The sequence below is a fragment of the Halonotius pteroides genome, from assembly GCF_003605635.1.
GTDB classification, from domain to species: Archaea; Halobacteriota; Halobacteria; order Halobacteriales; family Haloferacaceae; genus Halonotius; species Halonotius pteroides.
The window spans coordinates 1-43,371 of sequence record NZ_QMDW01000021.1; the positions used below are offsets into that span (position 1 = coordinate 1).

Annotated in this window: 51 protein-coding genes and 1 pseudogene; 26 read left to right on the plus strand and 26 right to left on the minus strand. The window is 62.5% G+C overall.

The genetic code is table 11. The features are described from left to right. The 9 genes from DP106_RS12095 to DP106_RS16420 form a co-directional block, all read right to left on the minus strand. The coding region (locus DP106_RS12095) for an RNA-guided endonuclease TnpB family protein (RefSeq protein ID WP_133305138.1) at nucleotides 1-1,081 on the minus strand (1,081 nt) is incomplete at its 3' end. A 2-nt stretch (nucleotides 1,082-1,083) separates the two neighbouring features. After that, on the minus strand, nucleotides 1,084-1,476 hold the full coding sequence (tnpA, locus tag DP106_RS12100; protein ID WP_120085639.1) for an IS200/IS605 family transposase: 393 nt from the start codon (nucleotides 1,474-1,476) through the stop codon (nucleotides 1,084-1,086). A gap of 227 nt (nucleotides 1,477-1,703) precedes the next feature. Next, complete coding sequence (locus DP106_RS12105; protein ID WP_120085641.1) at nucleotides 1,704-2,636, minus strand: DMT family transporter; 933 nt, start codon at nucleotides 2,634-2,636, stop codon at nucleotides 1,704-1,706. Nucleotides 2,637-3,110: 474 nt separating this feature from the next. Further along, on the minus strand, nucleotides 3,111-4,415 hold the full coding sequence (locus DP106_RS12110; protein WP_120085643.1) for an RNA-guided endonuclease InsQ/TnpB family protein: 1,305 nt from the start codon (nucleotides 4,413-4,415) through the stop codon (nucleotides 3,111-3,113). A gap of 223 nt (nucleotides 4,416-4,638) precedes the next feature. Further along, nucleotides 4,639-5,088: a Rieske (2Fe-2S) protein gene (locus tag DP106_RS12115; protein ID WP_120085645.1), complete on the minus strand. Its 450-nt coding sequence runs from the start codon at nucleotides 5,086-5,088 to the stop codon at nucleotides 4,639-4,641. A 51-nt stretch (nucleotides 5,089-5,139) separates the two neighbouring features. After that, nucleotides 5,140-6,084: an aminotransferase class IV gene (locus DP106_RS12120; protein WP_120085647.1), complete on the minus strand. Its 945-nt coding sequence runs from the start codon at nucleotides 6,082-6,084 to the stop codon at nucleotides 5,140-5,142. After that, nucleotides 6,077-6,721 carry an anthranilate synthase component II gene (locus DP106_RS12125; protein WP_120085648.1) on the minus strand — a complete coding sequence of 215 codons (645 nt, stop codon included), beginning with the start codon at nucleotides 6,719-6,721 and terminating at the stop codon, nucleotides 6,077-6,079. Before DP106_RS12125 ends, DP106_RS12120 begins: the two co-directional genes overlap by 8 nt. Before the next feature lie 16 nt (nucleotides 6,722-6,737). Continuing rightward, nucleotides 6,738-8,294, minus strand: coding sequence for an anthranilate synthase component I family protein (locus DP106_RS12130; protein WP_120085650.1), 1,557 nt, complete (start codon nucleotides 8,292-8,294; stop codon nucleotides 6,738-6,740). A gap of 44 nt (nucleotides 8,295-8,338) precedes the next feature. After that, nucleotides 8,339-8,917, minus strand: a complete 579-nt coding sequence (locus DP106_RS16420) for a helix-hairpin-helix domain-containing protein (protein ID WP_120085651.1) — start codon at nucleotides 8,915-8,917, stop codon at nucleotides 8,339-8,341. 182 nt (nucleotides 8,918-9,099) lie between these two features. Between DP106_RS16420 and DP106_RS12140 the strand changes: the two genes are divergently transcribed. Continuing rightward, a complete protein-coding gene (locus tag DP106_RS12140) occupies nucleotides 9,100-9,429 on the plus strand; it encodes a DUF7847 domain-containing protein (protein WP_120085653.1) in 330 nt (109 codons plus the stop codon). On the opposite strand, the gene aroE is transcribed toward DP106_RS12140, so the two are convergent. Continuing rightward, entirely contained in the window at nucleotides 9,409-10,215 is an 807-nt protein-coding gene (gene aroE, locus DP106_RS12145) for a shikimate dehydrogenase (protein WP_120085655.1), read from the minus strand. The genes DP106_RS12140 and aroE overlap by 21 nt on opposite strands. Nucleotides 10,216-10,299: 84 nt before the next feature. On the opposite strand from aroE, the gene DP106_RS12150 reads away from it, so the two are divergent. The 4 genes from DP106_RS12150 (at nucleotide 10,300) to DP106_RS12165 (ending at nucleotide 13,653) form a co-directional block, all read left to right on the plus strand. After that, nucleotides 10,300-11,760 carry a D-aminoacyl-tRNA deacylase gene (locus DP106_RS12150; protein WP_120085657.1) on the plus strand — a complete coding sequence of 487 codons (1,461 nt, stop codon included), beginning with the start codon at nucleotides 10,300-10,302 and terminating at the stop codon, nucleotides 11,758-11,760. 30 nt (nucleotides 11,761-11,790) lie between these two features. Beyond that, nucleotides 11,791-12,957, plus strand: coding sequence for a cell division protein FtsZ (gene ftsZ / locus DP106_RS12155; protein WP_120085659.1), 1,167 nt, complete (start codon nucleotides 11,791-11,793; stop codon nucleotides 12,955-12,957). An 85-nt stretch (nucleotides 12,958-13,042) separates the two neighbouring features. Next, entirely contained in the window at nucleotides 13,043-13,216 is a 174-nt protein-coding gene (locus DP106_RS12160; protein WP_120085661.1) for a protein translocase SEC61 complex subunit gamma, read from the plus strand. After that, nucleotides 13,216-13,653, plus strand: a complete 438-nt coding sequence (locus DP106_RS12165; protein WP_120085663.1) for a transcription elongation factor Spt5 — start codon at nucleotides 13,216-13,218, stop codon at nucleotides 13,651-13,653. The genes DP106_RS12160 and DP106_RS12165 overlap by 1 nt, the downstream gene beginning before the upstream one ends. A gap of 126 nt (nucleotides 13,654-13,779) precedes the next feature. Here the strand turns inward: DP106_RS12165 and DP106_RS12170 are convergent, their stop codons facing one another. Next, nucleotides 13,780-14,076 carry a DUF7565 family protein gene (locus tag DP106_RS12170; protein ID WP_120085665.1) on the minus strand — a complete coding sequence of 99 codons (297 nt, stop codon included), beginning with the start codon at nucleotides 14,074-14,076 and terminating at the stop codon, nucleotides 13,780-13,782. A gap of 128 nt (nucleotides 14,077-14,204) precedes the next feature. Between DP106_RS12170 and DP106_RS12175 the strand changes: the two genes are divergently transcribed. Beyond that, entirely contained in the window at nucleotides 14,205-14,939 is a 735-nt protein-coding gene (locus tag DP106_RS12175) for a PHP domain-containing protein (protein WP_120085719.1), read from the plus strand. On the opposite strand, the gene DP106_RS12180 is transcribed toward DP106_RS12175, so the two are convergent. Beyond that, on the minus strand, nucleotides 14,940-15,434 hold the full coding sequence (locus tag DP106_RS12180; RefSeq protein WP_120085666.1) for a metal-dependent hydrolase: 495 nt from the start codon (nucleotides 15,432-15,434) through the stop codon (nucleotides 14,940-14,942). Nucleotides 15,435-15,557: 123 nt separating this feature from the next. Here DP106_RS12180 and DP106_RS12185 point away from each other — a divergent pair, with 123 nt between their 5' ends. Beyond that, on the plus strand, nucleotides 15,558-16,661 hold the full coding sequence (locus DP106_RS12185) for a pyridoxal phosphate-dependent aminotransferase (RefSeq protein WP_120085668.1): 1,104 nt from the start codon (nucleotides 15,558-15,560) through the stop codon (nucleotides 16,659-16,661). A 70-nt stretch (nucleotides 16,662-16,731) separates the two neighbouring features. Further along, complete coding sequence (locus DP106_RS12190; protein WP_120085670.1) at nucleotides 16,732-17,901, plus strand: ArsA family ATPase; 1,170 nt, start codon at nucleotides 16,732-16,734, stop codon at nucleotides 17,899-17,901. A 1-nt stretch (nucleotide 17,902) separates the two neighbouring features. Here the strand turns inward: DP106_RS12190 and DP106_RS12195 are convergent, their stop codons facing one another. The 4 genes from DP106_RS12195 to DP106_RS16425 form a co-directional block, all read right to left on the minus strand. Continuing rightward, nucleotides 17,903-18,727, minus strand: a complete 825-nt coding sequence (locus DP106_RS12195; protein ID WP_120085672.1) for an SDR family oxidoreductase — start codon at nucleotides 18,725-18,727, stop codon at nucleotides 17,903-17,905. A gap of 59 nt (nucleotides 18,728-18,786) precedes the next feature. Next, complete coding sequence (locus tag DP106_RS12200; RefSeq protein WP_120085674.1) at nucleotides 18,787-19,548, minus strand: endonuclease V; 762 nt, start codon at nucleotides 19,546-19,548, stop codon at nucleotides 18,787-18,789. A gap of 56 nt (nucleotides 19,549-19,604) precedes the next feature. Then, complete coding sequence (locus tag DP106_RS12205) at nucleotides 19,605-20,531, minus strand: rhomboid family intramembrane serine protease (RefSeq protein WP_120085676.1); 927 nt, start codon at nucleotides 20,529-20,531, stop codon at nucleotides 19,605-19,607. A 79-nt stretch (nucleotides 20,532-20,610) separates the two neighbouring features. Next, a complete protein-coding gene (locus DP106_RS16425; protein WP_276310089.1) occupies nucleotides 20,611-20,742 on the minus strand; it encodes a hypothetical protein in 132 nt (43 codons plus the stop codon). Nucleotides 20,743-21,039: 297 nt separating this feature from the next. On the opposite strand from DP106_RS16425, the gene DP106_RS12210 reads away from it, so the two are divergent. Then, the gene (locus tag DP106_RS12210) at nucleotides 21,040-21,393 is read left to right on the plus strand and encodes a PadR family transcriptional regulator (RefSeq protein WP_120085721.1); all 354 of its coding nucleotides are present in this window, start codon (nucleotides 21,040-21,042) and stop codon (nucleotides 21,391-21,393) included. A gap of 14 nt (nucleotides 21,394-21,407) precedes the next feature. Here DP106_RS12210 and DP106_RS12215 read toward each other — a convergent pair whose 3' ends face one another. Both DP106_RS12215 and rnhA read right to left on the minus strand, forming a co-directional pair. Further along, nucleotides 21,408-22,016, minus strand: coding sequence for a DUF7108 domain-containing protein (locus DP106_RS12215; protein WP_120085677.1), 609 nt, complete (start codon nucleotides 22,014-22,016; stop codon nucleotides 21,408-21,410). After that, nucleotides 22,009-22,599, minus strand: coding sequence for a ribonuclease HI (gene rnhA / locus DP106_RS12220; RefSeq protein WP_120085679.1), 591 nt, complete (start codon nucleotides 22,597-22,599; stop codon nucleotides 22,009-22,011). Before rnhA ends, DP106_RS12215 begins: the two co-directional genes overlap by 8 nt. 140 nt (nucleotides 22,600-22,739) lie before the next feature. Here rnhA and DP106_RS12225 point away from each other — a divergent pair, with 140 nt between their 5' ends. Both DP106_RS12225 and nreA read left to right on the plus strand, forming a co-directional pair. After that, complete coding sequence (locus DP106_RS12225) at nucleotides 22,740-23,699, plus strand: transcription initiation factor IIB (protein WP_021040652.1); 960 nt, start codon at nucleotides 22,740-22,742, stop codon at nucleotides 23,697-23,699. Nucleotides 23,700-23,912: 213 nt separating this feature from the next. Then, nucleotides 23,913-25,175 (plus strand): DNA repair protein NreA, encoded by a 1,263-nt coding sequence (gene nreA, locus DP106_RS12230; RefSeq protein WP_120085681.1) that lies wholly within the window; start codon nucleotides 23,913-23,915, stop codon nucleotides 25,173-25,175. 5 nt (nucleotides 25,176-25,180) lie between these two features. Here the strand turns inward: nreA and DP106_RS12235 are convergent, their stop codons facing one another. Together DP106_RS12235 and DP106_RS12240 are read right to left on the minus strand one after the other, a co-directional pair. Then, nucleotides 25,181-25,633: a DUF302 domain-containing protein gene (locus DP106_RS12235; protein ID WP_120085683.1), complete on the minus strand. Its 453-nt coding sequence runs from the start codon at nucleotides 25,631-25,633 to the stop codon at nucleotides 25,181-25,183. 59 nt (nucleotides 25,634-25,692) lie between these two features. Further along, nucleotides 25,693-25,983: a DUF5789 family protein gene (locus DP106_RS12240; protein WP_120085685.1), complete on the minus strand. Its 291-nt coding sequence runs from the start codon at nucleotides 25,981-25,983 to the stop codon at nucleotides 25,693-25,695. 221 nt (nucleotides 25,984-26,204) lie between these two features. Between DP106_RS12240 and DP106_RS16110 the strand changes: the two genes are divergently transcribed. From DP106_RS16110 to DP106_RS12250, 3 genes are all read left to right on the plus strand, one after another. Beyond that, on the plus strand, nucleotides 26,205-26,753 hold the full coding sequence (locus DP106_RS16110) for a hypothetical protein (RefSeq protein ID WP_205738936.1): 549 nt from the start codon (nucleotides 26,205-26,207) through the stop codon (nucleotides 26,751-26,753). After that, a complete protein-coding gene (locus DP106_RS16115; protein ID WP_205738937.1) occupies nucleotides 26,665-27,438 on the plus strand; it encodes an RNA-guided endonuclease InsQ/TnpB family protein in 774 nt (257 codons plus the stop codon). Before DP106_RS16110 ends, DP106_RS16115 begins: the two co-directional genes overlap by 89 nt. Before the next feature lie 94 nt (nucleotides 27,439-27,532). Beyond that, nucleotides 27,533-28,582, plus strand: coding sequence for a DUF7139 domain-containing protein (locus DP106_RS12250; RefSeq protein WP_120085687.1), 1,050 nt, complete (start codon nucleotides 27,533-27,535; stop codon nucleotides 28,580-28,582). Here DP106_RS12250 and polX read toward each other — a convergent pair. Both polX and DP106_RS12260 read right to left on the minus strand, forming a co-directional pair. Next, nucleotides 28,579-30,351, minus strand: a complete 1,773-nt coding sequence (polX, locus tag DP106_RS12255; protein WP_120085689.1) for a DNA polymerase/3'-5' exonuclease PolX — start codon at nucleotides 30,349-30,351, stop codon at nucleotides 28,579-28,581. The two genes, DP106_RS12250 and polX, sit on opposite strands and share 4 nt — an antisense overlap. A gap of 20 nt (nucleotides 30,352-30,371) precedes the next feature. Further along, nucleotides 30,372-30,821, minus strand: a complete 450-nt coding sequence (locus DP106_RS12260; protein WP_120085691.1) for a DUF5788 family protein — start codon at nucleotides 30,819-30,821, stop codon at nucleotides 30,372-30,374. Nucleotides 30,822-30,931: 110 nt separating this feature from the next. On the opposite strand from DP106_RS12260, the gene DP106_RS12265 reads away from it, so the two are divergent. From DP106_RS12265 to DP106_RS12295, 7 genes are all read left to right on the plus strand, one after another. Continuing rightward, a complete protein-coding gene (locus DP106_RS12265) occupies nucleotides 30,932-32,275 on the plus strand; it encodes an alkaline phosphatase family protein (protein WP_120085693.1) in 1,344 nt (447 codons plus the stop codon). A gap of 62 nt (nucleotides 32,276-32,337) precedes the next feature. Beyond that, nucleotides 32,338-32,769 (plus strand): DUF5791 family protein, encoded by a 432-nt coding sequence (locus DP106_RS12270; RefSeq protein ID WP_120085694.1) that lies wholly within the window; start codon nucleotides 32,338-32,340, stop codon nucleotides 32,767-32,769. 1 nt (nucleotide 32,770) lies between these two features. Further along, nucleotides 32,771-33,664, plus strand: coding sequence for an SDR family oxidoreductase (locus tag DP106_RS12275; protein WP_120085696.1), 894 nt, complete (start codon nucleotides 32,771-32,773; stop codon nucleotides 33,662-33,664). Nucleotides 33,665-33,757: 93 nt separating this feature from the next. Next, entirely contained in the window at nucleotides 33,758-34,936 is a 1,179-nt protein-coding gene (locus DP106_RS12280) for a DHH family phosphoesterase (protein WP_120085698.1), read from the plus strand. A gap of 78 nt (nucleotides 34,937-35,014) precedes the next feature. Further along, a complete protein-coding gene (locus tag DP106_RS12285) occupies nucleotides 35,015-36,118 on the plus strand; it encodes an aldo/keto reductase (protein WP_120085700.1) in 1,104 nt (367 codons plus the stop codon). Between the two features lie 42 nt (nucleotides 36,119-36,160). Then, nucleotides 36,161-36,535, plus strand: a complete 375-nt coding sequence (locus DP106_RS12290; RefSeq protein WP_120085702.1) for a methylglyoxal synthase — start codon at nucleotides 36,161-36,163, stop codon at nucleotides 36,533-36,535. Between the two features lie 34 nt (nucleotides 36,536-36,569). Next, nucleotides 36,570-37,103 carry a DUF7332 family protein gene (locus DP106_RS12295; protein WP_133305139.1) on the plus strand — a complete coding sequence of 178 codons (534 nt, stop codon included), beginning with the start codon at nucleotides 36,570-36,572 and terminating at the stop codon, nucleotides 37,101-37,103. Here the strand turns inward: DP106_RS12295 and DP106_RS12300 are convergent. Further along, on the minus strand, nucleotides 37,100-37,600 hold the full coding sequence (locus DP106_RS12300) for a hypothetical protein (RefSeq protein ID WP_120085706.1): 501 nt from the start codon (nucleotides 37,598-37,600) through the stop codon (nucleotides 37,100-37,102). The genes DP106_RS12295 and DP106_RS12300 overlap by 4 nt on opposite strands. A 47-nt stretch (nucleotides 37,601-37,647) precedes the next feature. Continuing rightward, entirely contained in the window at nucleotides 37,648-38,067 is a 420-nt protein-coding gene (locus tag DP106_RS12305) for a DUF371 domain-containing protein (protein WP_120085708.1), read from the minus strand. A 115-nt stretch (nucleotides 38,068-38,182) separates the two neighbouring features. On the opposite strand from DP106_RS12305, the gene truD reads away from it, so the two are divergent. Beyond that, a complete protein-coding gene (truD, locus tag DP106_RS12310) occupies nucleotides 38,183-39,583 on the plus strand; it encodes a tRNA pseudouridine(13) synthase TruD (RefSeq protein WP_120085709.1) in 1,401 nt (466 codons plus the stop codon). 54 nt (nucleotides 39,584-39,637) lie between these two features. On the opposite strand, the gene DP106_RS12315 is transcribed toward truD, so the two are convergent. Further along, the gene (locus DP106_RS12315) at nucleotides 39,638-40,474 is read right to left on the minus strand and encodes a universal stress protein (RefSeq protein WP_120085711.1); all 837 of its coding nucleotides are present in this window, start codon (nucleotides 40,472-40,474) and stop codon (nucleotides 39,638-39,640) included. 365 nt (nucleotides 40,475-40,839) lie between these two features. On the opposite strand from DP106_RS12315, the gene DP106_RS15915 reads away from it, so the two are divergent. From DP106_RS15915 to DP106_RS12330, 4 genes are all read left to right on the plus strand, one after another. Further along, a complete protein-coding gene (locus tag DP106_RS15915; RefSeq protein WP_165857886.1) occupies nucleotides 40,840-40,989 on the plus strand; it encodes a DUF7512 family protein in 150 nt (49 codons plus the stop codon). 1 nt (nucleotide 40,990) lies between these two features. Next, nucleotides 40,991-42,022, plus strand: coding sequence for a sulfite exporter TauE/SafE family protein (locus DP106_RS12320; protein WP_120085713.1), 1,032 nt, complete (start codon nucleotides 40,991-40,993; stop codon nucleotides 42,020-42,022). Nucleotides 42,023-42,146: 124 nt separating this feature from the next. Next, nucleotides 42,147-42,551, plus strand: a complete 405-nt coding sequence (locus tag DP106_RS12325; protein WP_120085715.1) for a helix-turn-helix domain-containing protein — start codon at nucleotides 42,147-42,149, stop codon at nucleotides 42,549-42,551. A 96-nt stretch (nucleotides 42,552-42,647) separates the two neighbouring features. After that, a complete protein-coding gene (locus DP106_RS12330) occupies nucleotides 42,648-43,025 on the plus strand; it encodes a type 1 glutamine amidotransferase family protein (RefSeq protein ID WP_120085717.1) in 378 nt (125 codons plus the stop codon). Here DP106_RS12330 and DP106_RS12335 read toward each other — a convergent pair. Further along, a pseudogene (locus tag DP106_RS12335) lies at nucleotides 43,022-43,371 on the minus strand (DUF47 domain-containing protein); the annotation flags it as partial. The gene DP106_RS12330 and the pseudogene DP106_RS12335 overlap by 4 nt on opposite strands.

Here is a 43,371-nt window from a genome sequence, read left to right on the forward strand (position 1 = left end):
TATTAGCGGCAGCGTTGATGTCGGCCTGAAACGTCGAAACGTGGCAGTCGTCGTGCGGGCATCGGAACTCTACCTGTGAGTCCCGACGCCCGAGACGGTAACATGAGTGGCACGTTTGCGAGGTGTACTCTGGATTCACGTACTCGACGGGGACGCCTGCTTCCGCCGCCTTATCCTCGATGCGGCCTTGCAGCCGGGCGAACGCCCACGAGTGCAGCCGACGGTTCATGTACTCGCCGTAATCCAGTGATTCACGGATGTACGTCAAATCCTCCATCACTACCACTGGATTCTCAAACTGTTGGGCATACTCGACGGCCTGCCGAGACGCTTTCTCGACAATATCAGTGAGCGCGTTCTGGTAGTGGTCGAATCGATTGTCGATCCGCCACTCGGCAGCGTCACGCTCTTGCAGCCGTTTCAGGGTCGTATGCATCTCCTTGCGGAGGTGTTTCGCTTTATTGCCGCTACACACGAACGGGTCAGTCGGAGAACCGTCCTTGAGGGCACAGCCCGTTATCAGGGCGGTTTCTCCGATGTCTAACCCGACGTATGTGGCGTCACCGTCTGTCGCTGGGTCTTCGACCGGGTACTCGACGGTGACGTGTAGTACCCAGTTGTTCTGGTGCTGTTGCAGCCGTATCTCGCCTGCTTTCGCGTCCTCTGATACAAGATCATGCCAGAGGTCTTCTTGTTCAGGATTGATTCGAAGCGGTATCCAGAAGTTCGTCCCCCGGCCCGGTTGTGGAACCCACCATGTAAACTCGTAGTCGCGGTCGGCGGAGTGATCGAACTCCGCTGCTTGATTGGTGAGCCGTATCGGGTGTTCGTCGTCTAACTCCTCGGCGTTGTACGTGTTGCGGAGTTGCGGGACGTAGTTGCAGAGGGCGGCCTTCGCTTGATACGGCAGGTCGTAGGGTGTCACGATGTCGCTGACTGCCGACATGGTACTCGCCCCAGCATCGAAGGCCGCTTGTAGCCCGTCACGATACGTTTTAAGCAGATCCGTCAGCTTCGACTGTTTGTGTGCTGTCGGTGGCGCGAACGTCGCCTGTAACGTCTTCGTGACGGTGTTCGGCATTGTTACTGATCCTCCACGTAGTCCATCAACACGTCGATGCTCACCTGTCCGGTCGTAGCAAGAAAGTATCCCGGCTGCCAGAAGGCATCATCGAGTGCCTGCCGGGTTTCTGGGTATTCGTCCCGAATTTTCCGAGACGAGACACCCTTGAGCGAGTTGATGAACTTGGTAAGCTCAGTGGTTGGTTCTGCGGTAAACAGGATGTGAACGTGGTCAGAACCACCGTTGACGTTCTGGATGTTCACATTGAAATCTGCGGCGATATCACTGGCGATCTCCCCCAGCCGTTCTGCAATCTCGTCGATGAGGATGTCGCTCCGATACTTTGTGACGGTCACAAAGTGATATTGGAGCGCGTACACCGTGTGCGACCCTTTTTCGAGGTTATACTTCATTTGGCCGTAACATTTTCTATACACCCAATTCCAATAAACGTTTGCTAACATGGGGTATTCAGCCTTCGACCAACGGTGGAACGGTCAGTAGTTGTCGGCTTCACGCCCGCCGTAAACGGCGGGATTCTCGCCTTGAGAAAAGATAGCAGCAATATGTGCTGTCTCTGTCAGACCAGCTGACTGCCTGAACAGGATCGAACCACACGAGAGCCGCTAACGCGTTTTGCTCACGATCGATCTGTTGGGTTTGTCTCTCGGCCTGCTGAGAGACGGTCGCGGATCAGCCCCTGTTTCAGCAGCAGAAAACCGACGAAGATGACGACGAAGCCAGCGATCGCCGCCGTATCGAGCGACTCGTCGAGCACGAGCCACCCCGAGAGAGTAGCAAAAACTGGGACGGAGTACGAAACGAGGTTGATCTCGATCGCACCGAGGCGATCGAGCAGTTCGAAGTAGATGACGTAGCCGACCGCGCTGGCGAACACCGCGAGATAGACGACTGAGACGATCGCGACTGGCGTGACAGTAACGTCGGCGACAGACTCCGCGGGACGGCCGGCACTCATCACGTGCAACAACAGGGCTCCGACTGCCGTCGACCACGCGACCATCCCCTCGGTGCCGATGTCGCTGTCGATACGCTGGATGGCGACGCTCCCGAACGCGACACAGCCCGCCGCCGACAGGACGAACGCCGGCGCGATGAGATCGGCAGCAAGCGAACTCGTTGACTCGGGGAAAGCGACCAACCCCACGCCGAGAAAGCCGAATAAAAGCCCCACGGTTTCGATCCCGCCGAACTGTTCTTGCGGGAGCAAGACCCGGGAGAATCCCGTCGCGAGAATCGGGTTCATACCGATAAGGATGGCACCGACGCCGCTGGTGACACCCTGCTGGCCGATAAACAGGAAAGCGTTGTAGAGCGCGATAATGAGCGTCGCGCCGACGAGGACGGTCAGCCAGTCGGCACGGCTTCGTGGTCGCCACTCACCGGTCGTCGCCGCCACGTAGCCGAGCATCAGGATGCCGGCGATATCATACCGCACCGCCGCGAACAACACTGGCGGCATGAATTCGACACCGAGTTTGATCGCCATGAACGAGGTGCCCCAAAGAAACGACAACAGGAGAAACAGTCCGCCGTCGCGTATGGTGCTCACAAGCGGGCTTTGACGGGGGGCAGCATAAATGAGTTGCAGCCGGGACACGGGTCGCTGCCGCTCGGCTCGGGGGTCAGTACTCCCAGAGGCGGCCGATCCGCGCGTCGATCTCTGGCTGAGCTGCTCGGAGCGTTGCGACGTCGGTTTCACCGTCGATATTGATGACGTGGAGTTCGCCGCGTTTGCCGTCGTACTGATCCTGGAAATCGTCGACAACGCCGACCGCGGTGACGCTGTCTGCGATGGCATCGCCGTGCCGCAGATGTTCGATCTGGCGGTCGACGTGGCACTCAACGAGCCGGTTGATCGCTGCCTCCCGCGAGAGGCTCGTGGAAAGCCGTTCAACACCGGGCGCAAGATGCGGTTTCAGGAGCCCGAGGCTGTGTTCAATGCCGGCCGGCTCGTTCCGGTGGTCGCTGATGTGACATCCTCCTCGCCGTCAACGGCGAGGCTTCCCGACCGCAGTTGGGATATTTATGATTTGCAGCTGCTCGCTTGTTCAGCGAACGTCCCCTGTCCACAGCTCGGGTCGTGTTCTCCACGACGGAACAGGTTGACTACTGGACGTGCCACACGCCCGCTACTCCTATCCCCGGACGACCGAGGATTCAGAGTTACCTTTTCTGCTTGATCTAACCGACACCGAATGTTCTCCGCACCATTCGAGTCAGCGTTCATTACGGTTCCACAGTTTCGACAAACGTACAAGCCGCGCTCAACACGGTTGGCGTCTCGCTTCTGTCCACAACACGAACACGTCTTCGACGTGTCTCGCTCGCTCACTACAACTACGGCGATGCCTTCGGTTTTCGCCTTGTAGGTGAGCAAGTTTGTGAATCGGTCGAGTGCCCACCCGTGCAAGCCTTCGTTGCCACGGTCGCCCCAGTTGCGAGGCTCACCTGTCTCATCGTCTTCACGGATGCCTTCGAGATTGCCGACAGCAATCGTCCCGACACCTCGTTCAACACACTCTGTAACGATGTGTTTCGCAACAGCGTGCAGGTAGTGGGATCGACGCTCAGAACGCTTCTGTCGGAGTTTGAGTGCTTTGTTCGACCGAGACGAGTTGCACTTCGCTATCTCCTTGGCGAAGTACCGTTCGTCGGTCTTGAGAGCGTTCCCCGGATACAGCTCGTGATCGCTCGTAGAATACGAGACGGCGGCGAAATTCGATATACCGAGGTCGATTCCAGCAGTTTCGTCGCCGGGAGACTCAGCCTCAATCTCGTGTTTGCAGACGATGTGGAGCTCCCATTCGTCTCCGTTCCAAACTGCTTTCACCTGACGGACGTTCCCAATGGTCACATCTGGTCGGGTTTCGATCTCGCAGAGGATGAAGTCTGACCAGTGTTCTTTGAGGTTGCGGCCTTTTGAGAGGCGTATCCGATTGTTCTTGGGGTCGTGTTTGAATCCGTCTTCTTTGAACGTGACCGTCGACCGTGGGTGGTCGTCGCCGCTCTTGCGATACTTCGGTGGGTTTGCGCGGTCGTCCCCGTTTCGGCGTTTGGCATACCACCCGTGGAACGCTTCAGCGAGTTCTTCAATGACTCGCTGACTCGACTGAGAATTGAGGTCGGCGTAGCGTTCGTGATTCTTCAGGTATGCCTTGAGTGGGCCATCCTCGGGGATTGTCCCTGTTTCGCTCCAGATACGGTCGCACGTCCAGCGTGCGATGTTCCAGAGCTTCGAGGCGGCAAACCCGAGCGAATCCAAGCCACTCTGTACCTGTTGCTGATTCCGTATGGTAGCAACGTAGGTTCGAGTGACCTGAATCGCCATGCATAGGCTATGTAGACAAACCTACTTAATGATGCGGATTAGCGTTGAATATCCGGTCTGCTATCGACGGGGGCTGTGGTGGAGTTGTCGGATTCACGCCTGGTCGCCAGACTGCGTCTGGCGGGCAACCAGAACGCCGGCGTTCTGGTGACGGCGTAAACGCCGGGATTCTCTCCTTGTAGAAAGATAGGGTAATGACCGCCGGCGGACACCGGATTGCCGATCAGAACTCGCGGTTCGATTTCGAACCCAGATCGGCCGGATCGGTCTCGATCCCACCACGCCCGACAAACTCGTAGTCGTCGTCGACGAGTTGGACAACGCCGTCTGCAACCGTGAGATCAACCTCGCTGAGGTACGCGCCCTCGCAGGGCCCGAAGGTACAGAACCCAGTATCGGACTCAAAGTACGCGCCGTGATTGGTACAGATGATCTCGCCGTTGCGCATCTCCGCGCCGGAGCCCTTGTCGAGTTTGATATGTCGGAAATGCTGACAGTAGTTGAGCCAGCCGACGACCCCCTCGTCGTCCCGCAGCATGATCGCCTCCCTGATCTCGCCGGATTCCCTATCGGGGCTCTCCCGAACCTCGGCGTCAGTCGGCCGCACGCGGAACAGGAATGTCGTATCTGTCGGTACGTCGTCAACCGGTGCGATCCGCCTGTCAGCACTCATTGGATCTTGGTAACGACTGCGACCGTTTAACCCTACAGCTCCCGGCAGCGATCAGTCGTAGTGTTCGCGGTCGATACGCGCAGCAAACAGCCGCGAGAGCAGCGTCGTGACCGGCCCCGCGGGTGACTGCGTCGCTGCCGCAGTGTCGTTATCATCGCCCTGGTTCGCCGCATCGCCGCCGACCTGAATCCCATCGACGACCGCCACGGGGCGGATCTCCCACGTCGAGTTGGTCAGAAACACCTCGTCTGCGTTGCGGATCTCGTCGGGCGTATACCGGCCTTCCTCGATGGGGATCCCTTCCTGCTCGGCGATATCGAGAACGACACCCCGGGTGATCCCCGGCAACACCGGGACAGCAAGGCTCGGCGTACGGAGTGCGTTGTCGCGAACGAAAAACAGGTTGCTCGTCGCGCCCTCGGCGGCATGGCCGTCGGTGTCGACCATGATCGCTTCGTCGGCATCCGAGACGCGGAGTTCGAGGCGTGCGAGAACCCCGTTGAGATAGTTGTGGGTTTTTGCCTGTGTTGGTATCGCGCTGTCGGGGACGCGCTTGGTTTTGACCGTCTGGAGTGTTGCCGGCCCGTCGTACACCGGCTGGCCGTCGCTGCCGCCACGGGGCAGCGGTTTGACGATAACGACGACCGTGGGATCGACAGCCTCGTCGGGCGTGAGCTTGCCGGGCTGGACACCGCGGGTGATCGACAGCCGGACGTAAGCCTCGCTCAACTCGTTGGCGGCAAGCAGATCGGTGATTCGCCCGTAGAGATCGTCGTCTGTGAGTCCATGTGGTAACTCCAGTACCGAACAGGTCTCCTGTAAGCGGTTGGCGTGGGCGTCCCACGCGAAGATCTCGCCGCCGTAGGCGCGCATCGTCTCAAAGGCGGCGTCGCCGTAGAGAAAGCCGCGGTCGGCGACGTTGACACTGGCCTCGTCGGCTGGGACTAGCTCGCCGTCGACGTGATAGATGAGGGTATTCGACTCCGGTTCAGTCATCGGTGGCCTCGCAGATATCGACGAAGTTCTCGACCATCCCCTTGCCGTCGTCGGTCAGGATGCTCTCGGGGTGGAACTGGACGCCGAACTGCGGTCGCTCGCGGTGGCGGACGCCCATTACAACCTCGCGCTCGTCGGCCGTGTGGGCGGTTGCAACGAGGTCGTTGGGCAACTCGCCGCGTTCAACACACAGCGAGTGGTAGCGCCCAACACTGAGTTCGCCATCGAGGCCCGCAAACAGCCCCTCGCCGTCGTGGGTGATCGTCGAGGATTTCCCGTGGACGACGCTCGGCGCGTGACCGACGTGGGAGCCGCGGGCCGCACACATCGCCTGATGGCCGAGACAGACGCCAAAGATCGGACACGCGAAGTCGAAGACATCCATTGAGACGCCGGCGGACTGCGGCGTTCCCGGCCCCGGCGAGAGGACGATCCCGTCGGGGTCGATCTCCCGAACCCTGTCGGGGTCGACGGCGTCGTTGCGCCGGACAGCTACCTCGCCGGCGAACTCGCCGACGTACTGGACGAGGTTGTAGACGAAGGAGTCGTAGTTGTCGATCACAAGCACACGCGGCCCGCCGGCGACGTTGCCGTCGGTGAGCCCGGCCGTTGCTGCTGGCAGCGTGTCCGCGCTCATTTTATCACCCGCGCGCTCATTTCGCAGCCTCCTCGACGGTCAGCCGGCCGGCGGCCAGCGCGTCGTCGATGGCGGTCACCAGCGCGCGGCCTTTCGCCAGCGTCTCCTCGTACTCGGCTGCCGGATCGGAGTCATGAACGATGCCGGCTCCGACGCGGAGGTGATACTGCTCGCGGTGCCGTGTCAGCGTCCGGATGATGATGTTGAGCGTCGCCCGGCCATCGAAGCCGAATACTGCCATACTCCCGGTGTAGGGGCCGCGCCGGGTCGCTTCGAGCTCGTCGATGATCTCCATTGTTCGGGGTTTGGGCGCGCCGGTGACGGTGCCGCCGGGGAACATCGCGGCGACAGCGTCGGCCAGTGAGCGATCCTCGCGGAGTCGGCCGTCGACCTGCGAGACGAGATGCATCACCTCGGCGTAGCGGTCGATCCGGCGGTACTCGCTGACATCGACGGAGCCGAACGCACTCACCTTTCCCAGATCATTGCGTTCGAGATCGACCAGCATGGCGTGTTCGGCGCGTTCCTTCTCGTCGCCCAACAGGTCGGTTTCAAAGCTCTCGTCGGTCGTCGCCGTCGAGCCCCGCGGCCGGGTGCCGGCGATGGGTTCTGTGATGAGTTGGTCACCCTCACGTTCAAGCAGGAGTTCCGGGCTCGCACTCACAAGATCGATCCCGTTCCAGCGGTCGTCGCCGCGGCCCGAAAACTCGATCAGTCCCGAGTAGGGCGCGGGGTTGACCTCACGGAGCGCGTCGTAGGCGGCAACCGGGTGGACGGCTGCGGGCGCGGTCAACCGCTGGGAAAGATTTGTCTGAAAGGTATCCCCGTCGCGGATGGACGCTTTCACCTGTCGGACGCGGTCAGCAAATGCGGCCTCGCTGGTGTCGCCGGAAAACTCGGCGTCGGCGGCGTCGACCGGCGGGTCGCCGATGCCGGGATCACCCTCGCGGGCTGCCCTCGCCAGCGATGACACTCGCTCGACAGCCGTCTCGTAGATGGCGTCGACAGCGTCGGCGTCGGCGGCTTCGGGGATGGGCGGACAACACGTGATTCGCAACTCGGTGTCGTCGTCGTGCGGTTCGGGCCACGCCGCCACGCAGTCGTAGACACCGACTTGCAGTCGCGGCAGTCTACGGTCATCGACTGCGTCGCCGTCAAGCGTTTCGAGTTCGCGGGCGATATCGTAGGAGAGCCAACCGAACGCGCCGCAGGGGTAGGGCACCTCACAGTCGCCGCGGACGAGCGTTTCCCCGTCGAGCAGGCCGGCGAGGGCGGCAAGCGACGGCGTTTCGCGCTGGTAGTCGCCGCCGGCTGCTCGTTCAGTGTCAGCGACGACGGCCTCGGGATTAACTGTCAGTTGCTCGACCGGCGCAACCGCAAAATAGCCCCAGCCCGGTTGCCCGCCGGTTGTTTCAATAAAGATGCCGCCGGGGCCGTCGCGGGCCCGTCGATACGCAGCAAACGGATCGGCGACGGCGACCCGAAGTTCGACCGGGACGCGCGCTCCCGGTGGCGCGTCGGCCGCCAGCGAACGGAACGCCGCCCGATCGGTGACGACAGTCGGCGATTGCATACACAGAGCCTGTCGCCGGCGGCGGGTAACAGTTTCGTGCGCGATTACTTTTTGCCGGCGCGGTCGATCCAGTTGCTCACCGTTTTCGGCGAGACGTTGATCGCGTCGCCGACTGTCTCGGCGTCGCTCTCGGCCAACTCAGCGATAGAGGTGATGCCAGCGTCATGGAGTCGTTCGCTGTAAGCCGGGCCGATCCCCTTGATCGAATCCAGCGGCGCATCGCTGTACCCGTCGCCGTCGTCGGTGTCGGCTTCAGGTTCCGCGGCCGCCGCTGACTCCGTGCTGTCGGCCGACTCAGCCTCCGCATCGTCGACAGCGACCGCGGGGCCGGATTCGTCTGTCACCGCGTCGGCTCTGGGCTCGTCGGTGGTTGCCGTAGCCTCATCGTCGCTCTGCTCAGCGGCCGGCTCTTTATTTGCCGTGTCGTCTGCTGTGGCGTCGCCGTCGACCGGCTCCGGTTCGGGCTCACTCGTCGGCTCCGCGGTGTCGGCCGGCTCGTCGACCTCGTCGTCAGTCACCGCATCAGGGTCGTGTTCGACCGTGACCGTCGTCTCCGTGCGGCGGTCATCGTCGGCTCCCCCACCGATGCCAAACAACGATTTGAGCTTGCTGAGTAAGGCCATTAGTGACTGATACGCGTCGCCGCTATTTAAAAACCAGTCACAGCCCCACACGATTGGCCTCCTGCAACGATTCAGTGCGTTAATGTATTTTGGCTGAGATCACCACATATGGCTGCAATTCGGTCGCTAAAACCGGCCATTAGTAGTCTCGTTCGCAACCCGATCATCATCGTCGTCGGGCGGTGATCGGCCTCCTCCAGTTACCACAGTTGCTCGTCCCAACAACGTCGCCGCTGCTTGCAACAGCCGTTTCGGTGAGGGTAAGCGGCCTGCTGCTGTTCGTGCTGCCATTCTATCAGGGCGGGATCATCGGGATGGCCGACGACGCCCGTACCGGCACCACGAGTATCGGGACGCTGATTGCGGCCGGAGAATCGAACTACGTCTCGTTGCTGTTGTCATACGGCGTACTCGGTGACGTTCTACCGCGATATCGCCGACTCGCCGGGGTTCCGGCTGTAAGCCTGCCGCCTCCGACACGGCGTGTGTGGTTAGTCCAAGGCGTCGCGTAACGCCGCATCCATCGCCTCGATCGGAGCGTCCTCGTCGATCCAGATCTCAAAGGCCTCCACACCCTGAAACAGCAGCATCCACAGGCCTTGGATCGTCGTCGCCCCCACGGCATCAGCATCGCGGAGCAATCGCGTGTCTCGGGGCGTGTAGACCGCATCGAGAACGGCAAGTCCATCGTGCAGCAACCCCGCCGGAACTGGTGTCTTGGCTTCCTCCATCCCAACGCTCGTCGCATTGACCAGCAGATCGGCCGCCGGCACCGTCTCGTCTAAGCTGTCGAGACCACCGCTGCTCGCACCGTCGACCTCGCTGGCCAGCGACTCGGCGCGTTCGACGGTTCGATTAGCGATATGCACGTCGGCCCCGGCATCGGCGAGCGCGAACGCCGCCGCCCGACCCGCGCCACCGGCACCGACAACGACCGCATCTTGGCCGTCGATCGCGACATCGTGGTGTTCGAAGGAGCGCGTCACGCCAGCGGCATCGGTGTTGTACCCCTGCGGCTGGCCATCGGCAGGGAAGGCGACCGTGTTGACCGCGCCGATACGAGCGGCCAGGGGGTCGGGCGCAACGATCTCGAAGGCATCCTGTTTGAACGGGATCGTGACGTTCAGCCCGGCGATCCCGAGGGCATCCGCACCGTCGATCGCCTGTTTAATCTCGTCTTCGGCGGGTTCGAAGGTAACGTAGGTCGCGTCGATACCGCGGTCGGCAAAGCCGGCCGTCTGCATCGGTGGCGACACCGAGTGGCCGACCGGGTTGCCGACGATTCCGTACACATCCATACACCGTCGTCGGGCGACCAGCCCCTAAATTCTCTGTGTTCTTCGATCCGGTGGCGTTTTGCTGATCGATCTCCCAGCAGGGATATGATCGGCATCGTCGTCAGCCGGGCCGACGAGGCCTCGACGCATCTCGGCGAGCAGCTTCGCGCCGTCGGCGAGTGGACAGCCCACGAGGATGAGCACCGCGCCGACGGCGACGGCGGCGGTAGCTACTACACGACCGAGGGGTTCGAACTCCGCGAGTTCGACACCATCCACATCGAACTCGACGATCCCACACCGGCGTTTTCGACCCCTGACGACCTCGATTTTATCATCTTTGTTTCCCGACACGCCGGTGATACCGGCCGGCTGCTGACCGCCCACGTCACGGGCAACTTCGGGCCGGCGGAGTACGGCGGCGATGCCGGCTCGTTTGCCCGTGCTGCACCCGGAGCCCACAAGACCGTCGTCGACAACCTCAGCGAGCACGCACCTGACAACTACGAGGTCGGCATCGAATGTACCCACCACGGCCCGACAGCGTGTTCGACGCCGTCGATGTTCGTCGAACTCGGCAGCGGTGAGGAGCAATGGCAGGACGCGGAGGCCGCTCGCGCGATTGCCAAGGCTGTCCTCGATCTGGGCGGCGTCGCCGCCGATCACCGCCCGGATGGCCTCGAAGCACCGCGCCACGTCGTCGGCTTCGGCGGCGGCCACTACACGCCGCGCTGTGAGCGGATCGTCACCGAGACCGACTGGGCGGTCGGCCATATCGGCTCGGATTGGCAACTGGATGCGATGGGCGACCCTGCCGCCAACCGCGAGGTGATCGATGCCGCCTTCGCGGCGAGTGCCGCCGAGCTGGCCGTCGTCGACGGCGAGAAACCCGACTTGGAGCGCGTCATCGACGACCTCGGGTATCGGGTCGTCAGCGAGACATGGCTCCGAACCGTGGGTGAGCGACCGCGTGCGGTCGTCGACGCCGCGGAAGCAACACTATCGCCGGTCGCAGAGGGACTTCGGTTCGGCGAGATCGCGGTCGACAGCGACACCAGCCGCGACGGCGACACCAACCCGGCGGAGACATGGACGGCCGTCTCACTGCCCGACGACCTCATCGCAGCGGCAAACGGAGTCGATCCCGACACAACGCTGGCGGCTGTCACCGAGACAACAATCGGCTACGAGACAACCGAAGGAGCGACGCTGCCGGCCGGTCGCGCCCTCGTCGCCGACACGGCTAATTTCAAGCACCTGATCGATCGGCTGGCTGAATCGCTGGCAACTGACTACGAATCGGTCGAACAGACGGCCGAGGGCGTCGTCTGTCGGGACACCGGGTTTGATCCAGCGAAGGCCGCCACCCTCGGTGTGCCGGAAGGCCCGACGTTCGGTCGGCTGGCAGCCGGCGAAACGGTGACCGTCAACGGCCGAGAGATCACCCCCGAGTCCGTTGAAAGCGAGCGCGTCGAGCAGTTCACCGTCGACTGGCCCGAAGCGGATCCGGCCGGCCAGCGGGCTGAAACCGCGTCAGACGGCCGGCTGACGAATGGGGAAAGATAAATAGGCTTGGTTCGCAAGCCACGGACAGTAATGGACTCTATCGTTGACGACGCTATCGACGAGGCCGAAGACTCCGCGGCCGACGAGCAAACAGAGACTGGCCCACCCAGCAGCCCCCAGTCGGGCTCGATGACCGACGAGGAACTCCAGGACGTTCTCGAAGATCTTCAGACCGATATCACCGTCGTCGGCTGTGGTGGGGGCGGCGGTAACACGGTCAACCGCATGGCTGAGGAGGGCATCGAAGGTGCAAAGCTGGTCGCCGCCAACACCGATGTCCAACACCTTGTCGACATCGAGGCCGACAGCAAGATCCTGATGGGCCAACAGAAAACCGAGGGCCGTGGCGCGGGCTCGCTGCCACAGGTCGGCGAGGAGGCCGCCCTCGAAAGCCAAGAGGAGATCTACGATGCTATCGAGGGCTCCGATATGGTCTTTGTTACCGCCGGCCTCGGCGGCGGTACCGGAACTGGTGCGGCCCCCGTTGTCGCCAAGGCCGCCCGTGATTCCGGCGCGCTCACGATCTCGATCGTCACGACACCGTTCACCGCGGAGGGTGAGGTTCGGCGCACCAACGCCGAAGCCGGCCTCGAACGCCTGCGTGACGTGAGCGATACGGTCATCGTCGTCCCCAACGACCGGCTGCTCGATGCGGTCGGCAAACTCCCCGTCCGGCAAGCCTTCCAGGTCAGCGATGAGGTCTTGATGCGTTCAGTGAAAGGAATCACCGAACTGATCACCAAACCCGGTCTCGTCAACCTCGACTTCGCCGACGTGCGGACGGTCATGGAGAAAGGCGGCGTCGCCATGATCGGCCTCGGCGAATCCGATTCGGAGTCAAAAGCACAGGACTCGGTCAAAAGCGCGCTCCGCTCGCCGCTGCTCGATGTCGATATCTCCGGGGCAAACTCCGCGCTCGTCAACGTCACCGGCGGCAACGACATGGCTATCGAGGAAGCCGAGGGCGTCGTCGAGGAGATCTACGACCGGATCGACCCCGACGCCCGCATCATCTGGGGCACCTCGATCGACGAGGAGTTGGAGGGGACGATGCGGACGATGATCGTCGTCACCGGCGTTGATTCCCCGCAGATCTACGGCAGCAGCGGGGTCGCCGACGAGCAGGCCGAAACCGCCCAGGCATCGAGCGAGTCAGCTCCGGTCGACGATGACGACGATATCGATTTCGTCGAATAACACCGTCTGTTCGGCGTTTGCTGACGATCCAGCCGCCGACGTGCATCAATAGATAAAAAAAGCCTCGCGTCAAACGTCGGGCAACATGGACGTTCCGTACGATCTCAACAGCTATGTGCGCGTGCTCAAACTGGCGAGTACGCCATCGTGGAACGAGTTTTCGCAGGTCTCGAAGATCGCTGGGGCCGGCATTCTGCTGGTCGGGCTGCTCGGCTTCATCATCTTTGCGGTTATGAGCTTCATTCCCGGTGGTGTCTGATGAGCATCTACGCCGTCAAAACGACCGCCAGCCAAGAGCAGACGGTCGCCGACATGATCGCCACCAAGGAGGAAGATGAGATCCACGCCGTGCTCTCACCTGACTCCCTGACGAGCTACGTCATGGTCGAAGCCGACGGCACAGCGGCTCTCGAACGGCTCTTCGATGAGATCCCACACGCACGATCGATCGTCCCCGGTGAGTCCGGGCTGGCGGAGGTCGAACACTTCCTCTCGCCGACCCCTGATGTCGAGGGGATCGCCGAGGGCGACATCGTCGAGCTCATCGCCGGCCCCTTCCAAGGCGAGAAGGCTCGCGTCCAGCGCATCGACGAGGGCAAAGATCAGGTGACCGTCGAGCTCTACGAGGCGACGGTGCCGATCCCGGTGACGGTTCGTGGCGACCAGATCCGTGTGCTGGACAGCGAGGAACGGTAGTTCCTCGGGCCGTGCGAGCGGCGTTGCCGCGAGCAGATAGTGAGGAGCGGTAGCTCCTCAAACCATGCGAACGGGTGCTTCGCACCCGTGCGCAGACAGCGAGGAACGGTAGTAGTCAAAAAAAGCTCAGTTAACTGCGTCGAGATCGGCGATAACGGCTTCAAGATCGGCCTCGGATTCGATCTGTGTTTTGATCGCCTCGCGTCGTCGGACGGCTTCGGAGTCGGCGTCGTAGGCGCGGACGTATTCGGCGCGAGTGTGTTCCTCGAAGGCGTGGCGGATGGCAAAGTAGCCGTCAGGAACGATGGTTCCACAGACCTGACACTCGTGTTTGGTGTGTTGGGTCGTCTGGTGGTGGATGAGTTCCTCGACGGTCTCGGTCTGTATGCCACAGCCGTCGATGCCACACCGCCATGAACTCATAGCTATCGATTGCGGTGGCGACGGTATAACGATTGCTGTGCCGACGGCGTCCGGCGACGAACCGATATCGACTAAGGGATGTGGGGAAACCATCGACCGTGAGCGATGCCGACCAGACCCGTGTCGACATGCACACGAAACTGCTCGATGAGCGTGTTGTGTCACGGGCGAAGCAGCGAGGGATCGACATCCTCGTCTACGCGCCACACTTCACGCGGCTGCCGGAGATCAAAGCGCAGGCAGCCGCCTACAGCGATTCGGAACTGCATGTCGTCGCTGCCCGGGAGGTCTTCACCGGCGACTGGAACAACCGTCGCCACCTACTGGCGATCGGCCTCGATGAACCGGTGCCGGACTTCATCACCTTCGAGGGGGCGATGGCTGAGTTCAACCGACAGGACGCGGCGGTGGTGGTTCCCCACCCGGAATTCATGAACGTTAGCCTCACCCACCCGGAGATCCGTGCCCACGCCGCTCGGATCGATGCCGTCGAAACCTACTGCGCGAAGCTGTTTCCCCACCAGAACCGCCGCGGCCAGCGGATCGCCGCCGACCTCAACCTGCCAGGGTTCGGCTCCTCGTACACCCATCTGCCGGGGACGGTCGGCGAGGCATGGACACGGTTCGACCGCCGGATCGAGTCGACAGCCGACCTTGTCGACACACTCACCACCGGGGCCGACCGACAGGTGATCCACCGCAATGGGTTGGGCCACCGTGGCCGGCGGCTGCTCGAATACGGCCATCTCGGCTACGAAAACAGCTGGAAAAAGATCGATCGACTACTGCTGTCGGGCGACGAGCCGACCCATCCGCGAAACCTGCTCTATGAGGGCCGGTTCGATGACGTACGCGTGTACTGATCAGAGCGGGATACTGAGTCCCATCTCAGCGGTGTAAGTGGTCACCTCGGGGACGACGTAGAACAACACGCCAGCGAAGCTACCAACCTCGGCAACCGTAACCAACACCGTCACAAGATCCGACCTGCTGCTGGAGACCGGAACCCCGAACGGGACGTTGTACTCGGTTTTCGACAACGGGTAAAACAGCGCGATCCCGCGTGTGCTGCCGACGACATCGAGGATGTAGTGCGTCGCAATCCCGATCCAGACGTAGTTGAGATTGCCCATGTAGATCGGCCATACGGCGAAGATACCCAACACGAGGAGGTTGTGCAGTGTTTTTCGATGTGTTCCGAAGGCGGTGTCGACATCCGGAAACAGTGCGCCCAGTGTCACCGGCAACAGGAGTTCGCCCATCATCCGCGCCGTCGCAACGGTGGCCGACGGCTCCAAAACATACCCTAACCCGATACTCAACAGAACGGCGTTGAGCACGTGCCCACGTTTGTTCATTGCGTGGGCCAACACGACCCCCCTACCTGTATCTTTGTGATCAACGCAGTCGCTGGTGACATAATTGCGGGAGCCACGGCAAAGTGACGAAAGACACAGGCCGACGGCGTGTCAGCCGTGGGTATGGACTACCAGACGCCGCAGTTCTTCCACGTCATGCAGTACGCCGACGACGCCGACGGCGACATCATCGACATGGTCAGCGGTAATCCTGACTGGGAGCCGCCGGCCGCGATACGGGAGGGACTCCACGAGTACGCCGACAGCGACGCCGATGAGTTCCAGTACCCGCCGAGCGACGGCCTCCAGTCGCTCCGCGAGGAGATCGCCGCCCGGCGAAACGTCGATCCCGACCGGGTGATCGTCACCAACGGCACCAGCGAGGCCAACTACCTCGGGATGGCTCGCGCACTCGACGGCGACTGCGGCGACGGTGTTGTTCTCATCGACCCCGTCTACCCCTACTACACCGGCAAGGCGTCGATGCTCGGCGGCGACACTCGGCTGGTTGAGGCCAACCGCGACGGGGGTCTCGATACCGAAGCCACCTGCGAGGCCATCGACGACGACACCGCCGTCATCGTGCTCAACACACCCAACAACCCGACCGGCGCGGTCTACGATCTCAACGCCGTTGAGGCGGTCGTCGAGACTGCCGCCGACCACAACGCGATCGTCGTCGTCGACGAAGTGTACGACCACTTTGATTTCTCGGGGGACTTCGAGAGCGCGCTGATGCTCGACGCCGACAACGTCATCATCACCAGCGGCGTCTCGAAGTCGATGGCGATCACCGGGTTTCGCATCGGCTACGCCGTTGTCCCGCCTGCACTCGTTGCGGCCGCAAAAACGCGGCACATGCTCGTCAACGTGACCACCAGCCGGCCGGCCCAGCAGGCCGTCTACGAGGCCTATCGGGAGACCGACCCCGACTACTACGCCGACGCCCGCGACCGCCTCGAATCGCGGATTGAGAGCGTTACCGCCGCACTCGATGCGGCCGGAGCCGACTACACGAAGCCCGACGGCGCGTTCTACGTGCTTGCGCGGTTCGACGACTTCCCGGGCACGATGGCCAACGTCAAGACGCTGATCGACGAGGCCGGCGTCGCAGGGATGCCGGGGGCAACGTTCGGCTCCGCCCGCGAGGAGTGGATTCGGTTCGCGCTGGTCACACCCCGTGTTGAGGCGGCCGCCGAGCGACTGATCGATTACTTTGCCGACTGACGGCGATCAGCGCCGTCGCCACCTGTGCCCGACCGACGGCTACACAAGTCCACGCTGTTTGGAGGCGGGTATGAGCGATATTGATGTCGAGGCGGTCGAGGAAGTCGACGACGAGGGCGACGAAACGGCCGAGTCGGTTGCCGTCGAAACAGATGACACAGCGGTCGAGGTTACGGCGACAACGACCGATCTTCCGGACGGTGTCGACGCCCCCGAGTACGTGCTGTACGGCGGCAAGGGCGGCGTCGGCAAGACGACGATGGCCGCCGCGACCGCGTTAACGAGTGCGGCCGGCGACGCGGCGACGCTTGTCGTCTCGACCGACCCGGCCCACTCGCTGTCTGACACCCTCAACACCGAGGTTCCGGCGCGACCGACCCGCATCCGCGATGAGATCCCGCTGTGGGCCGCCGAGATCGACCCCGACGACGCGATGGACGAGGGCGTTTTCGGTGCCGATGACGACCCGCTCGGCGGGATGGGCGACCTCGGCGACCAGCTCAGCCCGATGGGCGATATGCTCGGCGGGATGGGCGACAGCGAGGATGACGAGGGGGGCCTCAGCGCGATGCTGGGCATGGGTGGCTCGATGCCCGGGGCCGACGAGGCCGCAGCGATGCGACAACTGCTGGAGTATCTTGATGATCCCAGATTCGACCGTGTCATCGTCGACACCGCCCCGACCGGTCACACCCTCCGATTGCTCCAACTCCCTGAGATCATGGACTCGATGGTCGGCCGCGTGATGAGCATCCGCCAGCGCATGAGTGGGATGGTCGACGGTCTCAAGGGCATGTTTGGTGGCGGGAACGACGACCCCGAGCCGTCGGCCGATCTCGACGAACTCCGCGACCGGATCGAACGCCTGCGGGCCGTGTTACGCGACCCCGAGCAGACGGATTTCCGGGTTGTGATGATCCCCGAGGAGATGAGCGTCGTCGAGTCCGGACGACTCGTCGACCGCCTCGGTGAGTTCGGGATTCCGGTACAGACGCTGGTGGTCAACCGCGTCATGGAGAGCGTTGACGACATCACCGACGCCGAGATCGACCCCAAGTGGATCGTGACGCCGAACCTCGAAGACTGTGAGTTCTGCCAGCGACGGTGGCAAGTCCAGCAGGATGCCTTGCAGGCGGCGACCGATCTCTTTCGTAATCGAACGGTCAAGCGTGTGCCGCTGCTCGCCGATGAAGTCCGTGGGGAGGCGGCACTGCGGGTCGTGGCGGCCTGTCTCGACTAACTCAGCTCAGTCGCTGTAACCACGACCACAGCGAGTCGCGCGCGCTGTCGGGGATAAACCGGGCAAGAACGGAAGCGGACGCGAGTGTCCCAACCGGGATCCGGGCCGGCGGCTTGGTCGAACTGGCGGCGTCAACGACATCCTCGGCAACACGCTCCGGCTCGACCGATCCGGGGCCGTCGCCACCAATGGCTTGGGTATCGTCGAACAGTGTGTAAAACGCCTCGTAGGCCCCCGAGCGGTCGATGCCGTCGACCTCGTCGTCGGCACGCTCGGTAAAGCCCGTCTTGACTGGCCCGGGTTCGATGACGACAACATCGATATCGAAGGGTTCGACCTCAGCGCGTAGCGCGTCGGACATCGCTTCAATCGCAAATTTCGAGCCGCAGTAGACGCCGCCACCGGGGAAGGCGACGCGGCCGGCGACCGAGGAGACGTTGATGATCGTCCCGTCTTCCTCCCGGCGCATGTGCGGAAGGACGCTCTTGATGAGGCGGTGAGGTCCGTAGACGTTGACCGCGTACTGCTGTTCGATCTTTTCGGTCGGCACATCCTCGACGGGGCCGAACTGGCCGTAGCCGGCGTTGTTGACGAGACAGGAGATGACGCCCTCCTCGTCGAGAATGCGGTTGACAACGCGATCGATATCATCCTGTTCGGTGACGTCGAGTTCAGCGGTCTCACAGCCGGCGTCGGCCAGCGGCTCGATGTCCGAGCGGTCGCGGGCGGTCGCATAAACAGTCCAGCCCTCCGCGGCGAAGGCCAACGCCGTCGCCCGCCCGATCCCGGATGAACAGCCGGTGATGAGTACCGTCTTCGGGTGCACACGTCCACGTTGCTGTCGGGGGAGTTAATTATGCGGCTTTTTCGGGCCGCTGCCGTCGCTCACAACAGCTTGGATTTGACTTCGTCGGCGTAGCTGTCAGCCAGCCGCGTCGGCTCCGGGAGCTTGTAGCCGTTACACAGCGCGGCGACGAAATCAACGGTCGTCTCGGCGGCGACACGGTGGCCCGGACTGACGTAGAGCGGATTGATATGGCGACCCGACGACTCGTACTGCCGAGACTGATAGGCGTGACCGATGAGGGTGCCATCGGCGCAGTCGACCGCATCGTCGGCCGCGATTGGCGTGCGCCAGCCGGCGGGCCGCCCGTCGACCGACTCGCGGGGCGTCCCACAGAGCAGGTTCTTGGCGATCCCGACGCTCGGTGTGTCGAAGACGACGCCGAGATGGGTCGCTAGGCCGGCCTGTCGGTAGTGGATTCGGCCGCTGCCATCGAAACACAGCAGATCTGGCTCACAGTCCAGCGTTTCGAGTGCCGCCACGATAGGGTCGCCCTCACGGAACGCCAGCAGCCCCGGAATGTAGGGAATCGACAGTTCGGTCACGGCGTGCGTTCGTTCGACGACCTCGCCGGCCTGTAACACAACGACCGCGCTGATCGCCCGCTCGTCAAGGAACGCCTGATCGACGCCGGCGGCGAGCGGCGCGTCGCTGGGGGCCGATCCGTCGCTGTCGGTGTCGCTTGCAGGAGCAGTCAACTGTTGCTGTGATGAGTCAGCGGGACTCTGTACGGCGGTCGGGTCGAAGTCGAACTCGTCGTCGAAGACGGCACTGTCGGCGATCTCGCGCTGCAGCGATTCCATCCCTTCCTGCGACAGTGACGCGTCCGGGAAAAGTGCAGAACGAACGGGCTCCACGGTTAGAAGCGTCCGCGGCCAGGGCCACCCGGGCCGCCCGGCCCACCTGGCCCGCCGGGGCCGCCACCGAACTGGAGTTGGTTTGGTACCTGCACCTCGCCTTTGAGTTGGCGGCCGTACCACAGGCCGATCACGAGGCCGACGAGGTGGGCGAAGTGGGCGACGTTACCCATCCCAGCCGAGCCGGCCGCACCGGGGTTGATAAAGAAGAGCACCGAGATGAGCGCGAACCCGCCGGTGAGGAGGTACAGCGGAAGCGGGATCACAAAGAACAACACCTTGAGATCCGGCTTGAGAACCGTAAGCACGCCCATGATCGCAAAGACCGCGCCACTGGCCCCAAGTACACGGGAGGTCTCACCCATGACCAGCGAGATGCCGGTGTGTCCCACCCCGGCGAGCGCACCCGCAGCGAGGAAGAGGGCGACAAACTTCTTCGAGCCGGTGTAGCGTTCGACCAGCGGGCCGAAGAAAAACAGGACAATGCTGTTGGCCGCAAGGTGATAGAGCCCGCCGTGTGAGAAGATCGAGGTCACCCACGTCCAGAGGTATTCGGGGTTGGCCGTCGACAACGTAAACAACGAAACGTAGGCGCGAGGGCCGACGAAGACGCCGACAAGCTGTTGCAGGAGGAAAGTGATCCACATCAACCCCAACAGGGTGTAGGCTGCGTTGCCACGGAAGTAGCCCAGCGGGCCGCCGGTGCTGCTGATCTTGTCGATGAGCTTCGAGGCTTTCGACGTACCACCCTGATTCTCGACGGAGTCGTCGAACCCACTATCGAAGACGCCGTCAGGATCATTCCAGTCACCCAGCCCTGGACAGTCGTGGTTTTCCGGGAGTCGATGGTCGGCACAGAAGGTGTGGCCACACCGCTTGCACTGATACGGCATGTTTTCGTCGGCACCACACTCGTCGCAGTTGGCCATTACCAGTAGCTAACGGTGGTGGGATAAAATGCGTTTGGCTCCGGGGAGCGGCGTCGGCACGAGCGGGCGGATCGTGGGATCACGACTGCTTGGTGTCGTCGCTGTCCTCGGCATCGCCTTTCGGTTGTGACTGCTCGGCGGTCGCCGAATCGAAGTTTGTCGGAACGACCGTCAGATGCTGGATGCCGAGTGAGTCGGGACTGGCACTCATTGTACGACCCGCTAGTCGCCACACCAACAAATAATTACCCATGCGCATATCGCATGCGACACAACACAGATATACGCGGGAGACATGAGCCACACGAGACCAGTTGGAGCGATATCTGTCGTTGTCAGTCAGAAACAAACATACGCATCGATGGTGCGGCTGCAAGCGATTAGAAACGAAGATTTGGACAATACACGGCGCTATTTTTGAGTTATACCGCCGAGTTGTAACACGAACCGCGGGGGAAGTTGTCGATTTTCCAAACGGTTAAGTAGACACATGACATATCAATGTATGATGTCAGAGGCACAATCAATCAGCGACGGTTCGGGCAAAGTGCGGGATCTCACCGCGTTTCAGCAGAACATTCTCGCAATCCTCGCCGAAGAGGCACGATACGGGCTGGCGATCAAGCGGGAACTTGAGGACTACTACGGAACAGAGGTCAACCACGGGCGACTCTACCCCAACCTTGACGACCTCGTCGAGGACGACCTCGTCGAAAAAAGCGAACTCGACAAGCGAACAAACGAGTACGAGCTCACCGATGCCGGCTACAAGGCGATCCTCGACCAGTTCGAGTGGACGCTTTCGAAGTTCGTTACCGACGACGAGCGCGCCGACGACGTGCGTGCGCTGATCGATCAGTAGATCGTCACCGACAGTCACTCATCACTACTTTTCGTCGACCACTCCGGGCACTCAGTGTCGGCGGCTGCAAACACATACTTCAGAGAGGCATCCAACGCCGCCTGCTGATCAGCCGAGGCCCAGACGTTTCGCCGATAGTATTCCGCATAAAACTCAGCAAGCTCGTCGGCTGTTGCGGTTTCGACACGACGACAGTAGTGATTTCCCATAAAATCCGCAAACGCTCGAGCGTTGGCCGCATGCATCGACCCGTGAGCGTCATCGACGGCGTCGACAAGCGCAGCGTTGTGGGCTTCAACCGTCGCCCACGTGTCGTCGCCCGACCCCGAAAGCGGGATCTCAACGGCGCGGTCGGTGTCGTCGATGCGGTCTAACTGAACCGTTCCGTCCTCGATCCACTCGTCAGGATACAAGACGAGCGTGTCGTCGTCCTCGCGGATGCGAGCCGTGTAGTCGTGAGCGGCAACTGTCTCAGCCCGGTCGGCGCGGTAGGCGTCTGCTTCAGCCGCATCGGGAGCCTGGCGGGCTAACCGTGTCAGCCGCTCGGCGTCGTCGACGACCGCCTCCGGAAGCGGTGCCGCATCGTCGGGTTCGGTATCGGTTGTTGAATCTGTGTCAGTCATCGAAGGCCTCGTTTGCGAGTTCGTCGGCGCGTTCGTTTATTTCGCGCGGGACATGGGCAATCGACCAACGGTCAAAGTCGGTGAGCAGTTCCCGGGCGCGGACACGTTGTTCCCGAAGTTCGGGGTCGTTTGTGTCCCACTCGCCGCGTACCTGCTTGACGGTCAGCTGGCTGTCGCCGCGGATATCAACCTCGCTGGCACCGAAATCGTGGGCGGCCTCAAGCGCTCGGAGCAACGCCGCGTACTCGGCTTGATTGTTTGTCGTTTCGCCGATCCGCTGGCCACCCTCGGCGGCGATCCCGTCGCCGGTGACGATCACCCAGCCGACCGCTGCCGGGCCAGGATTGCCGCGGCAGGCCCCATCAAAGTAGACGTGGGCGCGGCCGCCGCCGTCCTCCAACAGCAGCGTCAGTTCAGCCGGGTTCCCGCCTTGTACCACGACCTTGTCGTCGTAGGCGACGGCGACGGCCGCGCCGCGTTCGGCCCGCCAGCGTTCGTGATCGGTATTACCCGTCTTGACGCTGACGCCGGCCGCGCGGAGTCGGTCGGCTGCCGCATCAGGATCGCAGGTGATCGTCGGCATGGCTGGAGGATCGACTGGGAGGCTAAAAGATAGTTCGCTCTCGGTAGAAAAATTTGGGGTTTCGATAACATATCTACGGGATGTGACTTCATCACATGCACAATCCTTATATACAATCAGTCGACAACCATATAAGTGTAATGACACGGTCCAGCCGCCAGCGATCCAACCGGGAGCCCCAACGTCAGGAGACCGCCGACGAGGAGGAGATCGACCTCGACAACGTCGATCCTGACGAGGTCAAGCGCACGGCCGACGATGAGCTCATCCATGAGCCGACCGGACTCATTCTCGAAGAAGATCAGATCGACCGCGGCCCCGAGTGGCGGGCGTTCAACCACTCCGAACGACAGGAGAAATCCCGTGTCGGCGCACCGACAACGAAGACGATGCACGACAAGGGGTTGACGACGACCATCGACTGGCAGAACAAGGACGCCTACGGCCGATCGTTATCCTCTGAAAAGCGGAGCCAGATGCATCGTCTGCGGAAATGGCAGGAGCGCATCCGCACGAAGGACGCCGGCGAGCGCAACCTGCAGTTCGCGCTCAGCGAGATCGACCGCATGGCGAGTGCGATCGGTGTTCCCCGCTCGGTACGTGAGGTTGCCTCGGTCATCTATCGCCGCGCGCTCAACGAGGATCTGATCCGTGGGCGCTCCATCGAGGGCGTCTCGACGGCCGTCCTGTATGCCGCCTGTCGAAAGGAGGGGATTCCGCGCAGTCTCGAAGAGATCGCCGAGGTCTCCCGTGTCGAACGCAAGGAGATCGGCCGAACATACCGGTATATTTCCCAGGAACTCGGCCTCGAAATGCGACCCGTCGACCCGAAGAAGTACGTTCCCCGTTTTTCCTCACAACTCGAACTCAGCGAAGAAGTCCAAGCCAAAGCCAAGGAGATCATCGACACGACCGCCGAGCAGGGCCTGCTTTCCGGCAAATCGCCGACCGGCTTCGCCGCCGCTGCGATCTACGCCGCCTCGCTGCTCTGCAACGAAAAGAAGACCCAACGCGAGGTCGCCGATGTCGCCCAGGTGACCGAGGTCACGATCCGCAACCGGTATCAGGAGCAGATCGAGGCGATGGGCATTCCCACCTGAACGACTGAGTCTGTTTTCGCAGCAGTATTCGGTCTGACAAGCAGGCAAGTGGATCGGCTGGCCAATCAGCTGCCTCCCTGGCGGACTGAAAGGGCGAGTCCCGGGAGCCGAGAGCGACGAGGGCTTTCAAAACGATACAGCAGATTCGTAGCTGGACACGAGTTCACTGACTGACCGAATATTCAAGCCGACCGATATGCCAACTTCGTATAGATGCGGCTCTCGGAGTTCATCGAGATCGAGAAAAACGAGCGCGCCGAGCGTCGCCGCCTCGCCGGCGAGAAATCCTACGAGATCCTCGACCGACTCGATGGCGTCGACGACCAGTTCGCCGACATCAGCGGCGGCGACGCCGTCGGCAGCGTCTCACCGTCCATTTTCGTCGGCCGCACCGGATACCCCGAGGTTTCGACGGGTCTGCTGTCGCCGGTCGGCAACGAAAGCGACGCCGGGCAGTTCGTCACCGACGGCGCGTGGTACGAAGCGGGCGTCAGCATCGGCGACGTGTTCGAGCGCCGAACCTCCCTGCTCAACGCGAGTCAGACCGCACCCGTCGGAACCAACGTCCACGATACATGGGAGGGGTTTCTGGGCGTCCAACGGGAGGTTGCCCTCGCGGATCGCCCGGTCGGGATCGAAGTCGGTCTCGACGGCTCGCCCGAACTCGATCTCGCCGACAGCGTCGACGACGTGTCGGCGCCGACCGGGCCACGGGCGCGGGCCAACGACGCGACGCTGACCGAGAACCCCCACGTCCCACGACCCGTCAAAAAGACGCTCGAAGACGACGACTGGCGGGCGGGTGGCGCGATGAACTACCTCTACAACCGCGGGTTCGACGTCTACGAGATCAATACGATTCTCTCGGCGGGCGCGCTCGGCCAGCAAGAGAACCGCCGGCTCGTGCCGACACGGTGGTCGATCACCGCCGTCGACGACACGGTCGGCCAGTACGTGCGGGGCAAACAGCGCAACGCAACGAGCGTCGACACGGTGTCGGTCTGGCACAACGAGTATCTGGGCAACAGCTTCTGGATCATTCTCGCACCGGGCCAGTGGGAGTTCGAGCTCGTCGAGCTCAAAGCTCCCGGCAGCGTCTGGAACCCCGATCCGACCGCGGGCGTCTGGCTCGCCAGCGACTACGAGGGCAGCGAGGGCCACACCGGCTACGTCGAGGAGACAGCAGGGGCGTACTACGCCGCGCGGTTGGCCGTCCTCGAATATCTGGATTCGATCGGCCGACAGGCGAAAGCCCTCGTCCTCCGGCACGTCTCTGAGGACTACTGGGGGCCGGTCGGCGTCTGGCAGGTGCGGGAAGCGATCCGGCATGCTTTCGATGGCGACCACGCCGAAAGCGAAACGTTCGACGATGCTGTCGCTGGGATCGCCGAACAGCTCCCGGTGAGTCCTGCTGACCTGCGGCGGAAATCGACGCTTGCGGCCGGGCGGCAAACGGGTCTCGACGCCTTCGGGTAGCCGACTCAGGTGTCGCCGTCAAGCTCCGCAAAGACCGCTTCGACCATCTCGCCGGTGTCGGCGATAATGTCGTCCATGGCTTCATCATCGGTTGGGAGGCCGAGCAGGCGGGCGATCTTCATGATACTGAGATGGTAGACGCGCTGGACACCCGGCTCCTCCTCCCAAATGATCATGTTACAGGGGAACAGCGCGCCGATTCGCTTATCGGTCGCATCGAGCGCGCGGTCGGCCATTGCCGGGTTACAGGCTCCAAGCACGTAATACGGATCGCGGTCAGCATCAACCTTCTCGTTGAGCATCTCCGACGGCGAAAATTCGACAGGGACCCCAAACCCGTTGTCAGCGCAAACCTCACGGACATATTCGATGGCTGTCTCGTGTTCCATCTGCAGGGTTGCCTGTTGTTCGCCGTACGCAGCGGGATCGATAGCTGCGGGGTCGATAGGCAGCGTCATATATATGGTTGGATCGGGGAGATCAAAAGCAGGGTGGTCAGGGCGTCGAACGAACTGTATTATTCGGTGGCGACTGGTTCGCGGCCGATCACGTCGCGGACGGCAGCAACAAACGTCTGCCGGCGGTCAAAGTAGGTGTCGTCGACGGATTCAAGAATCGTTGCCAGCGACTGGGGGCCGTCAGGCGTCCGAATGTCGGTGTCGCCGAACTTTTCGAGGATATCGCTTTTTGTCTGTGGCCACGCAAGCCGGGCGGCGACACGGGCGATCGGCGCGCCCTCAACGGCACGGCCGTCGCCGAGTTGTACCGTCGGCGTCGACTCGTCGTCGCTGTCGTCTCCATCTGACATAACCGTGCGTTCGACCGGTGTGTTCCTAATCGTTTCGATCGTCTTAGCCCGTCGGAACCGCCGACAGCGGGCAGCTATGCTGGACGCCACCTAATACAGCGAGGGAGTCCCGCCGTTCACGGCGGGCGGGAATCGCGCCATGAGAACCAATCTATCGGTACACTCCGTGCCAACCAGCTCCCAGATGTTTATAAATACATAACTCCACATGTGGACTATAGATGGAGATTCAGCGTACCGCCGTCGTGAAACTCGCAGTCCCCGATGACCGCCGGGGCAACCTGAAGGAAACAATGGACATCTTCAGGAACGCCGCCCAGCGGTTCGTCAATCGCGGCTGGGAAGGGAACGACGACGGCTACGTAATCACATCTCGATCTCACGTCCAGTCGCTTGTCTACGACGAGATTCGGCAGGATACTGGCCTGCACGCCGACCTCTGTGTCGGAGCCGCGAATCATGCCTCCGCAGCACTCCGTGGGGCTGTCGAGCAGATGCAGGACGACGACAACGATGACCCAGTTTCCAAACCAGTGTTCACGTCGAACACGACCGTTTACAATACCAATGCAATCAGCTATTTTGATGGGTATTGTACGCTGGCCGCCTACGGCGGTGGTCGAGTAACTGCCGAATACGTCTATCCCGACGACTCCATCCAAGCCGAATACATGGAGTCGGATGAGTGGGAGAAACAAGGGGGCGAAGCTCCGCTACGACCGACAATCAGATACCTATTATCTCCACGTCACAGTCAAGCAGGAACGTGACGACCCGCAGGCAGAAGCCGAGGGCCGAACAGTGCTCGGCGTCGATCGCAACGTGGACGGGTATCTCGCTGTCACTAGCTCCGGTGTGTTCATCGGCAATGCCGACCTGTTCAATCACAAACGCCACGAATACGAACGGCGACGTGGGAAGCTGCAGCAGAAAGGTACACGGTCGGCACACCTTACGATTCAGTCAATTGGTGATCGATTCGCCAACTGGAGTGAGGACTACCTACACCGGGTGTCGAAAGAAGTAGTGCTGGAGGCCGTCACCAATAGGTGTGATACAATCGTACTGGAAGATCTCAAAGGTATCCGCGAGCGGATTGCCGACCTGAGCAAATTCCAGCAATGGGCCTTTGGTGAGCTTGCTCAGCAAATCACCTACAAGGCCAAAGCTGAGGGAATTACCGTCGAGATGGTAAACCCGGCCTACATGAGTCGGCAGTGCAGTCACACCGAGTGTGGGTTCACACACACGCAGAACCGCGACGGGGATGAGTTTGTGTGTCAAAAGTGCGGCAAGGAGCTACACAGCGATTACAACGCAGCACGAAACATTGCAGCGCGGTATCTCCAGAACCGGCGTAATTCTGGTGCTGGAGGGGCGACCAATCACCTTGCCCTGAAGTCGGGGACAGTGACCGGGAGTGGCGATTCCACGCCCACCGCATCACGCGGGTAGACCGGGAGTTCCACCGACAAACCCCGGCGCTTACGCCGGGTGTAGGTGATCTGTCTGACGTACTGTTTTGTACCGGGCCCGCGTAGACAGGGATATGACCGCGCTTTCGGACGCCTACTCGGGGACTGTCGCCGACCAGCGAGGGCGGGGGTGGCTGTATCTCGGTGTCGGCCTCTTCGGTGTTGGCGCGATCCTCGTCGTCGCCGGGATCGTCGCCGCCGGCTCGGGGCTGTTGACCGCCCAAGGCTACTCGCTGGGTGAGGCTCGCTGGCTCGCCGGCGTCCTCGGCGGGATCGGCGTCCCGGCAGTCTTTCTTGGGATCGTTACCATTCTGCCGGCCGGCCGAACAACGCGGGGGGCCGCGCTCATCGGCGCGTCGATCGCGGTGTTCGGCGTCGCGCTGTTCGCCTACGCCTACCCCTGTCAGTGGATCGGCAACACCTGTGCGACAGGCGGCCCGAATCTGACGTTGCCGACCGCGGGCGTCTACTTTCTCGGCACGCTGACGACGTTTTGGTGTCTGTTCACCGGCGTTGCCAACTTCAAAACCCGCAACGACCCCGGCGGAACGGTACGGATGGAGATCCGCAACATCACCCGCCAAGGCGACGGCGACAACGATGACAGCGGCGATGGCTTCGGCGGTCTCGGCGGCGTCGGCTTTTTTGGCACCGATCCAGATGGCAATGTGGCAACCCAGACGAACGCGCCGGGATCGGCACCGGCCGGCGGAGCAGCTGCCACCAGCGACGGTGGTGCGACGACCGAGCGGCTCGCCTCGCCGCTGGACGAGCCGACAACGACGCAGCAGGCGACAACGGAAACCGACGGAGCCACAACCGAGCCGTCGACAACGACCACCGAGACGGCGTTATCGGCGACACAGTCGTCGACACCCGACCAGTCCAGATCGACGACCAACAGCGGCGTCGACCGGGTGTCGCCGAAAGCCAGCCGCGGGCCGACAACCACCGCATCCGGACGATCAGATGAGCCCGAAGGTGAGAATTCGATCGATCGCTACTGCGGGAGCTGTGCGCAGTTCAAATACGTCCGCACTGACAGCGGCATCAAACCCTACTGTGCCCACCACGACGAACTCATGGACGACATGGAGTCCTGTGACGCCTGGGAACCCCGTTAATGCAGAAACGCTCGTAGCTCCGAGCTCGGTTTCGCGTTCAGCACATCGGTCGGTTCAACCCACCCACGGCGGGCCGTTTTCACACCGTACCGGCGATTGTCGAGCTCGGCTGGGCTGTGGGCGTCGGTGTTGATCGCTACCGTGCCGCCGGCCTCAACGACGGCTCTGACAGCCTCACCGGCGAGATCTAAGCGAGCCGGAGTCGCGTTGATTTCGAGTGCTGTGTCGGCGGCAGCGGCCGTTTCGGCCAGCCGTGTCATATCGACAGAGAGGCCGGCGCGGCTGTTGAGCAGTCGGCCGGTCGGATGGCCGATCACATCGACTGAGGGATGCGTTGCCGCCTGACAGAGGCGGTCGGTCGCCGCGTCGGTATCCTGATCCAACGCGCTATGCGGGGAAGCAACGACGATATCCAACTCGGCCAGTAGCTCATCGTCGGTACTCAGTGAGCCGTCGGCCGCGATGTTGGTCTCAACACCGTGGAAGACGGTGATGTCGCTGTCTGCGGCGACTGCATCGACTGTTACCATCTGCTCGCGGAGGGCATCGTCGTCAAGTCCGATCCCTTCGATGATCCCTGGGCCGGTGGCGTGATCGGTCACGCAGTGGAAGTCGTCGCCGCGGTCGGCCGCGGCCGCTACCATCTCCTCGATCGAGTTGCCGCCGTCCGACCACTCGCTGTGAGTGTGGCAATCGCCGTTGATGTCGCCGGTCTCGACGAGCGTCGGAAGGGTACCCTCGGCGGCGGCGTCGATCTCACCGGTATCCTCGCGGAGTTCCGGTGGGATCCACGCCAAGCCGAGTTCCGCGTACATCGCGGCCTCCGATTGGCCGGCGAGTTTGACGCCACCACGTTGGCTGTCTGCGGTGTCGGAGGTGGTATCGGCGGCATCGGTATCGAGATCCGAGATATCGAAGAGACCGTACTCGTTGAGCTTGTAGTCCCGGGCGATCGCTCGGTTGCGAAGCCGGACGTTGTGGTCTTTACTGCCGGTAAAATACTGAAGCGCCGCGCCAAACTCCTCGGGAACAACAACGCGGAGATCAACCCGAACGCCGTCGGCTCTGAGGCTGGCCTTGTGGCTCCCGGCTTCGATCACATCGTCGGCGTCGCCCCACTCGGTGAAACCCGCAACGACCGCCTCGCTGTCATCGCTGGCGACAAGCACATCCACGTCGCCGATGGTATCCTTCCACCGGCGGATCGAGCCGGCGACATCGACGCGGGCGACGGTGTCGAGTGTGTCGAGATACGCACATAGGTCGTCGGCAACGGGGCGGGCCGCACCCAGTCGTTCGCGCTGTTGGCTCTGGCGGGCAAAGGGGATATTCTCACGGATGTTCTGTTCGGTTTTCGCGCCGAAGCCCGTGACCTCCTGAATCTCGCCGGCCTCGGCAGCGGTTTCCAGTTCGTCAAGCGTCGTGATACCCAGTGCCTCATAGAGGGTGCCGACCGTCTTCGGGCCAACACCCTCGACGCTGGTGAGGGCAGCCATCTCAACGGGCAGTGAGTCACGCAGGTCTTCGAGTTCGTCGATCGAGCCGGTTTCGACGTATTCGACGATCTTCGAGGCGATCGCGTCGCCAACGCGGTCGATCTCGGCGACGGCATCCTCGCCGGTCTCGGCTAGTTGGTCGATCGGCTCCGGGTAGTCGGCGACGTTCTCTGCGGCCCGGCGGTAGGCGTTTGGCTTATACTCGACACCCGTTGCTTCGAGGCGGTCGGCAAACTCAACGAGCAGGCGGGCGACCGCGTCGTTAGAGCGCATATCGGTGGTTGGGTCGCCGGCTACTTAGCTCCGGGCGGCGGGCCGCTGCGGTCGCCGTCGTCGTGGCCCAACGCTTTGCGGAGAAACCGCGTCCATCGCTTCCGGTCGGCGGCATCCTGTCGCTGGGCTTCGGCTTCGAGGTCGACAGATTCCAACTGATCGAGGGCGTTGAGCGCGCGGTCGATCCCAACGATCTCATCGGCAAGCTCGACGCCGTCCTCGTAGCTGATCGCGCCGTCTTCGATCTGCTCGACACGCTCGATGCGGGCGCGGCGGAGGTTTCGTTTGGCGGTTTCGACACGGTCGCGCTCGCCCGGCGGGATCGTCTCCCGGCGCTTGATCTCGAAGACGAACGCCTGGAGATCGATTGTCTCCCCTTGGATCTCGATGGCCTCGGGGAGCTGGTGGCCGACCGTCGCCCCGTCGCGGCCGATCCGTTCGAGGAGCTGCTTTTGCTGGTAGGCCTTCACACGCCCACTCAGAGCTCGGCGTACTTGCCTCCACCGCCACAGCGTCACCGACAGCGGCCCAAATGGGCCGAAAACTGAACCTTCTTATGTGACTCACCAGTAGATTGTGTATGGGTTTGTTCGAACGGCTACGCGGTGACGACGGCCCCCGCGTTGCGTTCATCGGCATCGACGGCGTGCCGTACAGTCTGCTTGCGGAGCACAGCGATCGGTTTCCGAATCTGACCGCCCTTGGTGAGGCGGGTGCCGGTGGCGCGATCGACAGCATCGTCCCGCCGGAATCGAGCGCCTGTTGGCCCGCCCTCACGACCGGCGTCAACCCCGGCGAAACGGGCGTGTATGGCTTTCAGGATCGGGAAAACGGCTCCTATGAGACCTACGTCCCGATGGGCCGAGATGTCCAGGCGACCCGGCTGTGGGATCGGGTTACCGACGCCGACCGGAAGGCGACCGTGATGAACGTGCCTGTCACGTTCCCGCCGCAGCGGAACGTCCAGCGGATGGTCTCGGGCTTTCTCTCGCCAAGCGTTGGGAAGGCCAGCCACCCCGAGGAGCTGACCCAAACGCTGGAGGACGGCGACTACATCATCGATGTCAACGCCAAACTCGGCCACAAGGATGACAAAGGCGAGTTCGTCGACCACGCTCACAAGACCATGGATCGGCGGTTTGATGCCTTCGAGCAGTATCTGTCGGCCGACGACTGGGATCTCTTCTTTGGCGTCTTCATGACGACCGACCGGATCAACCACTTCCTGTTCAAGGATTACGAACACGACGGCGAAAACAGGGAGGCCTTCTTCGAGTTCTACGAGCAACTCGACGACTATCTCGGCCAGATCCGGGAACTGCTGCCGGATGACGTGACGCTCGTGGTCGCCTCAGATCACGGCTTTACCAGCCTCGATTATGAGGTACACTGCAACACGTGGCTCAAGGAGCAAGGCCTGCTGTCCTACGAGGATGATGACCACAGCGAACTCGGCGATATCGCCGCCGACGCGACAGCCTACTCCCTGATCCCCGGGCGGTTCTACATCAACCTCGAAGGTCGAGAGCCCCGCGGCAGCGTTCCCGAATCCGAGTATGAAGCCGTCCGCGAGGATCTCAAATCCCGGCTTGAAGCTCTCGAAGGCCCTGACGGCACGCCGGTCTGTGAGCGCGTCGTCGAGAAGGAAGACGCCTTCCGCGGCGACCACGACGATATCGCCGCCGATCTCGTGGCGATCCCGAACCACGGCTTCGACCTCAAATCCGGGTTTTCGGGCCACGACGACGTCTTCGACACCGGCCCCCGAAACGGGATGCATAGCTTCGACAACGCGACGCTGTTCATCGATGACGATGACGCAACCATCGAGGATGCCGACCTCTACGATATCGCGCCGACGATTCTTGAGCTGATGGAGATCGACTACGACCGCACCGACTTCGACGGCGCGAGCCTGCTGTAAAGACGCGACCGTCGACCCACACGAGCGGCAAGGGTTTTGCCGGCGGCACCGCAACCGACGGTATGCTTCATACGCTTGCTGAGGAGACGGCCGATCTTTCTCCGAGCGCACTCCACACCGCCTACAAGGAGTGTCTCCAGCGCGTCGTCGAGACGGTCGGCGTCGACACCACCGTCGCCGACACCGATCTTGACGGCGACACGATCGAGGCCGTCGTCAACGGCGAGACTGACGATCTGACACTCACCGAGGCGGCCGATATCGCCGCCCTCGACGACGATGCACCCGACGCCGAGGCGATCGTGCTTGAGACCCGAGATCACCTGCTGATGGGGATGACGACAGCCGTTCTCGATGTCGACGCCGTCGCCGCCGAGCTTGACGCTGATCTCACCGGCCAGGAGGTTCAGCAGGCCATCGAGGGGCGGATCGAGATGACGCTGGCCGAACTCGCGGCAATCCAATCGGTGATCGAACAGCGGCTGGAGGCCTGAGATGGCACAGGTCGTCATTCTCGGCTGTGGCTACATCGGGATCGAACTTGGCCGGCAGCTCACCGCGACGGGTCACGACGTAACCGGCGTCCGTCGCTCCGAATCCGGCCAGCAAGCCATCGAGACGGCCGGCTTCACCTCCCACCAAGCTGATCTTACCGACCCCGACGAGATCGACGCCCTACCGGACGCCGACTGGCTCGTTTTCGCCGCCTCCTCCGGCGGCAGAGACGCCGCGGCGGCCCGGGAGATCTACGTCGACGCGCTGGGCGACGCTATCGACAACTACGGTGTCCGTGAGTCGCCACCGGATCGCCTCGTCTACACCTCCAGTACGGGCGTCTACGGCGACCACGACGGCGACTGGGTCGACGAAGAGACACCGCTGGAGCCAACGACCGACAAAACCGAGGTGCTCGTCGAGGCCGAACGGATCGCCCGCCAAGAAGCCGCCGAAAACGGGATCGACGGCACCGTCGCGCGGTTTTCCGGGCTGTATGGGCCGGATCGCTACCGGCTGGAACGGTATCTAGAGGGGCCGGTGACGGCGGGCTATCTCAACATGGTACACCGCGTTGATGCCGCCGGCGCGGTCGCCTTTCTGCTGACCGAGAACCGTGCCCGCGATGAGGTGGTGCTCGTGACCGACGACGAGCCGGCCGACAAATGGGCGTTTGCCGACTGGCTGGCCGACGCCTGCGGCGTCCCGGAGCCGCCCAAACAAACCAAGCCGGAACGACTTGCCGAAAGCGACCTCTCAGCGGCGGGTCGCCGTCGTGTGCTGACAAGCAAACGCTGTGGGAACGACTATCTACACGACCTCGGCTACGAGTTCACGTATCCAACCTTCCGGGAGGGGTATCTGGACGCGGTCGACACATACACCGCGGAGTAAGCCACCGGCGTCGTCATCGCCGCCCAAATTCGTTGCCAACAGTCGACCGAAGCCACACGAACGTTCTTGATGACGGCCCCAGTTAGGCGTGGTATGGAGCAGTTCGTGGCCATCGATGGCGCGGTCTCAGCGATCGCGACCGTAATCGAGAGCCGGCCGGTTCTCGTCGCGATCGGCCTCGTCATCATCGCTGGGGGCGCGGCAGCAGCCTACCGCTGGCTGCGGACGACCCCCGGCGAGCGGTTCAGCGAGCTGGTGGCCGACCGCGAGGCGGCGGTCGTGCTCATGCACCCAAACCCCGATCCTGACGCGATGGCGGCGGCGATGGGTGTCGCCGCCCTCGGCGAGCAGGTCGACACCGAGATGACGATCCAGTATCCCGGTCAGATCCGCCATCAGGAAAACCGAGCGTTCCGAACCGTCCTCGAACTCGATATCGACGCTGTCGACCACGTCACCGAGTTGGCCGCCGAGGATGTGATCCTCGTCGATCACAACGAGCCCCGCGGCTTCGATGGCTGTGATGGGATTCTCCCGTTGGCGGTCGTCGACCACCACCCCGGCGACGGCAGCGGCGAGCAGTTTACCGATGTGCGTACCGACTACGGCGCGGCGTCAAGCATTGTCGCCGAGTATTTCAGCGATATCGACGCGGTGCCGGTGCCGGCCGGCGAACACGCCAGCGAGACCAACGCCAGCCGGGTCGTTCCATCGTTTACCGCGACCGGCCTGCTGTATGGGATCTTAGCGGACACCCAACATCTGACCGTCGGCGCGGCCGCCGCCGACTTCGATGCCGCCGCCTATCTCCAACCGGGTGTCGACGAGGACAAACTCGACCGCATCGCCAATCCGGAGGTCGACGCCGAAGTGTTAGAAATCAAGGCCAGAGCGATTGCCGGTCGCCAGACTCAGGGCTCGTTTGCGGTCTCAGATGTCGGTACCGTCACCAACGCCGATGCGATCCCGCAGGCCGCCGACGAGCTCATTCGGCTGGAGGGGATCACCGCGGTCGTCGTCATCGGCGAACGCGAGAGGACGATCCACCTCTCGGGGCGCTCGCGGGATGATCGCGTCCACATGGGCCGAGCCTTAGAGCAGGCGACCACCGACGCCCCAACTGCGAGTGCCGGCGGCCACGCCCGGATGGGCGGCGGCCAGATCGCCCCCCAAACTGAGGTCACCGATGGCGGCGAAACCGACCAAGAGCCGGCGATGAACCGGGATCGACTCATCGAGGAGATCTTTGCCTCACTCTCGGGGGATGTGTGACCAGCCGCAACCGAAAGGTGACACCCACACGGTGACGCCGATCCCGACGCTTATTCGCCGCGGGCCGAAAGCGGAGGTATGGCAACCGAACGCGGGACGTGGAACTATCGAGACCGCTTCGGCGATAGCTTTGGCCGCACCTACTTCCGGCGATTCCCGCCCGGCGTCGCCGGCTCAGTCGGGATCGGTACCTATCTCGGCGAGCCAACCGACGCCGTCGACAACGACTACCGCAAGGCGATCACCACCGCCCTCGACAACGGGATCAATATGATCGATACGGCGATCAACTACCGCTGTCAGCGAAGCGAGCGTGTCGTCGGCGACGTAATCGACACAACGGCTGTCAGCCGCGAGGAGATCGTCGTCGCCACAAAAGGTGGGTTTCTCCCTTTCGACGACGACGGACCCAACGATCCGGGGCGATATATCCGCGAGCAGTATGTCGAGCCAGAAATCGTCGACCCCGAGACGCTTGTCCGTGGCAGCCACAGCATCGAAGCCGGCGTCATCGACCACCTACTCGACCGGTCGCTGTCGAATCTCGACGTTGAGGCGATCGACTGCTACTACGTCCACAATCCTGAAACACAACTGCTCGACCGCGACCCCGAGGCGGTTTACGATAGTCTCGAAGCCACCTTCGAGCTGCTGGAGCGTCGCCGGGCGGCCGGCGATATCGGCTGTTACGGGCTAGCAACATGGGAAGCGTTTCGGGTCGAACCAGGGGCCGAGCAGTATCTTTCGCTACCGAGGCTGTTGGATCGAGCCGCGCAAGCCGCCGAGACCGTCGGCGTCGACGACCACGGGCTTCAGGTACTACAACTCCCGTTCAACGTCGAGATGGCCGATGCCTTCAGGCGGGCGACCCAGCCGGCCCCACCCGACGCCGATGAGGAGGGTTCGGTCAGCGTGTTGGAGTACGCCCACGCTGTCGGTCTCCACGTCGTCACCAGCGCAAGCATTGGGCAAGGCGCGTTGGCAACGTCGCTGCCGCCGGCGATCGCCGCGGAGTTGGCCGGCGATACGACCGCCCAGCGGGCGATCAACTTCGCCCGGAGCGCGCCCGGCGTGACGGCCGCACTGGTCGGGATGGCATCGCCGGCTCACGTCGCCGAAAACGTCGCCGCCGGCACGTTCGATCCGCTGGGCGCGAGTGCGTTTGACGCGATCTTCGAGTAACACCGCGAACTTTCAAGCCCCCAGCGGGCACAGCACAAACCAATGCGATTGGCACTGATCGCCCACGACGAAAAGAAAGATGACCTGATCGAGTTCGCCCGCGACCACGAGGAGTTGCTTTCGGAGGCCGAACTGATGGCAACCGGGACGACCGGTAAACGCCTGATGGAGGCGACCGACTTGGATATCGAACGGAAGGCCTCCGGCCCGCTCGGCGGCGATATGCAGATCGGCGGCGAGATCGCCGACGGCGACTGTGAGGGGCTGATCTTCCTGCGGGATCCGCTGACCGCCCAGCCACACGAGCCGGATGTCTCCGCGCTGTTGCGGATCTGCGATGTCCACGACACGCCGCTGGCGACCAACGAGACCTCCGCGACCTTCCTGCTGGAAGGGTTGTTCGCCGACGACCGCTGAGGAGATTTTTGTACGGGCGGCGACAGTACACTGTATGGCACCCCGGAGGCTGCACCGAGTAGCGGCTGTGGTGGTAGTGAGCCTGCTGCTTGCCACAACCCCGGTTGCGGCCGTCACCGATACCGGGATCGACGAGATCGCTGGGGCCGACAGCACCACGGCGATAAGCACGACCACAGAGAGTCCGACCACGCCACGCCAACAGTCCGACGCGACCGGCGGCAACGCCTGTTTTCCGGCGGGCGGCTACAACTTCACCATCGGGACGCTCGGCCCACAGATCGAGATGGTCGTCCATCTCTCGCTGTTGACCAATCTTGGCGGCCCCGGCACCATCGGGATCGAGCTTGCGGGGATGACCGCCGAGGGTGCCCCGCCGATGATCGAGCTTCGGACAGGTGTCGTCTTCCGTGGGGTAACCGACGTTGAACGGTTCCTCAACGATCCGTTTGGGCTGTTTGCGATCGCCTACGAGTATCGGTTTACGCTTCCGCTGGGCGGCAGCGGGGTCGACTACCAGTCCGACGAGCCGCCGATCTCCGGGCCTGTTGGCGACGCCGACTGTTAGCCCGCGTCGCTGCCGACGGCTCGAACGTCCTCACCGGAGAAGGTAGCGAGTTCCTGGAAGTTCGCCCCGTAACCGCCGACCTTGGCGTTGATGATAAGTCGGGTCAGCCGATCACGCTCCGATGGCGAGAGCTTGATCCCCCCGTTTGGGAAACCGACCCGTTCTTCGACGCCCGGACGGAGATCAAACACACGATCAACCGTGCGAAGCGGCTCGTTGGTGTCGTCAGTATAGAGAAACGCTCTGAGCGTGATCGGCTGGCGTTCCGTCCCGGTGTTTTCGGCTGTCACGACGAAGTCGACGGCCGCGCCCTTGTCCTGAAGCGTCTGCTCTCGAAAGACAACCCCGGCAAACGGATCGTTCTCGCCGTCTGCTGTGCCGTTTTCGGCCTCCTCAAAGCCAGGAAGCTGGGGGTCAAGCTCCGGCGGGCCGCCGAGGCAGCCGGCAAGCCCGACCGATACCCCGAGGGCGGCAAGGGCCGTACGTCGTGTGGGCATGATGCAGCGTAGCGTCGCCGGCAGTAAAACAACGGCGTCGTCGATGATCAGCGCACACGGAACTCGACGGTCGCCGTCGCCCCGTCGGCCAGCGCTGCCACCAACCCACGGTCGATATCGGCGGCTGCGGCGTCGGCGTCGATCATAACTGTGCGGTCGTCGGTGTACGTTGAGCTGCGGACGACCATACTTCGGTCGTCGTCGAACGTCAATTCGGGGTGGCCACGGCCAGCGATTGTCTGGCTGTGGTCGCCGGCCTCGATGGTGACCGTGATCTCGGCGTCGGCCGATTGGGCCGCGTCGACGACCGCCGGATCGAAGTCGGCGGGCACCTGATCGGCCTCAACCCCGAGGATACAGTCGCCAGCGGGGGTCAGCCAGTCGTCGCTGGTGAACTCGACGGTCGACTCGTGAGTCGCCTGGACGTGCTCGTGACCGTGTGCGGTGATTGTCTCTGTTGTTGCCATATCCCGGCTCGCTTGTGACGCCGCAAGTATCGCTCGGTTCGCTACCGCCACACGCTGCCGTTCTCGACGAAGGGACAGACGGATGTGGGAGCCCGTCTGATCGGAGGTATGCACAATGACCGCCGATCGCTCGGCGTGGTCGCCGATGCGTGAGGCCCACCCCATCGAGCAGGCCGTCGGCATCGACTACTACGTTAGCGACACCGACGGCATCGACGGGCGACTCCGTGTCGACCCCGCGGATTTCCGGGTCACAGAGATCGAACAGTTCGAACCCGAACCGCTCGATGCCGACCCGGGTGCCTACCCCGAGATCCTGCTGCGGGCGACGCTGCGGTCGTGGGACACCAACGATTTCGCCGGACGGCTCTCGGATGTACTGGAAATCAGCCGCGAGCGGATCTCGTGGGCCGGCACAAAGGACAAACACGCGGTGACGACACAGCTCTTCTCCGTGAGCAACGGCGACCCTGATGCCCTCACCGCCTGCGATATTCGAGCCGCCGACATCGACGTGCTCGGTCGAACCGGCCGACCAATCTCGTTTGGCGACCTTCACGGGAACCGGTTTCAGATCCGGGTTCGGGAGGCCGAGGTTAACGCGGGCGAACGCGTTAAGGGGATCACCGACGATCTGCGGGCCTTTGATGGCGATGAGAGCGGCGACACTGACGGCACCGTCACCGCCGGAATCCCTAATTGGTTCGGCCAACAGCGGTTCGGCAGTCGCCGGCCGGTGACCCACGAGGTTGGCCTGAACATCGTCGCCGGCGAGTGGCGCGAGGCGGTGCTGTCGTACGTCGCCAACCCCTTTGAAGCCGAACCCGAGACAACGCAGGCGGCGCGGGCGTTCGTCGCCGCGGAGGCCGAACGCGGCGATCCCGACTGGGCGGCCTGCCTCGATGAGGTGCCGAGAAAACTCGGCTACGAGCGATCGATGCTGCACCGACTCGCCGAGGACGGGGCATCCACAGCCGCCGATTTCCGGCACGCGCTCGAAGCCGTTCCCTGGAACCTCCAGCAGCTGTTTGTCAACGCTGCTCAGTCGTCTCTGTTCAACCGCATGCTCTCGGAACGCCTGCGCCGCGGGCTCCCGTTTGACCGTCCGGTCGCCGGCGATGTCTGCTGTTTCGTCGACAGCGACGCCCCTGAAGGGTTGTACGCCCCGGACACCGACCGCCTCCAGCGCGTCGGCGAAACCCGTGTCAGCGTGCTGAAACGGCACTGCGACCGTGGCCGGGCGTTCGTGACCGCGCCGTTGGTTGGCACCGACACCGAGTTGGCCGACGGCGAACCCGGCGAGATCGAACGTGAGGTGCTTGCGGACGCGGGCATCGAGCCGAGCGACTTCGAGCTGCCGGGGGAGTTCACGTCGAGTGGAACCCGGCGGGCGATCTTGGTGCGTACCGATCTCGCTGTCGACCCCGACGAGCTGACCTTTTCGTTCGCGCTGCCGAGTGGGTCGTATGCGACCGCGGTGTTGCGAGAGTACCAGAAACGTGGGCCGCTGGCGTAGGGAAATCGTGTTGAGAAGGGAGAAAGACGCCGCAAATCGGTCGCTACCGGAGTCTCAGGCTGTTCGCGGCGGCGGCACCATATAGACGTTACTCGCCGCTTGGGCGATAATCGTCTCGGAGACGCTGCCGATTAGCAGCCGCCGGAGGCGACTCTGGCCGCGAGAACCAAGCAGGATCGTCGTCGGCGTCACCTCGGCTTCGGCTGCGAGGATCTCCTCGGCCGGATCGCCGTCCCGAACCTGCGTGTTGGTATCGATATCCCACTGGTCGAGTCGACCGTCGAGTGTCGCCAACTGGTCGGCAGCATCGGTCTCGTCGGGCTCTTTCGGCGATTCGACGTGAACCAGTGTGGCCTCCTGAGTCGCATGGCGGAGATAGGAAAACGCGTCGAAGGCGCGGTCGGCGTTCTCCGAGAAATCCGTCGCATACAGAACGCGCTGGAAGAGGTGTTCCCGGAGCACGTCGGGGTCGTCGGCCTCGCGTTCGATCCGGTTGACCAACAGCGGGACGACCGTCGTCCGGGAGAGGTTGCGCGCAGTCGAGCCGAGCACACGGTTTGCCAGTGGGCTCTGCCCCCGGGAGCCAACGATCGTCAGATCGGCCCGCTCGGCGTCGGCGATCCCGTTGATTCGGCGGTGGGGCGTCCCCCGCACCACGTGGGTCTCGGTGCTGAAACCGGCTTCTTGCATCACGCGCTCGTATCGATCGAGCCCCTCGCGTCGCCGCTCCTCGAAGTTCATCCCCGGCATGCCGGCATGCATATTTGAGGGGATGACCGTGACCAGGTGGATCGCCTCGACGCCGATGCGTTCGAGACACTCCAGACAGGTTTCGTTGTGGATCGCCGCCTCGCTGGCCGCCGACAGATCGGTTGCATAGATCGCGCGCATGCCAGCAGCTACACCGCCGATCCTTAATATTGTTTCTATTGATCAAGACTAACGGGCCTGTGAGCGGTTTGTGCACTCGCCCGATGCGCGGCGTCAACAACCGGTATCGACCAACATCGGTGGCAGCGGGAGATATGTCAGCGCGCGTAATTGAGAGATCGGCGGTTTGGAGCCCGATTTTTGCGACACGCCGCGGCGGCTGTATTTTGATAACGTATGGAGATATTCACGTGGGATAGCCGTTGCCGCCGCGTTAGTAATATTGTTCAGCGAACCCAAAACTATTATCACGCTGCTCCGACTACGAGCTACTGAGCAGAACAGTATGAACCACACAAGACTGCGGAGCAACGGGGTGCAGCGCGATGATTGAGGCTGGCTCGCTGTCGGCGAGTGTCGACGGCGCGATACTGATCGGCGCGGTGCTGCTAGAGGCAATCGCCCTCTACGGCGTCTACGGTGTCGTTGAGGATGTGTTTGGCCAGCGCGTTGTGAACCAACTCAGGACAACATAAGATGGAGCTACTCGGGCTCAGTTTGGCGATGGTGGGGCTGTTCGTCGGGTTCGGTCTCCTGATCGGCGTGCTGTTTGGCTTCTTCGGGATGGGTGGGTCGTTTCTCGTCACCCCGGCTCTGTTGGTCATGGGGTATCCAACGCGTGTGGCTGTCGGGAGCGGGCTCGCATTTGTGTTCGGTACCTCGGTGATCGCCACGCTGAAACACCGGGATCTCGGCCAGGTTGATTACAAACTCGGGCTGTTGATGATCGTCGGCACGACCGCGGGCATCGAGGTCGGCAAGGAGATCGTCGTCCATCTCGAAAGCCTGGGGCTTGCTGGCTCGATCATCAGCGTGACCTACGTCTTCCTGCTTGGCGGGATCGGCGCGTTCGTCACCTACGAGGCGGTCAACGGCGACGGCGGCGAGGGGATCGACCACGACGCCGCCGAGGAGCCGGCCGATGCCGACGACATCCCCGATATCGCCAAAACGATCCAGTCGTACCGCGTCCCCCCAATGATCGATCTTCGGGGTGGCGTCACCGTCTCGCTGTGGATGATCCTCGGGGTCGCGTTTGCAACCGGGCTGCTGTCGGGCTTTCTCGGGGTCGGCGGTGGCTTCATCCGAATGCCGGCGTTGTTCTATCTCATCGGCGTTCCGGTGCCGATCGCCGTTGGGACGGATCTCTTCGAGATCGTCTTCTCCGGCGGGTTGGGGAGCTTCCTCTATGCGCTTGACGGCGGGGTCGATCTCTCGATCGTCGTCCCGCTGTTGGCCGGGAGCGCCTTCGGCGCGCGGATCGGCTCGGCGGCCACCAGCATCGTCGACGAGGGGGAGATCAAGGTCTACTTCGGGCTGATGCTGCTCGGTGGCGCGCTGGCGGTGGCGATCCGTGAGATCGGCAAGATCTACGAGCTGCCGATCCTCAACCGTGTGAGCCTGGTGTTGATCCTCGGCTCAGCACTGTTGGTCAGTGGGGCGGTCGTCTACAGCAGCATCACCGCACTGCGGGAGGAGAACCAGACCGCTTCGCCAACCGTAGAGTGAAGAGGCGGGCGACAAACTGACCGTGGTAATGACGACTGTCGCCGACGCTGATCGAATCAATTGTGTGTAGAATTGTGGTTTATACACAACACTTTTGCTGTCACAGCAAGTAGTAGCGATTACAATGGTCGATTCAATGGCCGAGCAACTCCGGTCAGATATGCAGTGTGAGGATCTTCTGGCCTGTTTTCACGGCCTGAAGCCGCTTGACCGGGAGTGCTATCAGGCGTTTGTGGCGGCCGAGGAGCCGTTGACGATTGACGATGTCGCCGACGCTGTCGATCGGGAGCGGTCGACAGCGTACCGGTCGGTACAACGGCTGCTACAGACCGGGTTTTTAGAGAAAGAACAGATCAACTACGAGGCCGGCGGCTACTACCACGTCTATATCCCAACCGACCCCACGACGGTTGTCGACGAGATGCAACGACTCCTCAACGACTGGTATGCCCAGACCGGCCAACTGATCCGGGAGTTCGAGGAGAAGTACGCTGACGCCACGCCACCTATGGCCGAACTAGAGCCCTAAACGCCCGACGGTGACGCCCACACGACAGCCGCAGTCACACGATTTGGCCAACACAATCTCTGACCCCCAACCAAACCGGGCCGTAGTCACAGACCCATGGATCCGCATATCGCTATCGTCGATGCCTCAATCGGCGACACACCCGCTGAACGAAACCTGACCCGCGGGATCGACGCTGAGACGGCGGTCTACAAGGTCAGCGAGAGCGAGCGGCCACCAATGCCGGGGCAGCGCGATCGAGGCTACGACGCTGTCGTCATCAGTGGCTCCCAGACATCGGTCTACGACGATCACGACTGGATTCACGCGTTGACCGCATGGGCTCGCACCGCACAACAGGCGGATGTACTATCCAGGGAGCAGATACTACAGTATGGTCGACAACTCGTGGATGCAATCTGGCAGTACACCCACTGTCCTGTTGGAAACAACTGCAACGGGAGAGGTCTGTTAGGGAAAGATACCGATAGCTAATCAGTGTGGTCTGGGCTGGTTTCGGTTACAATCCCAGGTTCTTCACTTGAGATGATCGTGATACGATCTGTGAGATCCTCGATCGTGTTTGCAAGCTCATCCAACAGCACAGCGAGTTCACGGTACACTAGTGGTTGTGGAACGTCGCTGCTGAACGCGGTCGCAATGACATCGTTCCGGGCGGTGTCGCAGTTGCTTTCGAGTGCCCGGATTGTCTCGATCTCATCGGTGAGCGTCTCTGAAGCGTCGTTTCGTGCAAGTCCGGAGATAAATCGCTCAACGACATCGCTAATAATCACGGACATAGATACGTAAAGACTTCTGGAGGTTCTAAGTTTTTGAGTGC

Bases quoted from the DNA above. Each gene is read 5' to 3' on its own strand.
- tnpA (WP_120085639.1), bottom strand. From the start codon at position 1,476: ATGAAGTATAACCTCGAAAAAGGGTCGCACACGGTGTACGCGCTCCAA.
- DP106_RS12110 (WP_120085643.1), bottom strand. From the start codon at position 4,415: ATGGCGATTCAGGTCACTCGAACCTACGTTGCTACCATACGGAATCAG.
- DP106_RS12115 (WP_120085645.1), bottom strand. From the start codon at position 5,088: ATGAGTGCTGACAGGCGGATCGCACCGGTTGACGACGTACCGACAGAT.
- DP106_RS12120 (WP_120085647.1), bottom strand. From the start codon at position 6,084: ATGACTGAACCGGAGTCGAATACCCTCATCTATCACGTCGACGGCGAG.
- DP106_RS12125 (WP_120085648.1), bottom strand. From the start codon at position 6,721: ATGAGCGCGGACACGCTGCCAGCAGCAACGGCCGGGCTCACCGACGGC.
- DP106_RS12130 (WP_120085650.1), bottom strand. From the start codon at position 8,294: ATGCAATCGCCGACTGTCGTCACCGATCGGGCGGCGTTCCGTTCGCTG.
- DP106_RS16420 (WP_120085651.1), bottom strand. From the start codon at position 8,917: ATGGCCTTACTCAGCAAGCTCAAATCGTTGTTTGGCATCGGTGGGGGA.
- aroE (WP_120085655.1), bottom strand. From the start codon at position 10,215: ATGGATGTGTACGGAATCGTCGGCAACCCGGTCGGCCACTCGGTGTCG.
- DP106_RS12150 (WP_120085657.1), top strand. From the start codon at position 10,300: ATGATCGGCATCGTCGTCAGCCGGGCCGACGAGGCCTCGACGCATCTC.
- ftsZ (WP_120085659.1), top strand. From the start codon at position 11,791: ATGGACTCTATCGTTGACGACGCTATCGACGAGGCCGAAGACTCCGCG.
- DP106_RS12160 (WP_120085661.1), top strand. From the start codon at position 13,043: ATGGACGTTCCGTACGATCTCAACAGCTATGTGCGCGTGCTCAAACTG.
- DP106_RS12165 (WP_120085663.1), top strand. From the start codon at position 13,216: ATGAGCATCTACGCCGTCAAAACGACCGCCAGCCAAGAGCAGACGGTC.
- DP106_RS12170 (WP_120085665.1), bottom strand. From the start codon at position 14,076: ATGAGTTCATGGCGGTGTGGCATCGACGGCTGTGGCATACAGACCGAG.
- DP106_RS12175 (WP_120085719.1), top strand. From the start codon at position 14,205: ATGCACACGAAACTGCTCGATGAGCGTGTTGTGTCACGGGCGAAGCAG.
- DP106_RS12180 (WP_120085666.1), bottom strand. From the start codon at position 15,434: ATGAACAAACGTGGGCACGTGCTCAACGCCGTTCTGTTGAGTATCGGG.
- DP106_RS12185 (WP_120085668.1), top strand. From the start codon at position 15,558: ATGGACTACCAGACGCCGCAGTTCTTCCACGTCATGCAGTACGCCGAC.
- DP106_RS12190 (WP_120085670.1), top strand. From the start codon at position 16,732: ATGAGCGATATTGATGTCGAGGCGGTCGAGGAAGTCGACGACGAGGGC.
- DP106_RS12200 (WP_120085674.1), bottom strand. From the start codon at position 19,548: ATGGAATCGCTGCAGCGCGAGATCGCCGACAGTGCCGTCTTCGACGAC.
- DP106_RS12205 (WP_120085676.1), bottom strand. From the start codon at position 20,531: ATGGCCAACTGCGACGAGTGTGGTGCCGACGAAAACATGCCGTATCAG.
- DP106_RS16425 (WP_276310089.1), bottom strand. From the start codon at position 20,742: ATGAGTGCCAGTCCCGACTCACTCGGCATCCAGCATCTGACGGTCGTT.
- DP106_RS12210 (WP_120085721.1), top strand. From the start codon at position 21,040: ATGTCAGAGGCACAATCAATCAGCGACGGTTCGGGCAAAGTGCGGGAT.
- DP106_RS12215 (WP_120085677.1), bottom strand. From the start codon at position 22,016: ATGACTGACACAGATTCAACAACCGATACCGAACCCGACGATGCGGCA.
- rnhA (WP_120085679.1), bottom strand. From the start codon at position 22,599: ATGCCGACGATCACCTGCGATCCTGATGCGGCAGCCGACCGACTCCGC.
- DP106_RS12225 (WP_021040652.1), top strand. From the start codon at position 22,740: ATGACACGGTCCAGCCGCCAGCGATCCAACCGGGAGCCCCAACGTCAG.
- nreA (WP_120085681.1), top strand. From the start codon at position 23,913: ATGCGGCTCTCGGAGTTCATCGAGATCGAGAAAAACGAGCGCGCCGAG.
- DP106_RS12235 (WP_120085683.1), bottom strand. From the start codon at position 25,633: ATGACGCTGCCTATCGACCCCGCAGCTATCGATCCCGCTGCGTACGGC.
- DP106_RS12240 (WP_120085685.1), bottom strand. From the start codon at position 25,983: ATGTCAGATGGAGACGACAGCGACGACGAGTCGACGCCGACGGTACAA.
- DP106_RS16110 (WP_205738936.1), top strand. From the start codon at position 26,205: ATGGAGATTCAGCGTACCGCCGTCGTGAAACTCGCAGTCCCCGATGAC.
- DP106_RS16115 (WP_205738937.1), top strand. From the start codon at position 26,665: ATGAGTGGGAGAAACAAGGGGGCGAAGCTCCGCTACGACCGACAATCA.
- DP106_RS12250 (WP_120085687.1), top strand. From the start codon at position 27,533: ATGACCGCGCTTTCGGACGCCTACTCGGGGACTGTCGCCGACCAGCGA.
- polX (WP_120085689.1), bottom strand. From the start codon at position 30,351: ATGCGCTCTAACGACGCGGTCGCCCGCCTGCTCGTTGAGTTTGCCGAC.
- DP106_RS12265 (WP_120085693.1), top strand. From the start codon at position 30,932: ATGGGTTTGTTCGAACGGCTACGCGGTGACGACGGCCCCCGCGTTGCG.
- DP106_RS12270 (WP_120085694.1), top strand. From the start codon at position 32,338: ATGCTTCATACGCTTGCTGAGGAGACGGCCGATCTTTCTCCGAGCGCA.
- DP106_RS12275 (WP_120085696.1), top strand. From the start codon at position 32,771: ATGGCACAGGTCGTCATTCTCGGCTGTGGCTACATCGGGATCGAACTT.
- DP106_RS12280 (WP_120085698.1), top strand. From the start codon at position 33,758: ATGGAGCAGTTCGTGGCCATCGATGGCGCGGTCTCAGCGATCGCGACC.
- DP106_RS12285 (WP_120085700.1), top strand. From the start codon at position 35,015: ATGGCAACCGAACGCGGGACGTGGAACTATCGAGACCGCTTCGGCGAT.
- DP106_RS12290 (WP_120085702.1), top strand. From the start codon at position 36,161: ATGCGATTGGCACTGATCGCCCACGACGAAAAGAAAGATGACCTGATC.
- DP106_RS12295 (WP_133305139.1), top strand. From the start codon at position 36,570: ATGGCACCCCGGAGGCTGCACCGAGTAGCGGCTGTGGTGGTAGTGAGC.
- DP106_RS12300 (WP_120085706.1), bottom strand. From the start codon at position 37,600: ATGCCCACACGACGTACGGCCCTTGCCGCCCTCGGGGTATCGGTCGGG.
- DP106_RS12305 (WP_120085708.1), bottom strand. From the start codon at position 38,067: ATGGCAACAACAGAGACAATCACCGCACACGGTCACGAGCACGTCCAG.
- truD (WP_120085709.1), top strand. From the start codon at position 38,183: ATGACCGCCGATCGCTCGGCGTGGTCGCCGATGCGTGAGGCCCACCCC.
- DP106_RS12315 (WP_120085711.1), bottom strand. From the start codon at position 40,474: ATGCGCGCGATCTATGCAACCGATCTGTCGGCGGCCAGCGAGGCGGCG.
- DP106_RS15915 (WP_165857886.1), top strand. From the start codon at position 40,840: ATGATTGAGGCTGGCTCGCTGTCGGCGAGTGTCGACGGCGCGATACTG.
- DP106_RS12320 (WP_120085713.1), top strand. From the start codon at position 40,991: ATGGAGCTACTCGGGCTCAGTTTGGCGATGGTGGGGCTGTTCGTCGGG.
- DP106_RS12325 (WP_120085715.1), top strand. From the start codon at position 42,147: ATGGTCGATTCAATGGCCGAGCAACTCCGGTCAGATATGCAGTGTGAG.
- DP106_RS12330 (WP_120085717.1), top strand. From the start codon at position 42,648: ATGGATCCGCATATCGCTATCGTCGATGCCTCAATCGGCGACACACCC.